Source organism: Capnocytophaga sp. oral taxon 412 str. F0487 (assembly GCF_000271925.1).
Classification (GTDB): Bacteria; Bacteroidota; Bacteroidia; order Flavobacteriales; family Flavobacteriaceae; genus Capnocytophaga; species Capnocytophaga ochracea.
In genome coordinates, this window is record NZ_AJZR01000004.1 from 1 (window position 1) to 49887 (window position 49887).

Below are 49887 nucleotides of genomic sequence, written 5' to 3' on the forward strand. Positions count from 1 at the left end.
AATGACGAATAAAAGACGAAGGAATGACAGACCTAAGAGGATATTAAGTTGAACTAATGTTAGTCAGTTCATTTATTACCGCAACGGTATGACAGGCTACTATGGCTGCTGTTTCGGTACGTAAGCGAGTATTTCCTAATGAGATAGGCACGAATGCTTGTTGCAAAGCGGTGTTTATCTCATTAGTAGAGAAATCACCTTCAGGACCTATAAGCACGGTAATACGCTCAGGAAAGGGCTTGAGTGCGCGAGAGAGCAAGCGTTTTTCATTTTCTTGACAGTGAGCTATATATTTAGCTGAACTATCTGTCAGCATCGTTTTGAAAAACTGAGCTGATGCAATAGGCGCATTCAGTTTAGGCAAATAGCATTGCAACGATTGTTTCATTGCTGAAAGGAGTATCTTTTCAAAACGTTCTACTTTGATAGAAATACGCTCAGAATGTTCACAGATAATAGGAGTAATTTCATCAACGCCTATTTCAGTGGCTTTCTCCAAAAACCACTCATAGCGTTCATTCATCTTGGTAGGTGCTACCACCAAATGTAAGTAGTAAGGACGGGGAAGCTGAGGAGTACATTTCAGTATAGACACCTCACATTGTTTAGGTGTAGCGAAATCTAATTTTGCTTCAAAAAGAAGTCCTTTACCATTGGTAATATGGAGTATATCGCCTGCTTTTTTGCGCAGTACCTTTACTATATGTTGGCTTTCTTCCTTATCAAAAAAGCAATTTGTGCTACTTGAATGAAGGTTGGAGTGGAAAAATAATTGCATACTCATAATTTTATTTTCTTAGAAAAAATGGGCTTTATTGCGGGACAAAGATACAACAAAATAAAAAAAAGTAGATTTTTTATTTTGTAATTATAAAAATTGACTTACTTTCGCCCCGTGAAAAGTAATATTAATATGAAACGTGTAATAGTAGACTACAACAAACTAACTAATGAGATTCTCTCAATGTTGGTAGAGAAATACCCCGAAGGGTATACAGATGCAGATGTGATTCGTTTTAAGAACGCTAAAAATGAAACAGTTGATGCCTTGGAAGTCCGTACTGATGACACTATATATTTAGTGAAAGTAAGTACCCGCTTAGCTGACACTATGGAAAACTTCGACGAAGATGATGACTTTATGAATAACGAAGAAGATGATATGAGTGTAAGCAATTTAGATATACCTGATGACTCTTCACTAGACGACGAATAATAAAACACTAAAAAGCGTATGATTACCGCTTATATTCCTTATCAAAATATTCGTTTTTTCTCTAAACTCATCACTGATTATGTAGGTGAGAATAAAAAATTACGTCCTTTTTATCATAATTTTCCTTCATTGTTAGAATTTAAAAAGCAAATAGAAGAAAAAGCTCTTGATTTTACTGAGGAGAAACGCCATATTTTGGTCAGTAGTTTAAAAAAGCAATACGCTGAGGTAAAAACTACTCCGAAAGTACTTAAAAACATCGAACTTTTATCCAAAAGTAATACTTTTACCATCACTACGGGACATCAATTAAGTCTTTTTACAGGACATCTTTACTTCATTTTCAAGATAATTTCGGTAATTAATACTGCTAAACAGCTCGCCGAAAAGTACCCTGATAAGCACTTTGTACCTGTATACTGGATGGCTACAGAAGACCACGATTTTGAGGAAATTAACCACTTTCACTTCAACAATCGCACTATTTGCTGGAATAGCGACCAAACAGGAGCCACAGGCAACTTTGCTACTGACACACTTGAAGCGGTGTTTCAGACTTTTGACAAAGCCATAGGTCTAGGCAAAAATGCTAATACTTTGCGCACACTCTTCCACGATAGTTATCTGAAAAATAAAGATTTAGCCTCTGCTACTCGTTACTTAGTAAATGCTCTCTTTGAAGCATACGGAGTTGTAGTAATAGATGGCAACGATAAAGCCCTAAAAAGGCTATTTATCCCTTACATAAGCGATGATTTACTGCACAGTGTGGCACATACTGAGGTTACTAAAAGTATTAAGGCTTTACAGACTGTAAATAGCTCTTATCCCGTGCAAGTGAACCCTCGTGAGGTGAATATGTTTTATCTTACAGAAGGAGGACGACATCGCCTTGTGCGCACTGCGGACGGCTTTGAGGTACACGGTACGGATATTCGTTTTTCTGAGGAGGGGATTTTAGAGGAACTACGCACCTATCCAGAACGATTTTCGCCCAATGTAATCTTACGACCTTTATATCAAGAGGTAATATTACCCAATTTAGCATATATTGGTGGAGGTGGTGAAATAGCCTATTGGCTGGAATTAAAAGGATTTTTCAATAAGGAGAAAGTACCCTTCCCGATACTAATGTTGCGCAATTCAGCAATGCTTATATCGCAAAGACAAGCTGAAAAACTACAAAAACTAAAACTTTCAGTAGAAGACTTATTTCTAAAACCAGAAGATTTAAAAAACAAGAAAGTAAGACAGTTAAGCGAATTTCCTATAGATTTTACCCCTGAAAAAGAGTTACTACACAAGCAGTTTGAGCATTTATATGAGTTAGCTAAACACACTGATGTTACTTTTGAGAATGCTGTAAAAGCACAAGAAGTAAGACAAATGAAAGGGTTAGACAAACTGGAAAAACGCCTCTTAAAAGCCCAGAAAAGGAAGTTTGCAGAGGAATTGCAACAGACTATTTTTTTACAAAATGAACTCTTTCCTAACGGAGCCTTACAGGAGCGTTTTGCTAACTTCACAGATTTCTATTTGATGAAAGGAGAAGAACTCATTCCTGAGTTAATAAAAGACTTTAATCCGTTTGATTTTAGGTTTGTGGTAATACAATAAAAATGTTGTATCTTTGCACCCAAAATAACGAACAATGAAAAGTATTCTTGAAATAAGAACGGACTTCCCTATACTCTCACGTACTATTCATAACAAACCTCTTATCTATTTTGATAATGGAGCAACTTCGCAAACGCCTACACAAGTGATAGAGGCAATAGTGCATTATTACAGTTACCAAAACGCTAATATCCACCGTGGAGTACACACTCTCAGCCAAGAAGCTACTGATGCTTATGAAGAAGCGAGGAAGAAAATACAACGCCATTTCAATGCCCGTAAAAGCTCTGAAATTCTTTTTACTACGGGAACTACGCACGGTATTAATTTAGTGGCTAACGGTTATGGCTCACTGATGCAAGAGAGAGACGAAGTAATTATTTCGGCTTCAGAACACCACAGCAATATAGTGCCTTGGCAATTAGCTTGTCAACGGAGTGGGGCTACCCTAAAGGTAATCCCGATGAATGAGAAAGGAATTTTGGACTTAGAGGTGTATAACCAACTGCTAAATAAACGTACGAAGATAGTGTGTGTACAGCACGTATCGAACGCCTTAGGAAATATTCACCCTATAGAAGAAATTATAGAAAAAGCACACCGCGTAGGAGCAGTTGTATTAGTAGATGGAGCACAAGCAGCCCCACATTTGCAACCCGATATGCAAACTCTCGATGTTGATTTCTATGCTGTTTCAGCTCATAAAATGTACGGACCTACGGGGATAGGAGTGTTGTATGGTAAAGAAGAATTACTATTACAATTACCTCCTTATCAAGGAGGGGGAGAAATGATAAAAGAAGTGCATTTTGAAGAGAGTACTTATGCTGACCTCCCTTATAAGTTTGAAGCAGGTACTCCTAATATTTGTGGAGGTATTGCGTTTGGAGTTACAATTGACTATATACAGCAATTGGGAATGGAAGCTATTGCTACACACGAACACAAACTATTAGAATATGCTATTGCTAAATTACAAAATATAGAAGGCATTACTCTTTACGGTAATGATGATTTGAGTAAGCGTACCGCTGTTATATCATTTAACTTACAAAACATTCACCCTTATGATGTAGGTGTAATTCTCGACCAATTCGGAATTGCTGTACGCACGGGGCATCATTGTGCCCAACCTATTATGGACTTCTACTGTATACCAGGTACAGTTCGTGCTAGCTTTGCTGTTTACAATACCTTTGAAGAAATAGATACCTTTGTAGAAGCTGTAAAAAAAGCTCAGAAAATGTTAAGCTGATAAACACACAAAAGGAATATAAGATATAAATACTATAGTTTCTCGTAAAAAGGTCTCTCTATATCAAAGATTTCTTGCAATAGTTGCTCAGTATACTGACTGTACAAAGCGAGAGTTTGAGCAGTTACATCACAGTCTTTTACCTTGTCGATATAGGTGTGGAAACGCAAGAATCCTTTTTGCAAACGCTTGAATGATAGGTTGGCAACTATCATCGGTTCATCAATCTTGAAATGCTGGGTAATCATATAAGCATAAGTGAGGAGTTGGAAGGCTTTGCCATACTTAATATCGGTAATGAGGTTATTCCAATCTTTGATGCGCACATCGGTTTCTTCTACAATACCTGTTTTGTAGTCGATAATGTGCAACACTCCGTTACGTCTATCCACCCGGTCGATAATCCCTTTGAAATTAACAAGAAAAGGCAAGTGAGAAGCTTGGAAAGGTATTTTTATTTTCTGTTCTAAATACAGAGGAATGATTTCGGTACCACTTTTTATTTCGTTGAGTTCCAAAGTTAAAAAACTACGTACATACTTCTCTATTACATTGAAAATAAGCCAGTTTTTACCCGTCCTAAAATCAGTACTTCGGTACTCTTCTTCAAAGCGTTTTTCGATAGTGGGAAGTACCAAAAGTTGCATTTTTTTAATGTGCTCTTCGGTGAGTATTTCGTTTAAAAAAGGTGTGTACAAATCTTCTAAAGTGCCGTGTACGATATTTCCAAAAGTACGGGCTTCAACAGTTTCTTCTACCTCTTTTTCTTCGTATACCTGTAGTACTTGTTGCTCATAAAACGTGAGTGGATTGCGGATATAGGTAGTTAGTGCTGAAGGTGAAATGCCTTTCTCGGCAAGGGTTTTTAGCGCATCGATTACAGCGGTTGTTTTTTCGATGGTAAGCGGTCGCAGTACTGCTGGATATACTTCAGGAGCTTTGATTTGGTGTATCACCTTGTGGGTGGGGATTTTCTCAGCTAATAATTGGAGGATAAACCTACTTTTCTCCTTACTTTTCAGACTATTCATCTCGGTATCGTAGAATAGGTGTACTTGTTTGGCACGCTGTAAAATGCGGTAGAAGTTGTAACTGTACACCGCATCACGCTCTTTGTAGGTAGGCAATTCCAGTTCGTACTTCACATCGTAAGGAATCAGAGAGCTGTCGCTTTTGCCTAAGGGTAATACGCCTTCGTTTACCGAAGTGATAATCACGCAGTCGAAATCCAAACTACGACTTTCTAGCACCCCCATTACTTGCAAACCTTCCAAAGGCTCACCGCGGAAATTGAGCGAACTCTTCTGTAAGACATCTAAATAGAAATGATAAAGCGTTTTCACCGAATCGATATAGCCGTACTGCTCTTGTAACTGTTTCAACTGATTGAATAACTGGAAGAAGCGATAAGCATACTCTTGAGTTAGTAGGTGAGTATTGCTCTCAGGGTCGATTTGTGCTTTTAGGCGATAGATAAGCGTAATAGCATTGTCGATAAGGGTAGTGATGAGTGCTTTGCCTTTGGTATCGGGGAATAGCAAAGTGAGCATCTCGTGTTCAGTATCATCTACCGAATCGAATAGCTTTTTACGGGTGATATAAGTGAGGTTGTGCGTTTTGATATACTGCGAAATATGGCGCACCACTTCTTCTTTTAGCAAGGTGTGTAAGAAAGGTTGAGAGAGCAGGTTCAGTATATCTTTATGGTAAAAACTCTTGGAGAGATGCAAGCGAAAATAGGCAACAAAAAGGTCGTTGAGAGGCGTTTGCTGCAAAGGGTAACCCATAGTGATGTTCACACTTGTTTTGGGTTGTACAGCTTGTAGCACGGGGATGAGCAGATTCTCATCAGCGATGATGAGGGCGGTTTTTTCTAATTCATTTGAAGGAGTATTTTTAAGCAGTTCGGCTACACTATGCGCCTGATTGATGCTTTTAGGTACCCCTGTGAGATAGAGTTTTTTTTCTTTTTCGTAGTTGCTTTGTATAAACTTAGGTTTATGCGTTTGGTAATAACGCCAGCTGTTTATATACTTGCGCAAGAAGAAACCCGCATCGTGGGCAGGATTGTTAAAAAAATAAGTATCACCGTCCCAATAAATTTCACCGCCTAAATCCATTAGTATTGATTGTATAACTTTCTGTTCGGCTTTGGAAAGGGCGTTGAAACCGACAAATATATGAATGCTATTGCTGTGTGTTTGCAGGTATTCGGGGAGTTTTTCAACAGCTTTTTTGGCGATGAAACCACCATAACCTTTACCCATTTTGGTGAGTTTGCTGTTGAGAGCGAAATAGTAATCGCCGAGGCTATTCCAGAAAGCTAAGTGCTTTTTCTGCATCTCGCTAAGCTCGTCCATACCCGACCAATGTTCTACTTCTTTGAGGGCGTGAATATAAGGAAATATCTTATCGGGGTTTACCAAATATTGGTCGATTTCACTAAAATCTTTGAGAGCTGTTTGTCCCCAGCTGAGGAACTCTTCAAAACTATCGGGGGTTGTTTTGCAAGTCTTTACATAGCAATCGTAAAACTCAAAAAGCAAAGGCAAATTGCTGATAGGTTGCAGATCCGAAATACGCGTAAATAGGTCGGCTATGCCGATGAACTCAGGGGCAATGGTAGCGTGCTTTATCTGCTCGGCAAAGTGTTTTTTGAGGAAGAGTGCAGGGCGTTTACCCGTAGTAACAAACACAAGACGCTCTATCTTATCAGAATAGTTTTCTAAAACATCAGTAATAACTTCTTGTAGATAACTCATAATGATTTGCTAATTTACTAATTTCCTCATTTTTTTAACAATCGCACTCCCATATAGCCCAAAGGCAATGCCATTATTCCCAAATAGAAAGCGTGGCGTATCACTACCTCAGGAGCGTAGACTATTACTACTGCCAAGCCAAAGAGTGCCCCACCTAAATGAGCTGCGTGCCCTAAATTGTCTCCTTGTTGTGGGTTGAACATCATAAAAACAGAATACCCAAAGTACAATGCTCCAAAGAGCCACCCTGGCAAGAAGTTTACACTCAATGCTGTAGGATATAGAGCAATAGCTGCAAAGATAATCCCCGATACAGCTCCCGAAGCCCCTATGGCGGAGTAATAGGGCTGTTTTTTGTAAATGTACAAACTGAACACACTCCCCAGTAGCATTGAACCAAAATAGATAAGCAAGAACATTAGGTTCCCCATAGAACCGATAATCACATCTTGAAAGAAGTAGAGTGAAATCATATTAAAAATGAGGTGTTCCCAGTTGGCGTGCAAGAAGCCTGAGGATACCAATCGCACATAATCGCCCTTTTGCACTGCTCCTACATTAAACTTATAACGGTTGAAAAAAGTAGGATTGTTAAATCCATAATAACTCATTGCTATAGTTGCAAGAAGAATAATAATAAAAGTGATATTCATAAGTTTTATATTTTAAATCCACAATAAGATAGTAAGTACTACTGCAAAGATAATCACCAATGGCATACAAAACTGCAACCATTGTTTGTAGTTAATATTCACCATTGCCAGTGAAGGTAAAATAAGTCCCGTAGGGGTGATAAGCCCCATAATACCCATTCCAAAAAGATAAGCACTCACCACACTGTGCCCTTCTACTCCCACAACCGAAGCCAGTGACCCTATGATAGGCATCGTGAGTACCGCCATTCCTGAGGAAGAAGCTATAAATAAACTCAGTACACCAAATACTAACATTAGCATTGGCAAAAAGACCATTGGCGACATTCCTTGCACAAGGTCGGTGGCGTAATGCAAAATCGTACCCGATATTTGTCCGTCGTTCAGTATAAACGATACTCCTCTGGCTATCCCTATGATGAAGGCTACGCTCAGCAAATCGCGTGCTCCTGCCATAAACTGACTGATAAACTGTTGTTCACTACTGCGTTGTAAGATAGCAATCACAACAGCAGCTACCAAGAAGAGAGCTGTCATCTCTTGAAACCACCATTCCCATTGCGACACACCTACAATCATCACTATAAACGAGAGCGCAAATACTAAGAGCTCTATTTTAGTAGAAAGCTCTAAGGAAGTGGTCTTTTCTGGGGTATTAGCACTGTAGATTTCAGGGAGGACTACTCCATACACAATTGACTTTTCCGGGTGTTTGCGTACTTTTTCGGCATAACGAATAATATAAATAATGCTTATCAGTACACATACCGCTAAGGCTATCACACGTATGCTAAGCCCTGACGTCCAATCTACTCCGGCGGCATCTGAGGCTATAATCACCGCAAACGGATTGGTAGTCGATGCCATAGAGCCTACATTTGAACCTATGTAAATCACTGCTAAGGGTACCATTAGGTCGTAGCCCGCTGCTAAAAAAATAGGCACTAACATAGGGTAGAAAGCAAGTGTCTCTTCGGCTAATCCAAAGGAAGTGCCACCCAGCGCCAACAAGGTAGTGAGCAGAATGATAAGAATACCCTCGCGCCCTTTGAGTCGGTGTGCCAAATAGCCTACGCCCATATTTAGTGCTCCCGAACTGTTGAACACCCCTATAAAGCCTCCTAATATGAGTACGAAAAGAATCACCTCTATACTGTCGTAGATTCCTCGTATAGGTGCAAAAAGTACAGATTTAGCTCCTTGCGGGTGAGGTACGCTCTGCACATAAGTATTAGGTATCGAAATAGGTTTCTTAATCTTTTCATCTTTAAACTTGCTCAACTGAATATGAATACCCAAGCCGTCGAGTTGTTCTTGAGTAGCAGGTACAGTATAAGAATTATTTGCAGTGTGTATCACAAAAGAGTCTTGTTGCTTATCATATTGCAAAGTGCTATACGACCCCGACGGCAACAAGAAAGTAAGGCTGGCAGCCAACACTATCACCAGCATCAGTACGGTGTAAGGGGTAGGAAATTTGAGTTTTTTCATCAGTTCTGTTCAAGATTATTAAAAATCGACTTGCCTCCAAATATTCATTAGGCAAAGATATGGTTTATTTTTTTATTTGAGCAAATTTTTAATACTTTTCTGAACCAAGTACATTAAATTTGCTCCAACTTATCTTTGCGTTAGATTCACTTTATCCCCATCCTTTCTTCGTTCATTGTTCGTCTTTTCTTCGTCTTTTCTTCGTCTTTTGTTCGTCTTTTGTTCGTCTTTTGTTCGTCTCACTTTTCCGTTACTACACTCCCTCTCCTTGGGAGTAGTCTCCGAAAAGGAGAGTATGTGATTGGGGAGAGGATATTTTGTTCGTCTTTTCCCTATCTGCCCGTGTGGCTCGCACTCGTAGAATATACTTTTTCACTTTTCACTTTTCACTTTTCACTTTTATTCGTACCTTTGCCACCTAAAAATATATAATTCAAAACTCAAAAAATGTCTAAACGTTATACCATTACGGCAGCCCTACCCTATACCAATGGACCTATTCACATCGGTCATTTGGCGGGAGTATATGTGCCAGCTGATATTTTTGCACGTTATCAACGCTTAAAAAACAACGATGTAGCCTTTATTTGCGGAAGCGATGAACACGGAGTAGCCATCTCTATCAAAGCCAAAAAAGAAGGTACTACCCCTCAGGCTATTATCGATAAATACCACGCGATTATCAAGCAATCATTTGCTGATTTTGGCATTTCATTCGACAACTATTCGCGTACTTCTGCCCCTATCCATCACCAAACAGCTTCCGATTTCTTCAAAAAACTGTATGAACAAGGTGATTTTATAGAAGAAATATCAGAACAACTCTATGATGAAGAGGCACACCAATTCCTTGCCGACCGCTTTGTGATTGGTACTTGCCCGAAATGTGGTAACCCAGAAGCTTACGGGGACCAATGCGAGCGTTGCGGTAGTTCACTCAACGCTACCGACCTCATCGACCCTAAATCGTCAATCACAGGTAGCAAACCTACGCTAAAAGCTACCAAACACTGGTTTTTGCCCCTCAATCGCTACCAAGAGTTTTTGGAAAAATGGATATTAGAAGGTCACAAATCCGATTGGAAACCTAATGTATATGGGCAGGTGAAAAGTTGGTTAGACGACGAACTCAAACCGCGTGCTGTAACCCGCGACCTCGATTGGGGAATTCCGGTACCCATAGAAGGCGCTGAAGGCAAAGTACTCTACGTGTGGTTCGATGCGCCTATCGGTTATATTTCTTCTACTAAAGAGTGGGCTGAACGCGAAGGCAAAGACTGGCGTCCTTATTGGCAAGACAGTGATACCCAGTTGGTGCATTTCATTGGGAAAGACAATATCGTATTCCATTGCATTATCTTCCCAGCAATGCTCAAGGCTGAAGGTAGCTTTATACTGCCTGCAAATGTGCCTGCAAATGAGTTCCTAAACTTAGAAGGCAACAAGCTCTCTACCTCCAAAAACTGGGCTGTGTGGTTACACGAGTATTTGCAAGATTTTCCTAATCAGCAAGATGTATTGCGTTATGTTCTTACCGCCAACGCTCCCGAAACCAAAGACAACGACTTTACTTGGAAAGACTTCCAAGCGCGTAACAACAACGAACTTGTGGCTATCTTTGGGAATTTCATCAATCGCGTGGCAGTGCTAACGCAGAAATATTATGAAGGAGTAGTACCACAAGCAGATACTTATAATAACGTAGATACTGAAACACTTCGTCAAATCACAGAACTTACCGAGAAGATAGAAGAATCATTAGAACGTTACCGTTTTCGCGAAGCCCAACAAGAGTTGATGAATATGGCACGCTTAGGCAATAAATATTTAGCTGATGAAGAACCCTGGAAACTCATCAAAACTGACCCAAAGCGCGTAAAGACTGTAATGTACATAGCTTTACAAATTGCAACAGCTTTGGCAGTTGCTAGCGAACCTTTCTTGCCTTTCACTTCCGAGAAACTCAAACGTATGTTGCAATTGGGGACAATTACTTGGGAAAGTCTAAAAACAAACGCCACCGAATTGCTAAAAGCAGGACATCGCATAGGTGTTGCGGAACTTCTTTTTGAAAAGATTGAAGATGCCGCTATCGAAAAGCAATTACAGCGTTTAGAGAACACTAAATTAGCTAATAAGCAAGAAACGCAAGCCAATGCTGAAACTGAAGTAGCTCCACAAAAAGAACTCATCAGTTACGATGATTTTGCAAAGATGGACATTCGCATTGGTACTATCTTGGAAGCCGAAAAGATGCCTAAGGCAGATAAACTTCTCGTTTTAAAAGTAGATACAGGTATTGATAAACGCACTATCGTTTCCGGTATAGCCCAAAGTTTTACTCCTGAAGAGATTATAGGTAAAAAGGTAACTGTATTGGTAAACCTTGCTCCGCGTAAACTACGCGGTGTAGAAAGCCAAGGAATGATACTAATGGTAGAAAATTTCGAAGGCAAATACACCTTCATCAATCCTGATGCCGATGGAATTACTAATGGTACTGAAGTAAAATAAGAATATTATAAAAGTAGAGATACAATGTAACTCTACTTTTTTCTTTTTAAGATATCTATCATTACCGCGATGATAATGAGTAGCACTCCTATAATAAGATTTGTTGTAAGACTTTCTTGTTGGAATATCCAAATACTGATAGCTACTGCTACAATAGGTTCCATTACCCCGATGATAGCTGTAGGAGTAGAACCTATCATTCTGATAGCATAAATAAGGGTGATGATAGAAAACAAGGTAGTTACTATACCGAAACTTGTGAGCAGTAAACTCATTTTTACTTCTGGAATGGGGAGAGGGGTACCTATAATCCATAGTTTTACAAGAAAATAAACTGAAGAAAATAAGGTAGAATAAAACGATACTTTTATTCCTGAAGCCGATATTTTAGACTTATTGACAATGAGCATATAGAGTGCATACGAAACTGCCCCAAGTAATGATACTCCTGCCCCTACATAGTTGATTGAAAAGTTTGTAACATCTTTTACACTAAGCAAGAAAACACCTATTAATACAATAAAAAGTGCTAAAATCGTAGGAAAGGTAATACGTTCTTTGAAGAAAATACCCAAGGCAAGTGCTACTATAAGCGGATACATAAAAAATATAGTAGAAGCAATTCCTGGGGAAAGCAAATCGTAGGCAATAAAGAGAAACTCAGCTGAAATGGCATATAAAAGCCCTAAAATAAGAAAGAGAAATACTTCACGAGGGGTAATGCGCAGTGTCTCTTTTCGGTAGAAAAGATAAAGCATAATAAAAAGACTTGCTGTAATAAAGCGATAGAAAAGTGCTACATCTACTGAAAAACCTTGCTGTTTGATAGGAATCATAAACAGCGGAATCATACCATAAGTAGCCGCCGAAATAAAAGCTGCTAAATACCCTTTTACTATATCTTTCATAGTAAAAATTAAAAGAGTTCCATTACATAAGGATAATAGATGATACAGAGCACAATGCTTACAGGTATCACAGCAAAACCTACACTTCCGGCAGCAACATCTTTGATAATCCCAATAGTTTTATGATGATCGGGGTGAATAAAGTCGCATAGCTTTTCAACGGCTGTATTGAGTCCTTCAACTGATAATACTATAGCGATACACAACAGTTGTACAATCCACTCATTGGTAGTAATGCCGAAACAAAAGCCTAAAATTACCCATACTAAAGAGATGAGAATGTGTACCATCACTGGGGGTTCATTCTTTATTAAATAAAACAAACCTTGAAATACATATTGTAAGCTTTTGAGTCTTTTTCTTATAAATTCCATAATTCTTTATGCTGATTTATTTTTTAAATCGCATTCCGATAACGCCAAAGATAGCTTCACGGATAATGCTTTTATTCATTTTTGATTTTCCTTTAATTCTATCGGTAAAGATGATAGGTACTTCTGTAATTTTAAACTTTTTAAGATAAGCACGGTACTTCATCTCTATTTGAAAGGCATAACCCACAAATCGGATAGTATTCAGGTCGATGCTCTCTAATACCCTTCGGTGGTAACACACAAAGCCAGCAGTAGGGTCTTTAATTTTCATTCCCGTAATCATCCTCACATAGATAGAAGCCCCATAGGACAACAAGATGCGTTGCAAAGGCCAATTCACTACATTCACACCTTTCACATAACGCGACCCAATTGCAACATCAGCATCTTGCTGACAAGCCTCATAAAGTCGTAAGAGGTCAGTGGGGTTATGAGAAAAATCGGCATCCATCTCAAAAATATATTCATAGTCGCGTGCTAATGCCCACTGAAAACCGTGAATATAAGCTGTTCCTAAGCCTTTTTTCTCTGTGCGTACCTCTAAAAAAAGTTTGTTAGGATAAATATTTTGTAATTCACGTACCTTATCGGCAGTGCCATCAGGCGAATTGTCGTCTACAATAAGAATATGAAACTCATCACTTTGGGCAAATACTGCCTTTATGATAGCTTCTATATTTTCAATTTCGTTATATGTAGGAATGACAATTAACAATGGGCAATTAATAATTTAACAAGGTGGGCATACACAAAAACTTTGCCAAAGTTAGTCGTAGCACAAGCTATCTCACTTTGGCAAAGTATTTTTTATATAAAATATTCAGTTTATCATTATTGTTAGCTGAATTACATATCTCCCATTTCTTTAGTAAGTTCAGCATTCATAGCGCGGTATACGCCTGTTTCGAGTTTCTCACGAATCGCTGAGAATGCTTCCAAAGTACGGTCGATATCTTCTTTACTATGTGAAGCGGTAGGGATAATACGCAAGAGTATCATTCCTTTTGGAATCACAGGATAAACTACTATTGACAAGAAGATACCATAGTGCTCGCGTAGGTCGTTTACCATAGCCATTGCCTCGGGAATACTACCGTGCAAGAACACAGGGGTTACGCAAGTATTGGTATTACCGATATTGAAACCACGCTCTTTAAGTCCGTTTTGCAAACGATTTACATTGTCCCATAACTTTTGTTGTAGTTCGGGCATTGTTTCCATCATTTCCAAACGTTTCAAAGCACCTTTTACATAAATCATCGGAAGTGATTTAGCAAACATTTGAGAGCGGAGATTGTATTTAAGATAATCTACTACTTTGGCATTTCCAGCTACGAAAGCCCCAATACCTGCCATTGATTTAGCAAAAGTAGAGAAATAAACATCAATTTCATCTTGTACGCCTTGGTGAACACCTGTTCCTTCTCCACGAGGGCCTAAGGTACCAAAACCGTGCGCATCGTCTACCAAAAGGCGGAAAGGATATTTCTTTTTAAGGGCTACGATTTCTTTTAGTTTACCTTGTTCGCCACGCATACCGAAAACTCCTTCTGAAATCACCAAGATACCGCCTCCTGTAGTTTCGGCTAATTTGGCAGCACGTTCTAAGTTTTTCTCGAAGCTCTCCATATCGTTATGTTGATAGGTATAGCGTTTACCAAAATGCAAGCGTACCCCATCAATAATACAAGCGTGTGAATCGACATCGTACACGATAACATCATTCTTAGTTACCAAAGCATCAATAATAGATACCATTCCTTGATAACCAAAGTTGAGCAAATAAGCAGCTTCTTTATGTACGAATTTAGCCAAACGTTTTTCGAGTTCTTCGTGCATAGTAGTATGCCCGCTCATCATACGAGCTCCCATAGGGTAAGCTGCACCATACTCGGTAGCTGCTTCGGCATCTACTTTGCGCACTTCGGGGTGGTTAGCAAGTCCCAAATAATCGTTGATACTCCAGTTAAGGATTTCTTTTCCTTGGAATTTCATATGAGGGCCTAATTCACCTTCTAATTTAGGGAACACATAATACCCCTCGGCGTGTTCTGACCAACGCCCTATACTTCCTTTATTTGCATAAATATGCTCAAATAAATCTTTCATTCTTCTTTTCTATTTTGTTAATTGATAATTGTCAATTATTAATCGATAAATCCTTGTTTTTTCATCCAATCGTCGCTGTAGATTTTGTTCATATAGCGTGAACCGTGATCGGCAAAGAGAACTACTACGATGCTATTTTCGTCGAATTTACCTGCCTCAGCATATTGTTTTATAGCCTGCATTGCTGCTCCACTGGTGTAGCCCATAAAGAGGCCTTCGGTACGTGCTAATTTGCGAGCCATAAGTGCAGCATCTTTATCAGTTACTTTGATGAACTCATCAATGACATCGAAATCAGTAGCAGTAGGAATCAAGTTTTTACCCATTCCTTCTATTTTGTATGGATATACTTCAGCAGGGTCAAACTCTCGGGTTTCGTGATATTTTTTGATAGCCGAACCATATGCATCTACCCCCAGTACTTGCACTCTTGGGTTTTGCTCTTTTAGGTAGTGAGCAATACCTGAAATGGTACCGCCTGTTCCACTACATACCACCACGTGAGTAATCTCGCCCTGTGTTTGTTCCCATATCTCACGCCCTGTCTGGTAATGAGATTCTGGGTTTAGTGGATTGAAATACTGATTGATGTAAATTGAATCGGGGATTTCGCTGTGTATACGTTTGGCTACCTCGTAATAAGAACGAGGGTCATCAGGAGCGACATTTGCAGGGCATAAATGCACCTCTGCTCCTAACGCTTGGAGCATTTCTACCTTGTCGTGAGACGATTTATCACTAATAGCGATGATACAGCGGTAGCCTCTTAGAGCACTTATCATCGCCAAACTGTAGCCTGTATTACCCGAACTGGTTTCTACAATAGTATATCCCGGTTTGAGAAGCCCTTTGCGTTCGGCGTCTTCAACGATATACTTGGCTACTCTGTCTTTAGCGGAATGACCTGCATTAAAAGCCTCAAGTTTAGCAAAATAACGCCCTTTGAGACCTTTGGTAATTTTGTGCAATTCCAATAGAGGTGTATTGCCAATGAGTTGTAGTAAGCTGCTATGTACGTTCAATGATTCATTTATTTTCATTGGTTACTTTCTTTATTTTTGAGTGGCAAAAGTACGAATAATTTGTCAATTAGCAAATTTGTCAATTAGCAAATTTCGATAAGCCCTTGAAAGTTGAGTTTGTAAGGTTCATCTTTATATAGAGGGAGGGTTTCATCTGTTATATTGCTAAGCCCTACACCTGCATAGAAAGTGCGAGCGTTGTGTTTTTCGGCGTGTTTGCGCACGACTTCCATAAATACGATATCATACTCGGTAGGGTCGTCACCATAAGGCACAGCCCGCACAATGATGAAGTACTTTTGGTTGTTTTTATCTACACATACAAACTGAGGGTCGCGTTTGAGTTCACTATTTACCAATAGGAATTCCCATTGTAGTTCCTTTTGTAAGGCTTCACCTACAATGTTCATCGCTAAATTGTGGAGTTCTTGACCTGTGAGAGGTGTCATATTCACTTTTTATATAGCGACTATTTTGCCAATTGTTCTAAGCCATATACTATCAAATCTTCTACTACTTTTTTAGTATCCTTAGTAAAAGTACCTGTAGGACGATTGGCAATGATAGCATTGAGTGAAACAGCTTGGTGTCCTAAGAGTTTAGAGAGCCCATAGATGGCTGAGGTTTCCATTTCGAGGTTCGTCATACGATGTCCTTTGTAATTGAAGCTATGGAGCTTGTCGTTGAGGTCAGGGTCTTGCACTGGTAAGCGCAATACGCGTCCTTGAGGACCGTAGAAGCCTGGAGCAGTACCTGTAATACCTTCAAATACTCTATCGGTGAGGAGGCGTTTTTTGAGTTCCTGTCCGCAAGCTATGATATAAGGACGACCTTTGAGAGGATTCCAACCTGTATGAGCGATAAAAGCCTCTTCCATAGCGAGTTCACGCACCTTAGGACTATCTTTATACGAATGGAACATATTGTCCATACCCAATCCGTAAGAAGAGAGTACAAAACTATCTACGGGTATATCAGCTTGTAGAGAGCCCGAGGTACCGAAACGCACTATATTGAGCGATGTGAGCTGCTCTTTGGGCTTACGGGTGTTCAAATCAATGTTGGCAAGGGCATCGAGCTCGTTGATCACAATGTCGATATTGTCAGGACCTATACCCGTAGAAATTACAGTAAGGCGTTTACCTTTATAAGTACCTGTATGGGTGCAGAATTCGCGTTTTTGGGTGCTAAATTCTATATTGTCAAAATAAGCACTCACACGAGGTACACGATTAGGGTCGCCTACCAAAATAACAGTATCGGCTACTTGTTCAGGTCGTAAATTGATGTGATAAATACTACCATCGGGATTCAAGATAAGTTCAGATTCTTTAATCATAGTATGGTGGGTTTTAATTCTAAAATATTATTATTTATTATATTTAACTTATTGCATTATTTTCTTTAAATAACTTTCAATAGCTGGTTTACATTCATTGTTAAACAGCTGTTCTAACTTATGAATTTGAGAATGTAAATCTGAAATGCTTTCATTAGTTACCTTATTTAAGTAGATAAGTATTTCGGATTCACGCTTGGCATTTATCTGTGCAAACATACTAGTCATTTTATGAGCTATTGCCTTAATACCTTTGTAATCCTTATTATCAACATAGATTTTTAAGTTTTCCAAGTTAGTATCTGTTTCGGCTAAGAAATGTTGATAAATATTAACAATACCTTCTATATCATCTCCCATAAAGTTCTCCAATACCTCAGGAGTATATCCTCCTGTGGTAACATTATCGGTTAAGATAATTGTCTTTTGTTCTACTTTGGTGTCGAGCTTAGGGAAAAAGACTTTTAGTTTCTCATAAAACTGCTCAGGAGTAAACGGTTTAGGAAGGATACCGGAGAAGCCACTCTTCATATAAAAACTTTCGGGCACGTCGCGTCTGCCTGTAATGGCTAATACAGGAAGCGGGTTGTTCTTATACTGTTCATTGAAGAGCGTTACAAAGTGGAAGCCATTCATTTCGGGCAATTGTATATCGGTAATTACCAAGTCGAAATTATGGTTAGTCATTTGAGTAAACGCATCTTTACCATTGTTAAACGTAATAGCGTTAATGTCTTTCTGCTTCAAGAGTTCTTCAATGAGACTAAGGATAGAGAAATCGTCATCAATTACTATAATTGTAATCTTATTGGCAGGTTTGTTTGAGGTTATAATTTGAGGTGCTTTGGTTCGCTCTACTACTTTTTCGGCTAAGAAGCGTAAGGTAAAGGTACTGCCCTTGCCTTCGTTGCTCTCTAAATATATCTTACCTCTGAGCAGATGTGCTAATTTTTGAGAGATATGCAAGCCTAAACCAGAACCTCCATAACGCTTAGAAATCTCATCGTTGGCTTGAGTAAACTCATCAAAGATGTGTTGTTGCTGTTCTTTCTTTATACCAATACCCGTATCGGTAACGGCAATGCCTATTTCATACACATCGTTGCTTAATGGACGTGCATCGGCTTGTATGTGTACGTTCCCGCGTTCGGTAAACTTAAAGGCATTAGAAATGAGGTTATACAATATCTGCTTCACACGATAAGCATCACTTGAAAAGTTTAGATTATTTACCGTTTCGGAGAAAGTGAAGGTAAGGTTTATTTCCTTAGTTTTATAAGCTGACTTCACATTATTGGCTACCTCATCAATAATTTCGGCGGTATTGAAAGGAACTTTTTCAACAGATATTTTTCCTGCCTCGATACGAGTATAATCTAATAGTTCATCTACTAATTTAGATATATATTCTGATGAATACTTGATATGTGAAAGATAATTCTTACCCTTATCGGAGATTTTCAGTTTGCTAAGCAATTCGGAATATCCCACAATAGAACTCAATGGAGTACGCAAATCGTGGCTTACCATAGAAATGAGTTGCTCACGGTTTTTCAGTAGGTTATACGATTTCCGGTTAGCAGTTTCGAGTTTACGACGATAACGTTGAGAGGTAACAAAATCATTGATAATCACAATAGAAGAAATGGCAATAATGCCCAAAGCTACCAAAAAGGCTAACATCAATAGGTTTTTACTATTCTCAAAAATAGCTCGACGCTCTTGACTTAGTTTTTGTGAATTAGCCAATACCTCTTCTTCAAAATTATGTAGTAGGTCGTCAAGTTTTTGAGATAAACGCACATCGTTTTGCCAAAGGCTTTGCATTCGTTCATTAATTTGGCTTTTAGACTCTTGCGTATCTTCATTTACCTTATTGAGCAAGGTAAGCGTTTCCATTACTACCTTATCGAATTTGGTATTTTTGAACGTTTTTGGAATCTTAATGTTCTTATATTTCTTTAAGATAGAAGCAATATCAGTAGCGGGAACAGGGGTATATTCTCTATTTTTACGTCGGGAATAGGTTTTGTTATATACTTCATAACCTAAATAAGGTTCCAAACTTGAGAGCTTACTGATGGCACTGCGAATAATGATAGAAGTACTGTCGCTTTCTTGAAAAGCTTTTAACTCCTGCAAGTTTTCACTTTTAAGATTTAGCAAAGAAGTAATAGTATCGAGAGTTAAGAGCTGTCTTTCGGAAGTAATATCACGACGAAATTTTAGTACCTCATTCTGTAAAGTAACATTTTTTTCTAAGAAAACTTGAAGTGCTTCTCTATCATCGGTACGTATAGCGACCCTTCCTGCGCTTTCGGTATCGTTCATCAGGGTGAGTATCTTGCTAATTTGGATAATTTTATTTCTGTCTTGCTGGTTAATTTCTTCTTGGTGTGAGAGTTTTTGTATTTCTTTATAAACTACATATCCTGCTACAATAGACACGCAGATGAGCAATACATAGCTCACAATAACTTTAAGAGTTACTTTGTTTGACTTCATTTTGAGTATTTTAGTGCGTAAAAAAGACATTTATTAACCGACAAAAGTACGACTTTTTTTTAAATGTACAACTATAATAGGAAAAATCTATGTTTTTAAGAAGTAAAAGATAAAAAAATGGTTAATGGTTAATGGTGAATGGTGAAATTATACAAAGCTTATAAGATAGTTGAACAATGAGAGGCTTTTCAGTGGCTCTACAGTGGCTCTACAGTGGCTCTACAGTGGCTCTACAGTGGCTCTACAATGGCTCTACAATGAATAAAAGCCAGTGCGAGTTGCACGGGCAGATAGAGAAAAGACGAACAATGAACGAACAAAAGACGAACAAAAGACGAATAAAAGACGAACAATGAACGAAGGAAAGGCGAAGGTAAGTTAACGTTAAAACAGAGATAAAAAGAAGGTTATTGGAGGACTTCTACTCTGCCAAAGTTAAATCTTGGCAAAGTTCATAACAGTAAAGCGAAGATAAGATTGAGAGCAGAAGATAATTTGTTGTAGAACTGGTGTTTATAAGAAATAATTTATACGAGGGGATTTCCAGAATGAGAAAAAAAGAAGAAAAATTTATTTTTTTTATTGTATGTATTAATATTTTTTCTACTTTTGTGGCATTAACTTAAATATTCAATGTTTATGGAAACAAAAAATGTAAATTTCCTAAGTATTGCACTTAGAAACGGTATTTTATTGGGGGTTGCTTGTGTAGTTTTAAGCGTATTGCTGTACGTAACAAACCTTTTGTACACTGGAAGTTTTTTGATAGGTGCTATCACTTGGCTATTGAATTTAGCTATCTGTGTAGTTTTTATCGTGATGGCTGTTCAGCAGTACAAAACGGCTAACGACGGTTTCTTAACTGTAGGTGAAGCTATTAAAGTGGGGATAGTAACCGCTCTCGTGGGAGGGGTAATCGCTGCTATTTACAGTGTAATCTACACTACTGTTATTGACCCTAACTATTATGAAAAAGTAGTAGAGGTTACAATGGAAAAAATGAGTGCTTTTACCTCTAATTTCAGTGAAGAACAAATGGAAGAGCTTCGTGAAAAAACACTTCAAAGCAAGCCTTCTGTGGTATGGACATTTTTTTCATCGATATTGGGCTCTGCCATTGGAGGTGTTATTATCTCGGCTATAGTAGGAGCTGTGAAGAAGAAAGAACGCCCAATGCCTCTTTAATGGTTGCTCCCTCTTAATAGATAAAAACAACTGATTATCAGTAATAAAACTTTGCCAAAGGTTGTAGCGCAACAAGCTATTGAAACTTTGGCAAAGTTCTTTTATTATAAAGGAGCTAACATTGCTCGTTGCTTGTTGATACTATTAAGTCAAACACATAAAATTTCCTTTTAAAAAGAAGAAACAGAAATTGAAGCAAATCAGTTTCAAAATTTAAAAAAAATCGGTAGCAAGCTACCTAAAATACTTTGCTAAAACCTTTCACACAAGGAAAAACCTCAATTTTTGTTTAATTCATAATGACGTAAGCCTCACTTCTTTACTCATTGGATTTCGTACGTTTTCCTTAGTTAGTTCTTAACTATTACTTGCTAATTGTTATTTATTTTGTACCTTTGCACTCTCTTTATGATATTAAGATTATGGAAAAAATAAAGAAATTCAGACTTGACTTCATAGATGTGATTCGCGCCTTTGCTATCTGTATGATGCTACAAGGGCATTTTATAAATGGACTACTTGCTGACCGCTACCGCGACGAAAATAACTTTATATACTGGCTATGGCACTACTGCACTGGTATTACCGCTCCTGTGTTCTTCACTGTTTCGGGGTTTATCTTCACTTTTTTATTGGTAAAAGAAAGTGATGCTACAAAAGTAGGCTGGAACAACCCTCGCGTGAAGAAAGGTATTAGACGTGGCTTATTGCTCATCGGTATTGCTTACTTCTTGCGTATGAGTTTCCAAAGTGTAGATGTACTACACTGTATTGGGCTTTCACTCTTGTTGCTCATCACTACTTACTTACTTTCATATAACCGCAAGTCGTGGGTAATGCCTACGATATTGCTCACCACTACCCTACTGGCGTTCACTTTTGAGCCTTTTTACAAGGATTTGCGCTTTGATTCACTACCCTTGCCTATTGCTAATTACTTGACTCGTGCACACGGTAGTTTCTTTCCTATTTTTCCTTGGTTTGGTTATGTGTCGTTTGGAGGGTTTATGGGATATCTATTTCAGCGATATAAAAATCACCCTCACCTATACCGCAATGCTATTCTGCTATTTCTAAGCGTAGGAGCATTCTTGTTATGGGGTTTTCACTTTATGATAGAACAACTGTTCTATATCAACCATTCGCCATTTTTTGAGCAACTAATGCAGGACTTTGCTTATTTGCGTTTGGGGAATGTGTTACTCGTGTTTGGTTTCTTTGCCCTAATGCGCAATGTGATTACTTCACAACTGATTAAAACTATTGGGCAAAACACCCTATCGATTTACGTTATACACTGCTTTATCATATATGGTAGTATTACCTCACACGGGCTTATACAGCACTTCGGAGGGCAGTTAAAACCTTATCAAGTGGTATTAGGAGCGCCTGCCTTTATAGCCGTGTGCGTATGGTTATCATTTATTTACAACCGGATAAAACCTGTTATCAAATCAGGAATTGCTTTTGTATTAAAAGAAATCAGAGCGTTTTTGGCAGAGAGTTACCAATTTATTGTAAAACTATTAGGAAGGCTTGTTGCCTTATTTGTTAAGGAATGAAAAAACATCTTATTATTTTAGCTTCGGTTATGGCATTTAATAGCATACAAGCACAACAACCTCTCACCCCCGAAAAACTATGGGAACTACATCGCGTGAATGGTATAGGTATTACCCCCGACCAACAATACGTATTGGTGAGTGTGAGTACTCCAAATATAAAGGAAAATACTTTTAACAAAGAATACTATAAACTTGCCGTAAAAGGAGGTGTTCCCATTCCTATAAGCAAAGAAGAGGTAGAAAAGCTCACGGCTAAATACAATACTGATAAAAGCCTAAAACTCACTCATAAGGAAGTAAAATTAAAGTCGGTTTTAGGGAAAGACTTCTATACCGACTTAGAAAAATCATCGGGGAAGCTGTACAGTAGCTTAGACCATCGCCATTGGGACACGTGGAATGAAGGTAGTTACAATCACGTGATGATAGAAGATAGTAATGGTAAGCAAACTGATATAATGGAAGGATTGCCTTATTACTGTCCGCAGTTGCCTTTTGGAGGTGATGAGGATTATATATGGAGTCTAGACGGTAAAAAGGTACTTTATGTTACCAAAGCCAAAGTAGGCACTGATTATGTACTGAGCACTAATACTGATATCTATGAGTACGACCTCATCTCGAAAAAAACAACAAACCTCACCGAAGGAATGATGGGGTATGACACCAACCCTCAGTATAGCAAAGAAGGCGTACTTGCGTGGCTCAGTATGGCACACGATGGGAATGAAGCTGATAAAAACGACCTTTATATATTGAAGGACGGCAAGCGCATTAACCTTACAGCTAACTGGGATAATACTGTTTTCAGTTACCGATGGAGCAACGATGGGAAGCAAATATACCTAATTGCGGCTACCCAAGGAACAGAGCAAGTATTTGTAGTAGCTCCTTTTAGTAAAAATACCACCCCAAGACAACTCACACAGGGCGTATTTGATGTGAATAGTATAGTAGGACAAGCAGGCAACCAATTGGTTGTGATGCGCACGGATATGAACCACGCAGCTGAACTGTATACTATCAATTTAAAAGAGAAAAAAGGACGGATAACACTATCACAGCTTTCACATTTTAATGATGAGCTATACAAAGGGATTGCTGAATGTCCTATTAAGGAGCGTATCATCAAAACTACTGACGGCAAGAGAATGCACGCTTGGGTAATTTACCCACCCAACTTTGACCCTAACAAGAAGTACCCTACCCTACTCTACTGCCAAGGAGGACCACAATCTGTTGTGAGCCAATTTTACAGTTTCCGTTGGAACTTCCAAGTAATGGCTTCACAAGGTTATATAGTGATAGCTCCCAACCGCAGAGGATTACCAGGTTTTGGAGTAAAATGGAATGCGGAAATTAGCGGAGATTGGGGCGGACAACCGATGCGCGATTACCTATCGGCTATTGATGATATTGCCAAGGAACCTTATGTAGACAAAGAACGATTGGGAGCTATAGGTGCCAGCTACGGAGGATATTCAATCTACTACTTAGCAGGTATTCACCAAAAACGTTTCAAGACGTTTATTGCCCATTGCGGAGTATTCAACTTACAAAGTATGTATGGCACTACCGAAGAGCTCTTCTTCAACAACAACGAAATAGGAGGTGCTTATTGGGATAAAAAGAACGCTGTAGCGCAAAAATCGTATAAAGAGTTCAATCCTATAGAGAAGATTACAGAATGGGACACCCCTATTCTCATCATTCACGGAGGAAAGGACTACCGAGTACCCGAAGAACAGGGATTCCAAGCCTTTACAGCAGCTCAACTGAGAGGTATTAAGAGTAAGTTACTTTATTTTCCTGATGAGAACCACTGGGTATTACAACCTCAAAACGGACTCTTATGGCAGAGAACGTTCTTCAAATGGCTAAAAGAAACATTATAAAACTAAAAGAGGCTATCCTAATCGGATAGCCTCTTTTTTCTATATATTAGAAGAGTCCTTCTACTGACCAATAGCGTTCGCCTGTATCATAGTTTACAGTAAGGACACGTGCCTTAGGGTCTTTTTTGAGTACTTTGGCTACGGCTGCCAAAGAAGCTCCCGTAGAAATACCAGCTAAAATACCTTCTTCTTTCGCTAACTTGCGGGCATATTCAAAAGCCTCATCTTTACTTATTAATAGAATATCATCTACAAGCTTAGCATCATAGTTCTTTGGTACAAAACCAGCACCTATCCCTTGTAGAGGGTGAGGACCAGCTGCCCCTCCACTGAGCACGGGTGATAGTTCGGGTTCTACGGCTATGGTTTTAAGATGAGGAAAGTGTTGTTTAAGCACTTTGGATACTCCAGAAATATGTCCACCAGTACCAACTCCTGTTACAAAATAATCAAAGCCATCGGGGAAGGATTGCAAGATTTCTTGAGCAGTAGTGCGCTCGTGTACCTCAGGGTTAGCAGGGTTCTCGAACTGTTGAGGCACCCAATAGTTAGTTTTACCTTCGGCTATTTCGAGGGCTTTGGCAATGGCACCTCCTGTTCCTTTTTCTTTTGGAGTTAATACAACCTCAGCCCCATAAGCCGATACCAGTTTACGGCGCTCTATACTCATAGATTCGGGCATTACCACAATGAGTTTATAACCTTTTACGGCAGCTACTAAGGCAAGTCCAACCCCTGTATTACCTGATGTAGGCTCTACAATCACAGTATTTTTATTGAGGATACCTTTGTTTTCAGCATCTTCAATCATTGCGAGTGCGATACGGTCTTTAATACTACCGCCTGGGTTCAAGCGTTCTAACTTGATAAATACGTTGGCATCTTTACCAAACAATCGATTAATTTTCACTTCGGGAGTACGCCCGATAAGTTCTAAAACATTTTTGTACAACATTATATAATTATTTATTAGTTACGTGTTTGTTAATAGTTAGTGGTTAATGATTAGTGAATTGGTATTAGGGACTAATGTTTAAAGACTAAATTACAAAATTAATAGGTTCTTCATACACTTCGTTGTCTTTTACTATGATTTGACTCTTGTGGAAAACTTTGGTAAAAGGTTCTATACTATGGGTAAGCCATACGTTCCCACCAATAACACTATCGTGACCTATTACGGTTTCACCTCCTAAGATTGTGGCACCTGAGTAAATTACCACATTGTCTTGAATAGTGGGATGACGTTTGGTATGAGCCTTATCTACCGATACTGAGAGTGCCCCTAAGGTAACCCCTTGGTATACTTTTACGTGGTTACCTATAACCGTAGTTTCACCAATAACGATAGCCGTACCGTGGTCTATCATAAAAGGGACGCCAATGGTTGCTCCTGGGTGAATGTCGATACCTGTTTTGCTATGGGCGTATTCGGTGAGTATACGGGGCAAGAGTGGTACTTCGCGCGTCCATAGTTCGTGAGCGATACGATATACCATAATAGCAAAGAAACCAGGATAGGTAACTTGTACTTCTCTGAGAGAGGTAGCTGCTGGGTCACTATCAATAAAATACTGAGCATCTTGTTTTAATTGAGCATAAATAGTGGGCAAAATACAATCGTAATAATCAGTTAATTGCTCTTTCTGAGGTTCGTTTTGCAGAAAATCATCTACAATACTGATAAAATCATAACGCAATTCCTCATAGCGTGCTTCTATATTCGATTTAGAGAGACAAGTACGCTCATCTATGAGAAATAAAAACTGAAAGAGTTCTTCTACAAAGGCGTTAATACGCTGTTTGCTTACGTGATGTTTGATATTTTTACTTTCTTGATAGAGTTCGATAATGAAACTCTCGGTGCAATTTACTTTTGTCATTATTATAAAAAAATAGCCCCACTACCTATTATGAGCAGTGGGGTGTTGTTATTTCGTTTACTAAAATATATATACTGATACTTTCAAGAAATAACGAGCCTTGCACCGCTCACAGGGAAGGTACAACACATCATCATTATTTGAAAAGTATACAGTTTCATACAGTACTATTCTATTAATCGGGGCAAAGGTAAGAATATTTTTCTAACTACCAAAGAAAAACTGAAATATTTTTATTTTTTTGTTATACAAAAAGATATAATCGGAGTTCTAGGATTGTCTTAGAAAAGAGATGAGGAAGCAGAAAGATAACGAAGAGGAACGGAAGAGGTGATTCAGGTAAAAGATAAAAGATGAGAGGTAAAATGGGTATGCTTAGCTTATAGGAAGCTTATACGAATCTTGGACGATTGGTATAGAAAGGGTATATAAATAGTTGATTCATAATATCATACAACAGCACTAAAAATGCCAAAAACAGGGTTTCGAGACGAAAGAAAAGGAAGGGTAAATTAGAGAATTAGTCAATTTGAAAGTTAGGAAATTTGGAATTTAATAAATGCAAAAGTGACTTATTGGAGGTTTCGGGAAGACTTTGAAAAAAATGGAAGGAAGGGGATAGTAGGAGGTGCAAAGGTTAAATGAATTCGACAAGAGGTAATATAGTGATGCAAAAACGATTGAAAAAATAGTATTCTGTTATATTTAACAGATGTTAAATTAAGCATTTTTATAAGTTTGATATTAATATTATTTAGATTTGTTTTATATAATTCAAAAAAAGTACTACCTTTGCAGTCCTATTTAGTGAAGAATGAAAAGTGAAAAGAAATATACACAATCATTAGGATACCAAAGGTTCATCTCTTTGGTACTCATTGCTTTTCCTTTTTTTTGCTCGGCTCTTTACGCTCAAACTGCAACTCTCACCACTGTTTCTCCTACTACTATTTCTGATACTACACAGCCTATTCAGTTAGAAGAAGTGGTAGTAACTGCCAAAGAACTTCCTGCTCCTACCTCTACTTCGCTTATCGATCGCAAGGCTATGCAACACCTCCAGCCGTCCAGCTTTGCCGATTTGGTGAGTTTGCTCCCTGGTCGGCAAGTTACGACTCCCTCACTGAACTATGCCAATACTCTTACGCTCAGACAAGCAGGAACGCCTATGGACGGCTATAGTATTTCCTCCTTGGGAGTAGGCTTCAATATTGATGGTGTACCCTTAGATGTGAATAACAATATGCAATCTACGGTAGGTACCGGAATGATTATCACCCCTCAATCGAATTACGCCGATAAGAAGCGCAACACTACCCGCTCGGGAGTGGATATGCGCACCATCGCTACCGATGATATTGAAACAGTGGAGATTATACGCGGTATTCCATCGGTGAAATTTGGTGATATCAGCAGTGGGGTAGTAACAATTCACCGCAAAAAAGGCTATACTCCCCTTAGGGCACGCGCCAAAGCCGATGGTTTTAGCAAACTTTTCTATATAGGTAAAGGTTTTAGTTTTTTTGAAAATAGCCTCAAACTCAACTTCAGTTTGGATTATTTAGATTCACAACCCGACCCGCGTAATAGCTTTGAAAACTACAAACGCTACACTGCTTCGGCTCGTGCCGAAAAACACTTCGATACCGAAAATCCGCTTACGTGGAATTTCAGCATTGACTATACGGGCACTATCGACAAGGAAAAACGCGACCCCGATATAGGTTTTGATCGCTATGATGCTTATCAATCTACTTACAACAATATCCGTATCGCCAATGGGCTGAGTTGGGAACTCCACAAAACATTCTTCAAAACATTGGTACTCAAAACTAGTTACTCGCAGAGTTTCGACCGTATTGAACAAGACAAATGGGTGCAAATCACCAATGCGCGCCCTGTCTTCACAAACACAGAAGCAGGTGAATTTTATGGGGCATTTTCCGAGCCTAACTATGTGTCGCACTTGCTCGTAGATGGCAAACCGCTACACCTTTATACCGACTTTGCAGCAGGAGGTTATAAACGTTTTGCAGGATTCCTTAACGAGTTTCTTATAGGGCTTACTTACAACTACAACAAAAACAACGGTCTGGGTCAGGTATACGATTTGGCGCACCCACCTTCACCCGAAATAACTACACGTCCGCGTGCTTTCAAGAGTATTCCCGCGATGCAGGATATGTCTTTTTATGTTGAAGAACAGTTAGAAAAAACCTTTTGGCATACCGATTTCTTCTTGCGTGCTGGTTTGCGTGCCAACACCCTTTTAGGACTCGATTCACGCTACGCATTGCATAACAAGGTGTGTTTCGACCCACGTGTGAATATGAAAGTTACTTTCCCTAAAATTGAATTTGCTAACCAAAAAGCTCTCAGTATCAGTCTTACAGCAGGATGGGGAAAACACAGCAAACTTCCTACTCAAGAGATGCTCTACCCTCAAGAAAAATACGAAGACTTTGTTCAGCTAAATTACTATCACAGTCAAAGGGCATACCGCCAATTGCACTATAAAACGTATATTTTCCCGCAAGTGAACTACAGCATTATGCCCGCCGTGAACAGCAAAGCCGAAGTGCGCCTTGGCTTGGAATACGACCACCATTCGCTGTTTATCACCTATTTCGACGAGCGTATGCAATCGGGTTTCCGCAAAATGAGCGATTATCACAAGGTATTCTATAAAAAATACGATGCTACAGGGCTCAATCACAATGCGATTACTGCCCCTCCTTTGGTGGAAAACCTGCCCTATACTGTGCAAGACGCCCTGATACTCTCAGATATGGAGAGCAATGGCTCAGCTATCGATAAACAAGGGGTGGAATTTCAGTACAGTAGCAAGCGCCTACAATTGCTCAACACTCGCTTTACCCTTAGTGGTGCGTGGTTTCACAGCTTGTATTACAACTCATTGCCTGTATATCGTCCTGCCGATAAAGATATCATTAACAACCGCAAATATTACAATCTGGGAGTATATCCTGAAATGGAGAAGTACGACTGTGAACAGTTACAAACCAGTCTCGTAGCCGATACTTACCTTCCTGAACTGCATCTCATCACCTCTGTGCGTTGCGACCTCACTTGGTATGTTATCAACAGCAGTCCATCTCTTAGTCGTGTGCCCACTCACTACATCAGTGAAGATGGTGTGCGTCACCCATATACAGCGACAGAAGCGAGTGACCCCGTATTGCAATGGCTCATACGCCCTACAACTATAAGTCTCAGTGATAGAACCCCATTATCAATGAACATACATCTGAAAATATCAAAAGAATTTTATAAATACTTTACCCTTTCGATATATGTAAACAATCTGTTCAACTTTTACGAGGACTACCGTGTGAACAGACAATACATCAACCGTCGCGGACTCATCAACCCCTATTTTGGAATGGAGATGAACATTTCTTTAGGGAAGAGTAAATTAGCAAATTAATAAATTAACATATTATGAGACATTTAAAACAACTTTTAGCTTTAGCACTTACTTTAGTGCTCTTAAACGCTTGTAAGAAGGATGATGATAATATCAACACCATTGTTACTACACGCAATCTTACCCTTCAGCTACAAAATCCTGATAAGGTAACCAATGTTCGGTATGGTACGCTCACCCTTACTCTTACGGAACTCAACAAGAATGAGAAAGTAGAACGTATTTTTACCAATCTTTCTCAAAATGAATTAACCCTTCCTCTTTTGATGGGGAGTTATGAACTGCGCATTGCCACCACTGCTACTTATACCCTTGATGGCAAGACCGTAGCAGGTGAACTCAGTGCTTTCGTTAGCAAAATAGATGTGCTTAGCGATAGCTCTTTTAAAATACCTTTATCTATCAAAGCTAAAGGTAATGACTTTATTATAGAAGAAATCTTTTTTGTTGGCACTTTAACTCCTGAAGGAAAACAATACTTTGGTGACCAGTATATCAAACTTTATAACAATACCGATAAAGTGCTTTACGCCGATGGTTTGGTATTAGCAGATTCTAAGTTTTTAACGGTAACCAAAAGAGATTACACCCCAGATATAATGAAAGAAGCCTTTGCAGTAGAAGGTATGGTGCAAATACCTGGTACAGGCACTCAATATCCCGTGCAACCAGGTGCTTCTATTGTTATTGCTGAACAAGGAATTAACCATAAAGAAAACAATCCTAATTCTTTAGATTTGAGCAAAGCTAACTTTGAGAATTATTATCCTCCAAGAGTAAAAGATATAGATAGCCCTACTGTTACCAATAACATCAATTTGTATGGTATTCTCATATTCAATAATCGAGGTAATAGAAGCTATGTGATAGCGCGTTTTCCAGAAGGTACTGCTACTTCTACTCTTAAATATGACTATGAATATGAAGTTAATGTTAAAGGCAAAATAGTTAAAAAGACAGGAAGTACGTTGAAAATTCCTAATGAGTGGATAGTAGATGCCGTAAATCTAAGTACTGAAAAAGGTTTCGAATGGTTGGTAACCGATACTTCTTTGGATTCAGGCTATACTTATGTAACTAAAGATGAGGAAGACAAAACCCGTTATGGCAAATCTGTACGCCGTAAGGTTCTTTCTGAAAACAATGGTAAGCCTATCTTTAAAGATACTAACAACTCTACTGAAGATTTCGAAATCCTCACTACACCTACACTTAAAAAGTGAAAAGTAGAGTGAAATATTGCTTTTGCAGATTTAACTTTGCCAAAGTTAAACTTTGGCAAAGTTTGTAGCGTTTTTTATTTACAAATCAATGAATTAGAATTGACACATCGTCCACTCAACATATTATTTTTATTTTTTCTCTGCGAGATGATTGCTTGGGGGCAAGATACTATTGATACTCTCCTGCTGAAACTGAAAGAGCAACAAAGTATTCAACGCATTTATAAAGCTTACTTTCAGAATCCGGCAACAATGACAGATTGGGGGAAATATCGCTTTTCGTCGGTGCAAACAACTTACGAGGGAAGCGATAAACAGGCGTATGCCCCGCAGTATCCTGAAGGTCATACTGCCTTCTCAGTAAAAGCGAGCTCTTATTTTCCTTACGACAACACGCGTACGCTTTGGGGTGATGCCTCGTATATAAATCGAACCCTAAAGCACATTCGCTGGAACGAGTCGTTAGATGGTGAGTTGCTGTATCCTTACTTCACTGCTGATGCCATAGGGGGAGATTTGCACAGCGAACAATACGCCTTTACGGGTGGTTTTGCCAAACAATGGCAACGCCTGCATTGGGGTATCTCTTTGAATTACCAAGCTGAATTAGCAAGTAGGGATAAAGACCCGCGTCCTAAGGATATTACTTCGCAATTGCAATTGCAATCGGGTTTTATGTGGAAGGTAATGCAGTGGAAGATGGGTGTTTATAGCACTTTTGTGAAATATACCCAATCAAACGAACTGAGGTTCTTTAACGAATTAGGGTTGCCTACGGTGTATCACTTCAATGGCTTGGGGTATTACAACCATTTGCTGAAAGGCAATAAACTGAGGGCTTTTTACGAAGGTTATGGTTATGGTGGAGGAATGGCTATCAGCAGGACGGACGACTTTTTTCTCACAGGGGATTACCATCAACTGACGATTGAGAAGTATATGACTGATGATAATGGGATTGTTGCAGTAACCCTGACCAATAGGGTACTCAATACAGAACTTACCAAATTGTTCCGTCGTGCTCACTATCACTACGGATTTAAATTAGGATATTATCAGCAAAGTAAAAAGGGCGTAGAGCCTATCCTCTCGGGGCGCAATAACAATTGGACAGAGGTTATTGCGAAGAACAAAAACTATACCCTTAAATGCGAGCAATATCAGTTAGGTGTGCTTTTTGGTTTCGACAATGCTGTGCAGTATCGTATAATGCCTTATGTGAGTTATGAAACTTATCGTGAGGATTATACTTTGGTGAGGAGTTTTCAGCATTTTGATTATATGAATGTTGGAATGACGATAAGTGTTGTAGCACCCTTAGGGGAGAAGAGTATAGGGGTAACAGGCGTGCAGTATCGGTATCGGAAAGTATTACACGAGAATTATCTATTGCGCAATGACCGCAATGAAGCTGAGCTCAGCACAATGCTTTTGCACAATGCCCGCTTTCTTGCCTCGGATAGACAGCGTTTTGAGGTGAGTTTGCAATACCATCACAAACTTTCGCCTTCATTAAGCTATTTTGTAGGGTTTAACAGTGAAATAGGAGTATTTACGAGTCAAAAAGTGAATACTTTTCATCAATTTAGTTTAGGGCTTACTTTCTGAGCTTGATGTAAGGGGGAGTGCTATGCGAGCAGTGGGTTATTAATTAGGAAATTAGGAAATGTGGAAATTAGAAAATGTGGGAATTAGTTGGAGAATTTCGGAGAGACTCAGAGAAGGGGTTTAGACTTCGGAGGAAAACGAAAAATATCAGAAGTAGGCTGAGAGGGATTTTGAAGGAAAAAGGGTATTAGGAGGGTGGGGTTAGCTTATAGAGAGCTTATAGGAAGCTTATACGAATCTTGGAAGATTGGTATAGAAAGGGTATGTAAATAGTTGATTCATACTGTAATACAACAACGCTAAAAATGTTAAAAACGGGGTTTCGAGGCGAAAGAAAGAGAAATAGGTGATAGACCTTAGGCCGTAGGCACTAGGAGGGAGTATGACGGAAAAAGGAAGAAATGACGAGTGACAAATGAAAAATGACAAGGATAATGGGAGAGTGTAATTGGTGCAACAAAGAGATAAACAAATAAGGTAAAACGAGGTATATTTTGGCTCATAAAATAAAAAAATACATCAAGATACTTGCAATTACAATTAATATTCGTACCTTTGCACCCTGAAAAGTTAGAAGTTTTTATACCTTAATACACTTACTGATAAAAATGTTTAGTGAAACCACCCCTAATTCAAAAATCTTTGCTTGCTCTAAAAGCATAGAGCTGGCTGAGAAAATTGCGCAAAAATACGGTACTCAGCTCGGTGAAGTTAAACTTTCTTATTATAGTGATGGTGAATTTCAGCCCTCTTATGAAGAATCGATTAGAGGGGCACGCGTTTTCTTAATATGCTCTACTTTCCCTAATTCGGATAACTTGATGGAGCTTTTACTAATGATAGACGCTGCCAAACGCGCCTCGGCAAGGCACATCACAGCAGTAATGCCTTACTTTGGGTGGGCTCGCCAAGATAGGAAAGATAAACCCAGAGTGCCAATAGGGGCAAAATTGGTGGCTAATCTTTTGCAAGCGGCAGGTGCTACTCGTATTATGACGATGGACTTGCACGCTGACCAAATTCAAGGATTCTTTGAGCGCCCTGTAGACCATCTTTTTGCTTCGAGCATTTTCTTGCCTTATTTACAGGGGTTGCACTTAGACAATTTGTGTATTGCTTCGCCCGATATGGGAGGCTCTAAAAGGGCTTATGCTTATTCTAAGTTCTTGAAATGTGATGTGGTGATTTGCTATAAACAGCGCAAACAAGCCAATGTGATTGAAACAATGGAGCTCATAGGTGAAGTAGAGGGTAAAAACGTAGTATTGGTAGACGATATGGTAGACACGGCAGGTACTTTGGTGAAAGCTGCCCAACTGATGAAGGACAGAGGAGCTGTAAGTGTAAGAGCGGTGGCTACTCACCCTATACTGAGCGGAAACGCATATGAGCGCATAGAGAATTCGGCTTTAGAAGAGCTTATCGTGACTGATTCGATTCCACTAAAGCAGCCTTCGAGCAAAATAAAAGTACTGAGTTGTGCTGATCTTTTTGCTGATGTAATGCATCGCGTACACCACAACGAGCCTATCAGTTCTAAATTTATAATGTAGCAAGGTGAAAGGTTAAAAGTAAAAGGTAAGAATTGATGTTTAATTCTAACAAAACCTAACACCTAAGAACAAGTAACTTAATAATTATTTATAAATAAATGAAATCAATTACAATCAAAGGATCTCAAAGAGAAAGCGTGGGCAAAGCTGCAAGCAAAGCCTTACGTAATGCTGGACAGGTTCCTTGCGTACTATACGGGGGAGACAATGTTCTGCATTTTTCAGCGCCTGAATTAGCATTCAAAAACATCGTGTACACTCCTAACGTATACACCGCTGCGATTGAATTGAATGGTAAAACCTATAATGCCATTCTGCAAGACATTCAGTTTGACCCTGTATCTGATAAAATTATCCACATCGATTTTTATCAGCTTCAAAAAGACAAAGAAATTACTATTGAAGTGCCAATTCAAATTGAGGGAACTTCACCAGGTATTATGGCAGGGGGTACTTTGCGTATTGTGAACCGCAAACTAAAAGTAAAAGCCCTTCCTGACAATTTACCTGATTTTGTTTCTGTAGATATTTCGGGCTTAGAAATGGGTAACAAGCTATACGTTACTAAATTAGCACAAGATAAATACAAGATTATGCACCCAGATAATACTGTGGTTTGCCAGGTGAGAGTATCGCGTGCTGCAATGAAAGCCGCACAAGATGCTGCAAAAGCTGAAAAAGCTGCCACTAAGAAATAACTTTTAACAAATAGACTTTCTACAAAAAAGCCATAACAAACAATTGTTTGTTATGGCTTTTATATTGCAGTTCAGCAAGTTCTCTTTTTCTCATAGCATTCATTTAGTTACTTTTTCTAAAAGTAATACCATAAAATTTATTATCCCAAAACAATTCTGTTTTCTTTTCAGCCACTGAAGGAGGAATACATTGTTCTATGGTGTTCAAATCGACTGTTTTGCCTTCAAAATAAGATTTAGAGAAGACACTTTTCTTGTATTGGGTCTCCACAAAGTCAGCTGTTTCATCTGCAATAAGCAATTTGCTTCCTGTTTTGGCAACTCTAAGCATTTCGCTCATGGCAAGCGCTTTATCATTGAAAAAATTGATACCTCCGTTGTGAAAAACAATATCAAAAGTATTATCGGCAAAAGGTAATTCCTCGGCGGGGCACTGCACGAGTGTAAGGTTCGTTTTCTTTTGCCACTCCTTTTTGCACTTTTTGAGCATTCCCATTGAGATATCTGCTCCTACAAGGTCTATCGTTTTCAAATCAATCCCTTGTGGCAGGTAATGCAAGTCAGCCCCCGTACCTATGGAAACATAAAGCGCCGAAATATTGTTCTTCCATTCCAAACAGCTCATCAACTCGGTACGTAGATGGTCAATAGCGTGTCCATACTTGAGTCTTCCTATCCATTTCTCTCCAAAATCATAGAAAAAAGACATCCAATCGTACATTTTCATATACTTTTGGTTATCTCCACTAATGAAATAGTCATTCATACAGCACAAAATACCATTTTCTTGTTTCAAATCTTCTACTTTTATATCAGATTTTAGCTTTTGAGATATATCTGTCATCATACTTAATTATTTAAATGAGTTTTATAATCCGTATTTTTTCCAGCCTCCGTCACGCCATTGGCACTCATCAATCTTCCATATACCGTCTTTTCGGATAATCAGGAAGCGATACTGAAAGTTTAACTCGTCTTGGGCGTAAATATATATCTTATTCTTGGTAAGGGTTTCACTATCTATAATTTGATGATTGCCATAGGTACCGCCTTTTGTCATAGAAAAGCTAATCCCCTCAAGACGATAGCCTATGCGACGTTTGTCGGTGCAATACTTTTTAAAAATCGCTTTACATTTTTCTTCTATCAAAAGGTCATCCTCTTCTGTTTCATCATTTTTTGTAGCGAATTCTTCCCACTGGGTCATCGCCGAGAAAAAGTTTAAGAGCAATTGTTTCACTACTTGCAAATCATCAGCATTGGCAGCAGTAGATTTCTTCTTTCTCGCCGTGCGCTGGGCTTGTTCAAAGGTTTTTATTTGTTCCTCGGTGAAAAACTTATCAAGATAGAACTTTATTCTGCTATAATGCGCCACAGCCATTAACCCCTCGAAAGAGATGCGGGTACGGCGCAATGAAATAGACTTCAAGCGAGGCACTTGCAAGACAATTTTCAAGTTTTCATCGGTTACGGGGCAACCGTCCAACGAAATGTGGTCAACAGGTTTCTCGACAAAGTATTTGAAGCCTTCACCTGTAACTTGTTTATTACCTTCTAAGAAAAGGAGTTTTAGTTTGGGCAAAGTAGCCAAGTATTTGAGGGCTTCATCAGTAATATCCGTATTGATAAAACCCATATTTACTAAGGATTTTACTTGTACTATCTGCTCTACCATCGCATCGGTGAGGGCAACGTCTTTATAATGATGTCCTTTGCAAAAGCGCTCTTCGGTTACTTCTTTTAAAGCGGCTTCTAAGGTAATAGCGTGTTTGTAAGCTGCCATAGTAATGTGATTGTTATGAGTGCAAAAGTAGACAAAATAGCATTTAAAAACAAAAAATATGAATAGTTTCTTGTTAATACTTAATTATTTGCTATCTTTGCGGGCGTGATGAATATGAAGATATTAGAAACACCTTATGGAATATGCCATTTGAGCGTTGTTCCCGTACGTTTAGAGCCCTTTGAGGGGGCTGAGATGATTACGCAATTACTCTTCGGAGAGTTGTTGCAAGTAATTGATAAAGAAGAGCATTGGAGCTATGTACGCTTGCTGTTCGACAATATTGAAGGCTGGGTAGCTAACAGTCAGTTTACGGAAATTTCGGATAAAGACTACAAAAAATCTCTAAAAAAGAAAGAAAAATACGCTCACCGATGGATTACAAAACTCCGTTTGAAAACTGGAGACAACCTCTTTCTACACATACCCAAAGGTGCTACCTTTTCTCACAATCATCTATTACAAACTTCACAATCTACCCAAAGAATACCTCATCAAGGCATTATTCCCACTGCTTTGGAATATTTAAACGTGCCTTTCTTAACAGGAGGCAAAACTCCCTTTGGGATAGATGCCGCCGGACTGGTGCAAATGGTTTTCAAACTCAACGGCATACACCTACCTCGTACGGCTAAAAAACAGGCTACTTGTGGTGTTTCTCTTAGTTTTATAGAAGAATGCCAAGCAGGTGATTTAGCTTTTTTTGACGACGAAGAAGGCAATATCATTCACGTGGGCATTCTCTTAGGCGACAACAGGATTATTCACTCTTTTGGCAAAGTGCGCATCGACCGTTTAGATCATATCGGTATTTTTAATAGTGAACTGCGCAATTACACTCACCAACTACGACTCTTGCGAAGAATCTCAACGACTGAAAAGTAGTATAAATTGAAGATTCCTATATCTTAGGTTTGTTTATCGCTCATCTGTTCGTGCAGCTCGTACCGTCTTTTGTTCGTCTTTTCTTTATCTGCTCGTGCAGCTCGTACCATTTTTTGTTCGTCTTTTCTTTATCTGCCCGTGCGGCTCGCACCGTCTTTTGTTCGTCTTTTGTTCGTCTTTTGTTCGTCTTTTGTTCGTCTTTTGTTCGTCTTTTGTTCGTCTTTTGTTCGTCTTTTGTTTGTTCATTGTTTATCTGCCTGTCGTGCTACGACTTTGCGTGTTTTAACAGAAGAAATAAAATATTTAATTTATAATAGTCAATTATGAAAATAGCTTTACTCGGATATGGCAAAATGGGTAAAACCATTGAACAAATAGCCATCGCTCACGGACACGAAATCGTGTTAAAAATAGATAATGCCGAAACTTCTTACGACATTACAATAGCCGATGTGGCTATAGAATTCAGCACCCCCAGCAGTGCCTTTACTAATATTAGCAACTGTCTCACACACAAAGTACCCGTGATTGCAGGTACTACCGGTTGGTTAGCCCAATACAACGAGGCTGTAGCTTTGTGCCAAAAGCACCAAACCGCTTTTCTCTATGCCTCTAATTTCAGTATAGGAGTAAATGTATTCTTCGCACTGAACAAAACCTTAGCCAAACTGATGGCTAAACTCAAAGACTATGAGGTAGCTATCGAAGAAATTCACCACACTCAAAAGCTCGATGCCCCCAGCGGTACTGCGATTACTTTGGCAGAAAGTATTATTGCTGAAACTGATAAAACAGGTTGGCATTTAAACACAGCTACCGAGAACGAAATCCCTATCGTAGCCAAGCGTATAGATAGTGTCCCAGGCACTCATATCATCACCTATACCAGTGAGGTAGACACCATAGAAATCAAGCATACCGCTCACAATCGCAAAGGCTTTGCTCTCGGTGCCGTTATGGCAGCCGAATGGATTGTAGGTAAGCAAGGAGTATTTAAGATGAACGATGTACTCAACCTTCATTAAGCGTATTTTTTAATCAAAAAACTACTTATCTTAAAAAAAGGCATTATCTTTGCACTCTAATAACTCATAATTTTTAACATAGGACTCTTAACTAAAAGAATGTATAAAATTATCTTTTCTGATATCGATGGCACTCTATTAAGTGGTTCGCGAACCCTTACGCAGAACACCATTCACGAAGTAAAACAACTGAAAGACAAAATACCTTTTATTTTAGTATCTTCACGTATGCCTGAGCAAATGTATCACATACAAAAAGACTTAGGCATCGCAGGATTACCACTTATCGCTTATAATGGCGGATTAGTGCTCAATGGCGAAAAGGTGCTACACTCTACTACTATCCCCTACCCTATTCTCGAAGAAGTAGTTGCTCTCAACGAACAAGAGTTCAATGCTCAGATACACATTAGTTTTTATTATAACGACGAGTGGTATGTACCCGCTAACGATGAATGGGCACAACGTGAAGAAACAATTACCAAAGTAACTCCTACCGTGCGACCCAATCGCGAAGTACTTACTGAGTGGAAACAAGCAGGACACGGCGCTCACAAGCTAATGTTAATGGGAGAAGAAACTCTTATAGAGCGAATGTTCAAGCTACTAAACGAGAGATATACAGAGGTAATGCAAATCTATCGCGGGAGAGAAACTTATATAGAACTATCAGATATCAGTATTTCTAAACTCACAGGAGTGAAAATAGTATCAAACGAGATATATCATTTACCTTTGAGCGAAGCAATAGCTTTTGGCGATAACTATAATGATTTGGAGATGCTCAAAGGCGTAGGTTGTGGCGTAGCAGTTGCTAATGCTCGCGACGAAGTAAAAGCTGTAGCCAAATACATAACGCTTCACCACTCGAAAGACGGTGTGGCAACATTCTTAAAACAGTTAAGAGAACAAAAAGTAATGAACCTTTAAACGTTAATCATTCATCATTATGATATATTTATATATTTTAATCATTGCACAGCTCATCAATGGGCTATTCTTTTGGAAAGGATATGAAAAAGCAGGTTACAAAGCGTGGCAAGCCTTTGTTCCCTTCTACAATACCGTTATTTTCTTACGTATCATCTCTCGCCCTTGGTGGTGGGTATTCCTGTTATATTTGCCTGTAATAGGTAATATTATGGTAATTGTGATGACTTACGAATGGTTACACGTATTTAACTATCGCAAGAAGCGTTACACCCTGCTATCAATAATTACTTTGGGACTTTTTGCTGCCTACATAACCTATTTACCTTCTACACACTACGTAGGTAAAGATGTAGAAGCCATCAAAAAGAATGTTTCCTCTTGGGTGAGTGCTACTATCTTTGCGGTAGTAGCAGCTTCGGCTATTCACACCTACTTTATACAGCCTTATATGATACCTACTTCCTCTTTAGAAAAAACCCTCTTGGTAGGCGATTTTCTTTTTGTAAGTAAGTTTCACTACGGAGTGCGTGTGCCTATGACTCCACTATCATTGCCTATGGTACACGATTCAATTCCCGTAATAGGCACAAAATCGTATATCAAAACGCCTCAGTTACCTTATTTGCGTTTACCTGCTTTGCAGAAAGTACAGCGCAATGATATTACGGTATTCAACTGGCCTACTGATACGGTAAGGTACTTCCGAGACAATTCGGGTATTCACGTAGATAAGCCCATAGATAAGAAGTCTAACTATGTAAAACGCACGGTAGCTATCCCTAACGATGTATTAGAAATCAAAAACGGCGATGTATGGATAAATGGCAAAAAAGAAATCTATCCTGTACGTGCCAAGTTACAAACTTCTTATATAGTGGTTACACAACCCAATTTATTCAGCCATCCCGATGAGTTTAGAGTAGTGATGTACCAACAGTACGGTGTTACCGATCCCGCTTATCCCATCAACAACGACACTTATATCTTTACTTCCCTTACAGATGATGTAGCTAAAGCATTGGAGGCTAACACGAGTATTGTGTCAGTTACTCGTAATGTAAATAAGGCTAGGGTCTACAATCCTGCAATCTTCCCTCACAGTCCTACTTTTGCTTGGAATGAGGATAATTACGGACCTATTACCATTCCTGCCAAAGGAAAAAACGTAACACTTACTAAAGAGAATTTGCCTTTGTATAAACGCATTATTAGTGAGTATGAACACAATAAATTAGAAACAAAGGGTGATGATATTTACATCAATGGGCAGAAAGCTTCCTCTTATACCTTCCAACAAGATTACTACTGGATGATGGGAGATAACCGTCACAATTCAGAAGACAGTCGTTTTTGGGGTTTTGTACCTGAAGACCACGTGCTTGGTAAACCCGTACTTATTTGGATGAGTTTAGACAAGAATGCCTCAGGATTTAAGAAAATACGTTGGCAGCGTTTGTTCACTACCGTAAATGGTGAAGGTGAACCTGTGTCCTACCGATATATTGTATTTGGATTACTTGGTTTGTGGTTAGTATATAGTTTGGTTAAAAAGAAAAAAGTAAAAGAATAATATGGTAGAACAAGTATTATTACACCCTACTTATTTTCCTTCTATTGCTCAATTCCACTTGATTTTGAACACACCTTGCGTTTTAGAAGTCTCTGATAACTATCAGAAACAAACCTTGCGCAATCGCACATATATTTACGGTGCCAATGGCAAACAATCCCTAAACTTACCTATTAAGCACGTAGGAGGTGAAACTGGACGACAGTTGTTCAAAGATGTGAAAGTAGAGAATAATTTCCTATGGCAACGCCTGCACTGGAAAAGTTTAGAGACAGCCTATCGCACATCTCCTTATTTTGAGTATTATGAAGACGATTTGGTGCGTATTTTTGAAAAACAATATACTTACCTACTCGATGTAAATATCGACACAATTGAAACCGTTTTAGCCTGTTTGTTAGTACATATTAACTTTGACAAGACAAAAACGTATGAAGCCGAGCCACAAGGAGTGAAAGACTATCGTTTTTTGAGTAATGCTAAAAAAAAATACCCTGTAACAATGCCCTCTTACCACCAAATATTCTCAGATAAATATGGTTTTATTCCTAACTTATCTATTTTAGATTTGCTTTTCCACGAGGGACCTAATACACAAGAGTTTTTAACTAAGGTAAAAGTGTAGTGCTATAAAGTGTGTAAATAGACATCAAAAACGTGTAATTACACAAACAAAAAGAAGGTTGCAAAAAGTAATTACTTCTTTATTATCAAAACATACTCTCTTATAATCAGTAATTTACAAAATGTAATATAAAGGAATGTTTTTTTGGCACAGAGTTTTCAATATAGTAAACAGAAGATTGCTAAAAGAAACATTGTTAAAACAAGAATTAGAAAAAACATTTTTATTAAAACTATCAAACTTAAAACAAAATCTTATGTAAAAAAACTTTATTACTGAGAAGTAATAGAGATTCTAAAACTGAAAAATTTTCTTCATTTTTGGAGTTAGTAGTAGTATTTATATGCATTGTGAAAAAGGCTCTCTAAGAAATTAGGGAGCTTTTTTTTATATTTAGAATGCTATTACTAACTTCTTTTTATAAAATAGTCATAATAGAATATTTTTTTCTTAATTAATTTGGTACTTTAAAAAAGTCGCTGTAATTTTGTGGTTCATTTTAACACCAATTCATTTATGAAAAAATTCGTATTCTTCTTTGGGCTTTTATATGCCACAACAGTTTTTGCACAAAGCAAACCTAACATTATACTTATTGTTTCAGACGACCATTCGTATCAAACGATTGGGGCTTATAACAATGGGGCTACTAATGCAACTCCTGCAATTGATAAACTTGCTAATGAGGGTGTAAGGTTCAACAAAGCTTTTGTTACCAACTCCATTTGTGGTCCTAGTAGGGCTTGTATTCTCACGGGTAAGTATAGCCATAAGAATGGCTTTATGGACAATGAGACATCACACTATAATTCTTCACAACAACAGTTTGTGAATCTCTTGCAACAAGGAGGCTACCAAACCGCTTGGGTGGGAAAATACCACTTAGGTGATGACCCCAAGGGCTTTGACTTTTTCAAAATCTTAGTTGACCAAGGTCGTTATTTTAACCCCGACTTCATCATTGAAGGTAAAAAACGTGTAAACGAGCAAGGTTATGTAAGCAATATCATTGAAGATGAAGCTGAAAAATGGCTCGATCGTCGTGACCCTAATAAGCCTTTCTGCTTGGTTGTGGGGCATAAAGCGGTGCATCGTACTTGGATGCCCGATTTACCTGAATTAGGAGCTTATGAACAGGTAAACTTCCCATTGCCCGATACTTTCTTTGACGATTATGCTACTCGCAAGCCCGCAAGTTTGCAAGAAATGTCCATTGGTAAGGATATGACGATGGGTTACGATTTGAAGATGTTCAAAGATGAAAAAGAAGAAGTGCAAGATGCAAACTTCTCTCGTATGACCGCTATTCAATTAGCACATTACAACGATTTCTATAACCCTATACGTCAACAATATTTCAGCGCAAATCTCAGTGGCAAAGAATTAGCACAATGGAAGTTTCAACGCTATATGCGTGATTATCTATCTACCGTAAGATCGATGGATAAGAACATTCAGCGTATGCTCGATTACTTAGAAAAGCACAAATTGAAAGACAATACTGTGATTATATATATGTCCGACCAAGGTTTTTATATGGGCGAGCACGGTTGGTTTGACAAACGTTGGATGTACGAAGAATCTTTCCGTACCCCAATGATTGTCTCTTACCCTAAGCTCTTTCCTAAAGGCACAACCAACGATGATTTTGTGCTGAACATCGACTTGGCGCCTACTTTCTTAGAATTAGCTAGCTTGCCTATCCCTGCTGACATACAAGGCAAATCGTTCTTACCTTTGTTTGCTAAAAAAGCCAAACCTATTCGCAATCAAATATTCTATCACTACTACGAAAACGGAGAACACGCAGTATCACCTCATTTTGGTGTTCGCACTGATCGTTATAAACTCATTCGTTACTACAAACGCGTGAATACTTGGGAGCTATTTGACCTCAAAACCGATCCTAAAGAACTCAACAACGTCTATGGCAAAAAAGAATATCTGAAAATTACTAAACAGTTAGAAGCTTTACTTTTAAAAGAAATTCGAGACAAGCAAGACGATTTGGCTGAGAAGGTGTTTTTCAATAAAGAGTTTCCTGTGAAATAAATTTTATAAGGATTCAACTTTGCCAAAATTTGTAACAATTATTTGTATGAAGAACTACCTATACATTATTATATCATTTTTTCTAACTATAGTCTCTTATGCCCAACACTTGGATTCTATTTTTGAAAATCCAGCACTGCAAGAAATCAATCGAATGCCAATGCGTGCCTCCTACTTTCCGTTTGAGAATATAGCTAAAGCAAAAAATGGCACAATAGAGCAATCAGCACGTTTCCTAAATCTCAATGGCTTGTGGTCATTTCTCTGGAAGGAAGACTATCGTCAGTTGCCAAAAGACTTCTACAAAACCAATTTTAACGAAAGTCAGTGGACGAAAATTCCTATACCTTCTAATTGGGAAGTACAGGGGTATGGCATTCCAATTTACGTGAACGCTTCTTACGAATTCAATCAAAAGAACCCTACTCCTCCCGATATTCCTGATAGTCTCCAACAAAATGCTGGTCTGTATCGCAAAACCTTTGATTTGCCCACTTCTTGGCAAGGAGAAAAGGTATACCTACATTTAGGAGCAGTAAAATCGGCATTTAAACTGTATATAAACGGTAAGTTTGTGGGTATGGGTAAAGACAGCAAGTTAGCTTCTGAATTTGACATTACACCTTATATCACTAAGGGTAAAAACCTCATTGCAATAGAAGTACGTCGATGGACGGACGCAAGCTACCTCGAATGCCAAGATATGTGGCGCTTTTCGGGAATTTCTCGGGATTGCTACCTCTATATGCGACCTAAAGTGCATTTATACGACCTTAGCATCAGCGCTAGTTTAGATAAAAACTACACCAATGGCAAACTCATCACTTCGGTAGAAGTATGGAACGAAACTCCAAGCAATGTCTCCAAATACCAAGTGGAAGTAAGTCTGTTCGACAAAGAACAACTGCTCTACCAAGAGCAAAAAGAAACTATCGGACTCAAAAAAGCCTTTGGTAAAACTGAATTGCAATTCGAAGCACAATTGCCACAAGTGAGAGCGTGGAGTGCTGAAACGCCTTATCTGTACCGTTTACAAATGGTGCTGTACGATGCTGAGGGAAAGGTGAAAGAAGTAGTAAGTCGTCCCATAGGCTTTAGAACGATTGAGATAGAAGGAGCTAACATTTTGGTAAACGGCAAACGCATACTCTTCAAAGGAGTGAACCGCCACGAAACCGACCCGCATACGGGACAAGTAGTGAGCCAAGAACAGATGGAGAACGATGTAAAGCAGATGAAAGCCCTCAACTTTAATGCTGTACGCACTTCTCATTACCCTAACGACCCTTATTTTTATGACCTTTGTGATAAATATGGGCTTTACGTAATGGACGAGGCTAATATAGAAAGCCACGGTATGCATTATGAAATGGATAAGACTATCGGCAATGACCCCGTGTGGGAATATGCTCATTTGCTACGTTTGGAACGTATGGTAAAGCGCGATAAAAACCACCCATCGGTTCTGTTTTGGAGTATGGGCAACGAGTCTGGTAACGGTTGGAACTTCTACAAAGGCTATCAACACATAAAAGGCTTAGACCCCTCACGCCCTATTCACTATGAATTAGCTCACTACGATTGGAATACCGATATCGAGTCGCGTATGTACCGTCGTATTCCTTTCCTTATCGACTATGCACTCAGCAATCACACTAAACCCTTCTTGCAATGTGAATACGCTCACGCAATGGGTAACAGTGTAGGTAACTTTCAAGAATATTGGGACGTGTATGAGCATTATCCTAAACTACAAGGTGGTTTTATTTGGGATTTCATCGATCAAGGGCTTTATAAAACCTTACCTAATGGCAAGAAATTAGTAACCTACGGGGGTGATTACGGTGATAAAAATACTCCCAGCGATAATAATTTTCTTATCAATGGAGTAATAGCTTCCGACAGAAGTTGGCATCCTCACGCCTATGAAGTACGCAAAGTGCAACAAGAAATAGGCTTTCAATATCAAAATAACCAACTGATGTTGCGCAACAAGCATTTCTTTAAAGATTTATCAAACTACGAAATACATTGGCAACTGCTCAAAGAAGGTGTGCCTGTTCAAAGTGGTAATATTACCAACTTAATAGTATTACCACAAAGCGAGGCTACTTTTTTACTACCTCCTCTTAAAACAGACGATAAAGCAGAATATATCTTGCAATGTACCGCCCGTCTCAAACAAGACGAAGGCCTTTTAAAGAAAGGTACAGAACTTGCTTTTGCCGAGTTTCCTCTCACCTCCTACACTCCTCAAAAAGCTATTGCTGATACGACACCTTTAGAGGTAGAAGAAACAACCAGTCACATTCTATTGCATAATAAGCATTATACAGCTAAAATAGATAAACAAACAGGCAAATGGGTATCGTTTCAAGTGAAGAATGAAGAACTCTTTGCTCCCGAAGGCTTAGAGGTAAATTTATGGCGGGCTGGCACTGATAACGACTTTGGGGCAGGTTTACCTAAAAAACTGCAACAGCTTCAAGAGGCAGAGAAAAAAGCTGATAGTGTCCGTATATCGGTAGAGAAACTAAACTCTGGTCAAGTGAAGATAACCCTAAGCAAGCGATTGGTAGAAGGTACAATTGATTATACTCAAGAGTTGCTTTTTGATGGCAAGCCTTCCGTAACGGTGAGCAATCACTTCAAACCGCTAAATAACGACAAAACGCTTACTTTTAAGATAGGCAATCATCTTACACTTCTGCCTTTTCAGCGTATTCAGTGGTATGGTAGAGGGCCTTGGGAAAGTTATTGGGATAGGAAAACATCGGCTATGGTAGGCTTGTACGAAGGTGCTATTGCTAGCCAGTATTACCCTTATGTGCGTCCGCAAGAGAATGGTAATAAAACTGATGTACGTTGGGCAAAGCTCAGTAAGAAAAAAGGAGTAAACATTGCCATTTATAGTACAGGTTCTCTACTAAATATAAATGCCCTGCCTTATAGTCCTGCACAGTTATTCCCTGGTATAGAAAAAGGACAAACACACGCAGGTGAACTCACCCCTGATAAGTATACTCACTTAGACATCGACTTGCAACAATTAGGTTTGGGAGGTGATAACAGCTGGGGCAACTTACCTATGAAACAATACCTACTGTATCTGTATCAGCCTTATAGCTATAGTTACAGAATAGAAGCTTTTTAATGGCATATTCTTATATAAGCAAAGCACAGATTTCTTGATAAACTCAAGTCGTCTGTGCTTTTTTGTTAAACCCCTTATAAAATTCTTTCCTTCTAATATATATCAAGTGTTCTTTCTTCTTCAAAGCCGTCAGGAAGCGTAAATATAATAGTGTAGCGTCCTTTGGGTAGATATACTTTACCATCAGTAGCAATAGGTAAAAATATCTTTTGAAGACTCTTCTCATAGGCTGTCTTACCCGCATAAGACATCGTCAAGTCATAAGGTATATAATTAAACCCAACATTTGTCTTATAAGTAAATGTTTGCAAGGTAACACGTCCTTTCATCACTTTTATAGGTATTGATAAATTTTCCTTTGAAGCAAAGGCATAGAAATACACATTAGGCTTTACAGGTTCTTCCCATTCGTTATTGGCATTTCCCCAATTCGCAGAATAAGGAAGCGTAATAGGCGTTTCAAGTGGATAAAAATCTTGCGAGGTAATCGCTACTCTTAGCTCTTGCATCATCTTCACCGAGGTGCGAAAAATACCACGTCCCAATGTCGCAACTGTCATTTCGCCATTTGTTTCGTCTATATAAATATCGTAAACACCTGTTTCGGGCAATCCTTTGCTGAATGGTTGCCAACTTTCACCTAAGTTAAACGAAATATACACCCCATTATCAGTTCCTGCATAAAGAATCTGACTGTTTTTAGGGTCTTCTTTGAGTACATTTACTTTACTATCGGGCAGGTTAGAATGAATATCTGTCCAACTCTTGCCATTGTCATTACTCATAAAAATAATAGGGTCGATATTGGAATCATCAGTACTAATAAGGGTTGCCAATACGCGGTTACGCTGGTGTTTAGAGGCAATAAGGTTGTTCACTTTTAGCGGACGAGGGAAGGCGTTGTATATCTGTTTCCACGATACCCCTCCGTTATCGCTAGTATAAATCATACCATCATCACTACCCGTATAAAGCAAACCAAACATAAAAGGCGATTCAGCTATAGCCGAAATTGTACCATATGCCTTGTTACCCTGCTTGTTACCATTGGTTACATCGTCCGAAATAGTCCGCCAATTCCGACCTTTGTCCATAGAAATGTGCAATTTGTCACTTCCTATGTAAATAATATCTTTGTTTTGTGGCGAAATAAGTAGCGGTGCATTCTTGCCAAAACGCAATGGTTCCTTGTTTTCACCGTAATAAGCACTTCCTAATGGGAAAAGCTGGTCTCTATCAGGTAAAAAAGTAAAGAACTTACCATAAGGTTCTGCGGCATAGCTATCATTACCAAACGATAGCGAATGAATAGCTTTTCTGAACGTATTCCAATGACTGTTATTTTGTGCCAATACCACTTGGTCACTCACATAGTAAGGTGTTTTGTTAGCTTTGTCGTAACTCAGCTGGGTAAAAGCCATTGCTTGTGGTACATTCTTAAAAGCAAAACTTTTTCCGTTGTCGTAAGAGACCTGTAATCCACTTCGAGTTGTACAAAATAGAGTACCCTGTTGTAAATAAAGTTGTTCATAGCTGTTGTCCAACGAAATCGGTTGTTTGCTTTTCCACGTCTTGCCTCCATCGGTAGATTCCAATAAGGGATATCCTCCTATAAATAAGTGTTTTTTATTACTAAGGTCTACGCTGATGCCCCCAAAACGCTCTCCGTTTTGGTAATACACATCATTCAGAGGCTGAACATTCGCCTTTTGCCAAGAATTACCCCCATCTTCGGTTACGTACACTTCCGCACCTATAACCTCTTGGGTACTTACACCCAAATAACTCAGTAGCTTAGCAGGAGAGGTTACCTCTGCAGCTATCATATCTTTGAGATTCTGAGCTGTATATTTCTCGTCTTGACCTATATTGTGCAAAAACACATTTAAACGGTTGTTATCTAACGCGAGGAAATCGGCTTTGCTCATCACATCAAAATCTTGAGCGGAGAGATGAATGCGCACTACTTTCTGTACAGTGTTAATATTCTCTTTCTTTTTGGCGTTGCGATTATCTACTATCGCATAATAAGTCTGACTGTTAAAGCAACTCACCCCTATCTTGCCAATGTTATTCCCTTTGAGAAATCCATTGTTTACCGTGATTTTCGTCCACGTATTGCCTTTATCAGCGCTCTTGTAAATAGCACTATTACTGCCATAAGGAGCACTGTCCCACTGACTGTTATTCACTTCCCACGATACAGCCAAAAGCATTGCCCCATCGGGCGAAGCAGTAATTTGCGTAATACCCGCACGAGTGCTTACAAATAGTTTTTGTTGCCACGTTTTTCCGCCATCGGTAGTTTTGAAGATACCGCGTTTTTCATCGGCTTTATAAGGGTTACCCAGTACTCCTACCACAAGTTCTTGGGGGTTAGTAGGGTTGATATACAAACTACTAATGCGTTGCATTCCTCCCAATCCCTTAAAGTCAGTTGTTTTGCCTTTATCAGTAGAGATAAAAACGCCATAAGGGGTCGCAACCGCCAAAGTCCCCGATTGCCAATCTACCGCCAGTGCTGTGATACTTTGTGTAGGGAGGGTTGAGCATAGTACTTGGTAGGTTTCCCCGCCATTTTGGGTAAGCCATACACCTCCGTTTTCTGGGGCAACTATAAACTCACTGCTATTTTTAGGGTTTACACTCAGCGCACTGATACGATTGCCTATCTCTTTTACTGCCACTTGCTCAAAAGGCGTTTCGCGCACCCACGAACGCGCTTTGAGCTCCTCTTTCTGACGCAAAGGAAGCGGTAGCAGTTCTTGGGCAGTAAGAGTTGTTGTGATGATTAATAAAGAAAATACAAAAGTAAAGATTTTATTTTTCATATTTATTTGCAGAATTCTCTTTAAGTTGTTGTTTTTAGGGTGCAAAAGTACAACAATTTATTGAAATGAGCTAATATTCTAAGAATATTTATCCCAATTGCCCTTGTCATTCCTCATTTGTCACTCGTCATTTCTTCCTTTTTCCCGTCTCCACATTCCCCCTCTCCGAGCAGGGCTGTTACAAAGTTTTGTAAGTTATTTTAAAT

38 protein-coding genes are annotated in these 49887 nt (G+C 38.9%); 20 read left to right on the forward strand and 18 right to left on the reverse strand.

Annotated features, from left to right (window positions below; genetic code table 11):
• Window positions 1–43 precede the first annotated feature (43 nt).
• Window positions 44–784 carry a 16S rRNA (uracil(1498)-N(3))-methyltransferase gene (locus tag HMPREF1321_RS00435; protein ID WP_034575342.1) on the reverse strand — a complete coding sequence of 247 codons (741 nt, stop codon included), beginning with the start codon at window positions 782–784 and terminating at the stop codon, window positions 44–46.
• Between the two features lie 129 nt (window positions 785–913).
• Between HMPREF1321_RS00435 and HMPREF1321_RS00440 the strand changes: the two genes are divergently transcribed.
• The 3 genes from HMPREF1321_RS00440 to HMPREF1321_RS00450 are packed head-to-tail and all read left to right on the forward strand — an operon-like array spanning window position 914 to window position 4088.
• Window positions 914–1216, forward strand: a complete 303-nt coding sequence (locus tag HMPREF1321_RS00440; protein WP_002671767.1) for a hypothetical protein — start codon at window positions 914–916, stop codon at window positions 1214–1216.
• A gap of 18 nt (window positions 1217–1234) precedes the next feature.
• A complete protein-coding gene (bshC, locus tag HMPREF1321_RS00445; RefSeq protein ID WP_009420894.1) occupies window positions 1235–2833 on the forward strand; it encodes a bacillithiol biosynthesis cysteine-adding enzyme BshC in 1599 nt (532 codons plus the stop codon).
• Between the two features lie 34 nt (window positions 2834–2867).
• The gene (locus tag HMPREF1321_RS00450) at window positions 2868–4088 is read left to right on the forward strand and encodes an aminotransferase class V-fold PLP-dependent enzyme (protein ID WP_009420892.1); all 1221 of its coding nucleotides are present in this window, start codon (window positions 2868–2870) and stop codon (window positions 4086–4088) included.
• Between the two features lie 32 nt (window positions 4089–4120).
• Here the strand turns inward: HMPREF1321_RS00450 and HMPREF1321_RS00455 are convergent, their stop codons facing one another.
• From HMPREF1321_RS00455 to HMPREF1321_RS00465, 3 genes are read right to left on the reverse strand one after another with little or no spacing between them, the layout of a single operon-like run.
• Window positions 4121–6850, reverse strand: coding sequence for a PD-(D/E)XK nuclease family protein (locus HMPREF1321_RS00455; RefSeq protein ID WP_009420882.1), 2730 nt, complete (start codon window positions 6848–6850; stop codon window positions 4121–4123).
• Between the two features lie 26 nt (window positions 6851–6876).
• Complete coding sequence (locus HMPREF1321_RS00460; protein WP_009420886.1) at window positions 6877–7503, reverse strand: rhomboid family intramembrane serine protease; 627 nt, start codon at window positions 7501–7503, stop codon at window positions 6877–6879.
• 12 nt (window positions 7504–7515) lie between these two features.
• Window positions 7516–8994, reverse strand: a complete 1479-nt coding sequence (locus HMPREF1321_RS00465; RefSeq protein ID WP_009420902.1) for a YfcC family protein — start codon at window positions 8992–8994, stop codon at window positions 7516–7518.
• 447 nt (window positions 8995–9441) lie between these two features.
• Here HMPREF1321_RS00465 and metG point away from each other — a divergent pair, with 447 nt between their 5' ends.
• A complete protein-coding gene (gene metG / locus HMPREF1321_RS00470) occupies window positions 9442–11508 on the forward strand; it encodes a methionine--tRNA ligase (RefSeq protein ID WP_009420879.1) in 2067 nt (688 codons plus the stop codon).
• Between the two features lie 32 nt (window positions 11509–11540).
• On the opposite strand, the gene HMPREF1321_RS00475 is transcribed toward metG, so the two are convergent.
• From HMPREF1321_RS00475 to HMPREF1321_RS00510, 8 genes are all read right to left on the reverse strand, one after another.
• Window positions 11541–12416, reverse strand: coding sequence for a DMT family transporter (locus HMPREF1321_RS00475; RefSeq protein ID WP_009420903.1), 876 nt, complete (start codon window positions 12414–12416; stop codon window positions 11541–11543).
• 8 nt (window positions 12417–12424) lie between these two features.
• Window positions 12425–12790: a diacylglycerol kinase family protein gene (locus tag HMPREF1321_RS00480; protein ID WP_034575346.1), complete on the reverse strand. Its 366-nt coding sequence runs from the start codon at window positions 12788–12790 to the stop codon at window positions 12425–12427.
• 16 nt (window positions 12791–12806) lie between these two features.
• The gene (locus tag HMPREF1321_RS00485; RefSeq protein WP_009420880.1) at window positions 12807–13505 is read right to left on the reverse strand and encodes a polyprenol monophosphomannose synthase; all 699 of its coding nucleotides are present in this window, start codon (window positions 13503–13505) and stop codon (window positions 12807–12809) included.
• 131 nt (window positions 13506–13636) lie between these two features.
• Window positions 13637–14899, reverse strand: coding sequence for an aminotransferase class I/II-fold pyridoxal phosphate-dependent enzyme (locus HMPREF1321_RS00490; RefSeq protein WP_009420890.1), 1263 nt, complete (start codon window positions 14897–14899; stop codon window positions 13637–13639).
• Between the two features lie 38 nt (window positions 14900–14937).
• Window positions 14938–15939 carry a PLP-dependent cysteine synthase family protein gene (locus tag HMPREF1321_RS00495; RefSeq protein WP_034575348.1) on the reverse strand — a complete coding sequence of 334 codons (1002 nt, stop codon included), beginning with the start codon at window positions 15937–15939 and terminating at the stop codon, window positions 14938–14940.
• Window positions 15940–16004: 65 nt separating this feature from the next.
• The gene (locus HMPREF1321_RS00500) at window positions 16005–16370 is read right to left on the reverse strand and encodes a hypothetical protein (RefSeq protein ID WP_009420873.1); all 366 of its coding nucleotides are present in this window, start codon (window positions 16368–16370) and stop codon (window positions 16005–16007) included.
• Window positions 16371–16390: 20 nt separating this feature from the next.
• The gene (locus tag HMPREF1321_RS00505; RefSeq protein WP_009420889.1) at window positions 16391–17260 is read right to left on the reverse strand and encodes a nucleoside phosphorylase; all 870 of its coding nucleotides are present in this window, start codon (window positions 17258–17260) and stop codon (window positions 16391–16393) included.
• Between the two features lie 48 nt (window positions 17261–17308).
• Window positions 17309–19765: a hybrid sensor histidine kinase/response regulator gene (locus tag HMPREF1321_RS00510; RefSeq protein ID WP_009420878.1), complete on the reverse strand. Its 2457-nt coding sequence runs from the start codon at window positions 19763–19765 to the stop codon at window positions 17309–17311.
• A gap of 176 nt (window positions 19766–19941) precedes the next feature.
• Between HMPREF1321_RS00510 and HMPREF1321_RS11795 the strand changes: the two genes are divergently transcribed.
• From HMPREF1321_RS11795 to HMPREF1321_RS00525, 4 genes are all read left to right on the forward strand, one after another.
• Window positions 19942–20121, forward strand: coding sequence for a hypothetical protein (locus tag HMPREF1321_RS11795; RefSeq protein ID WP_009420901.1), 180 nt, complete (start codon window positions 19942–19944; stop codon window positions 20119–20121).
• A gap of 277 nt (window positions 20122–20398) precedes the next feature.
• The gene (locus HMPREF1321_RS00515) at window positions 20399–20950 is read left to right on the forward strand and encodes a DUF4199 domain-containing protein (RefSeq protein WP_002671731.1); all 552 of its coding nucleotides are present in this window, start codon (window positions 20399–20401) and stop codon (window positions 20948–20950) included.
• Between the two features lie 422 nt (window positions 20951–21372).
• Window positions 21373–22512, forward strand: coding sequence for a heparan-alpha-glucosaminide N-acetyltransferase domain-containing protein (locus HMPREF1321_RS00520; RefSeq protein WP_034575352.1), 1140 nt, complete (start codon window positions 21373–21375; stop codon window positions 22510–22512).
• The gene (locus tag HMPREF1321_RS00525; RefSeq protein ID WP_009420875.1) at window positions 22509–24410 is read left to right on the forward strand and encodes a S9 family peptidase; all 1902 of its coding nucleotides are present in this window, start codon (window positions 22509–22511) and stop codon (window positions 24408–24410) included. Before HMPREF1321_RS00520 ends, HMPREF1321_RS00525 begins: the two co-directional genes overlap by 4 nt.
• A 46-nt stretch (window positions 24411–24456) precedes the next feature.
• On the opposite strand, the gene cysK is transcribed toward HMPREF1321_RS00525, so the two are convergent.
• Window positions 24457–25365 (reverse strand): cysteine synthase A, encoded by a 909-nt coding sequence (gene cysK / locus HMPREF1321_RS00530; RefSeq protein WP_009420877.1) that lies wholly within the window; start codon window positions 25363–25365, stop codon window positions 24457–24459.
• A gap of 85 nt (window positions 25366–25450) precedes the next feature.
• On the reverse strand, window positions 25451–26293 hold the full coding sequence (locus HMPREF1321_RS00535; RefSeq protein WP_009420883.1) for a serine O-acetyltransferase: 843 nt from the start codon (window positions 26291–26293) through the stop codon (window positions 25451–25453).
• An 814-nt stretch (window positions 26294–27107) separates the two neighbouring features.
• Between HMPREF1321_RS00535 and HMPREF1321_RS00540 the strand changes: the two genes are divergently transcribed.
• From HMPREF1321_RS00540 to HMPREF1321_RS00560, 5 genes are all read left to right on the forward strand, one after another.
• Entirely contained in the window at window positions 27108–29741 is a 2634-nt protein-coding gene (locus HMPREF1321_RS00540; protein WP_009420871.1) for a TonB-dependent receptor plug domain-containing protein, read from the forward strand.
• A gap of 14 nt (window positions 29742–29755) precedes the next feature.
• On the forward strand, window positions 29756–30964 hold the full coding sequence (locus HMPREF1321_RS00545) for a DUF4876 domain-containing protein (RefSeq protein ID WP_009420888.1): 1209 nt from the start codon (window positions 29756–29758) through the stop codon (window positions 30962–30964).
• Window positions 30965–31000: 36 nt separating this feature from the next.
• Complete coding sequence (locus HMPREF1321_RS00550) at window positions 31001–32572, forward strand: DUF6850 family outer membrane beta-barrel protein (RefSeq protein WP_232205403.1); 1572 nt, start codon at window positions 31001–31003, stop codon at window positions 32570–32572.
• A 608-nt stretch (window positions 32573–33180) separates the two neighbouring features.
• Window positions 33181–34125, forward strand: coding sequence for a ribose-phosphate pyrophosphokinase (locus HMPREF1321_RS00555; protein ID WP_009418739.1), 945 nt, complete (start codon window positions 33181–33183; stop codon window positions 34123–34125).
• A 98-nt stretch (window positions 34126–34223) separates the two neighbouring features.
• Complete coding sequence (locus HMPREF1321_RS00560) at window positions 34224–34823, forward strand: 50S ribosomal protein L25/general stress protein Ctc (protein WP_034575355.1); 600 nt, start codon at window positions 34224–34226, stop codon at window positions 34821–34823.
• Between the two features lie 103 nt (window positions 34824–34926).
• On the opposite strand, the gene HMPREF1321_RS00565 is transcribed toward HMPREF1321_RS00560, so the two are convergent.
• Complete coding sequence (locus tag HMPREF1321_RS00565) at window positions 34927–35670, reverse strand: class I SAM-dependent methyltransferase (protein WP_009420898.1); 744 nt, start codon at window positions 35668–35670, stop codon at window positions 34927–34929.
• A 21-nt stretch (window positions 35671–35691) separates the two neighbouring features.
• Window positions 35692–36606 carry an NTF2 fold immunity protein gene (locus tag HMPREF1321_RS00570; protein WP_009420885.1) on the reverse strand — a complete coding sequence of 305 codons (915 nt, stop codon included), beginning with the start codon at window positions 36604–36606 and terminating at the stop codon, window positions 35692–35694.
• Between the two features lie 108 nt (window positions 36607–36714).
• On the opposite strand from HMPREF1321_RS00570, the gene HMPREF1321_RS00575 reads away from it, so the two are divergent.
• Window positions 36715–37491 (forward strand): C40 family peptidase, encoded by a 777-nt coding sequence (locus tag HMPREF1321_RS00575; protein WP_009418334.1) that lies wholly within the window; start codon window positions 36715–36717, stop codon window positions 37489–37491.
• A gap of 84 nt (window positions 37492–37575) precedes the next feature.
• Here the strand turns inward: HMPREF1321_RS00575 and HMPREF1321_RS11800 are convergent, their stop codons facing one another.
• The gene (locus HMPREF1321_RS11800; RefSeq protein WP_157461757.1) at window positions 37576–37737 is read right to left on the reverse strand and encodes a hypothetical protein; all 162 of its coding nucleotides are present in this window, start codon (window positions 37735–37737) and stop codon (window positions 37576–37578) included.
• A gap of 77 nt (window positions 37738–37814) precedes the next feature.
• Here HMPREF1321_RS11800 and dapB point away from each other — a divergent pair, with 77 nt between their 5' ends.
• The 6 genes from dapB to HMPREF1321_RS00605 all read left to right on the forward strand — a co-directional run bounded on the left by dapB (window position 37815) and on the right by HMPREF1321_RS00605 (window position 46850).
• Window positions 37815–38516 (forward strand): 4-hydroxy-tetrahydrodipicolinate reductase, encoded by a 702-nt coding sequence (gene dapB / locus HMPREF1321_RS00580; protein ID WP_009420887.1) that lies wholly within the window; start codon window positions 37815–37817, stop codon window positions 38514–38516.
• A gap of 99 nt (window positions 38517–38615) precedes the next feature.
• On the forward strand, window positions 38616–39446 hold the full coding sequence (locus HMPREF1321_RS00585) for a Cof-type HAD-IIB family hydrolase (RefSeq protein ID WP_009420900.1): 831 nt from the start codon (window positions 38616–38618) through the stop codon (window positions 39444–39446).
• Window positions 39447–39465: 19 nt separating this feature from the next.
• Window positions 39466–41019 (forward strand): signal peptidase I, encoded by a 1554-nt coding sequence (gene lepB, locus HMPREF1321_RS00590; RefSeq protein WP_009420905.1) that lies wholly within the window; start codon window positions 39466–39468, stop codon window positions 41017–41019.
• A gap of 1 nt (window position 41020) precedes the next feature.
• On the forward strand, window positions 41021–41644 hold the full coding sequence (locus HMPREF1321_RS00595) for a WbqC family protein (RefSeq protein ID WP_009420876.1): 624 nt from the start codon (window positions 41021–41023) through the stop codon (window positions 41642–41644).
• A 516-nt stretch (window positions 41645–42160) separates the two neighbouring features.
• A complete protein-coding gene (locus HMPREF1321_RS00600; RefSeq protein WP_009420899.1) occupies window positions 42161–43696 on the forward strand; it encodes a sulfatase in 1536 nt (511 codons plus the stop codon).
• Between the two features lie 46 nt (window positions 43697–43742).
• Window positions 43743–46850 carry a glycoside hydrolase family 2 TIM barrel-domain containing protein gene (locus HMPREF1321_RS00605; protein ID WP_009420906.1) on the forward strand — a complete coding sequence of 1036 codons (3108 nt, stop codon included), beginning with the start codon at window positions 43743–43745 and terminating at the stop codon, window positions 46848–46850.
• Between the two features lie 92 nt (window positions 46851–46942).
• Here the strand turns inward: HMPREF1321_RS00605 and HMPREF1321_RS00610 are convergent, their stop codons facing one another.
• Entirely contained in the window at window positions 46943–49681 is a 2739-nt protein-coding gene (locus HMPREF1321_RS00610) for a sialidase family protein (RefSeq protein ID WP_034575359.1), read from the reverse strand.
• Window positions 49682–49887 lie beyond the last annotated feature (206 nt).

What these genes read in the sequence shown, in the direction of transcription:
- HMPREF1321_RS00435 (WP_034575342.1), bottom strand. Translation starts at nt 784, where the DNA reads ATGAGTATGCAATTATTTTTCCACTCCAACCTTCATTCAAGTAGCACA.
- HMPREF1321_RS00440 (WP_002671767.1), top strand. Translation starts at nt 914, where the DNA reads ATGAAACGTGTAATAGTAGACTACAACAAACTAACTAATGAGATTCTC.
- bshC (WP_009420894.1), top strand. Translation starts at nt 1,235, where the DNA reads ATGATTACCGCTTATATTCCTTATCAAAATATTCGTTTTTTCTCTAAA.
- HMPREF1321_RS00450 (WP_009420892.1), top strand. Translation starts at nt 2,868, where the DNA reads ATGAAAAGTATTCTTGAAATAAGAACGGACTTCCCTATACTCTCACGT.
- HMPREF1321_RS00455 (WP_009420882.1), bottom strand. Translation starts at nt 6,850, where the DNA reads ATGAGTTATCTACAAGAAGTTATTACTGATGTTTTAGAAAACTATTCT.
- HMPREF1321_RS00460 (WP_009420886.1), bottom strand. Translation starts at nt 7,503, where the DNA reads ATGAATATCACTTTTATTATTATTCTTCTTGCAACTATAGCAATGAGT.
- HMPREF1321_RS00465 (WP_009420902.1), bottom strand. Translation starts at nt 8,994, where the DNA reads ATGAAAAAACTCAAATTTCCTACCCCTTACACCGTACTGATGCTGGTG.
- metG (WP_009420879.1), top strand. Translation starts at nt 9,442, where the DNA reads ATGTCTAAACGTTATACCATTACGGCAGCCCTACCCTATACCAATGGA.
- HMPREF1321_RS00475 (WP_009420903.1), bottom strand. Translation starts at nt 12,416, where the DNA reads ATGAAAGATATAGTAAAAGGGTATTTAGCAGCTTTTATTTCGGCGGCT.
- HMPREF1321_RS00480 (WP_034575346.1), bottom strand. Translation starts at nt 12,790, where the DNA reads ATGGAATTTATAAGAAAAAGACTCAAAAGCTTACAATATGTATTTCAA.
- HMPREF1321_RS00490 (WP_009420890.1), bottom strand. Translation starts at nt 14,899, where the DNA reads ATGAAAGATTTATTTGAGCATATTTATGCAAATAAAGGAAGTATAGGG.
- HMPREF1321_RS00495 (WP_034575348.1), bottom strand. Translation starts at nt 15,939, where the DNA reads ATGAAAATAAATGAATCATTGAACGTACATAGCAGCTTACTACAACTC.
- HMPREF1321_RS00500 (WP_009420873.1), bottom strand. Translation starts at nt 16,370, where the DNA reads ATGACACCTCTCACAGGTCAAGAACTCCACAATTTAGCGATGAACATT.
- HMPREF1321_RS00505 (WP_009420889.1), bottom strand. Translation starts at nt 17,260, where the DNA reads ATGATTAAAGAATCTGAACTTATCTTGAATCCCGATGGTAGTATTTAT.
- HMPREF1321_RS00510 (WP_009420878.1), bottom strand. Translation starts at nt 19,765, where the DNA reads ATGAAGTCAAACAAAGTAACTCTTAAAGTTATTGTGAGCTATGTATTG.
- HMPREF1321_RS11795 (WP_009420901.1), top strand. Translation starts at nt 19,942, where the DNA reads ATGAGAGGCTTTTCAGTGGCTCTACAGTGGCTCTACAGTGGCTCTACA.
- HMPREF1321_RS00515 (WP_002671731.1), top strand. Translation starts at nt 20,399, where the DNA reads ATGTTTATGGAAACAAAAAATGTAAATTTCCTAAGTATTGCACTTAGA.
- HMPREF1321_RS00520 (WP_034575352.1), top strand. Translation starts at nt 21,373, where the DNA reads ATGGAAAAAATAAAGAAATTCAGACTTGACTTCATAGATGTGATTCGC.
- HMPREF1321_RS00525 (WP_009420875.1), top strand. Translation starts at nt 22,509, where the DNA reads ATGAAAAAACATCTTATTATTTTAGCTTCGGTTATGGCATTTAATAGC.
- cysK (WP_009420877.1), bottom strand. Translation starts at nt 25,365, where the DNA reads ATGTTGTACAAAAATGTTTTAGAACTTATCGGGCGTACTCCCGAAGTG.
- HMPREF1321_RS00535 (WP_009420883.1), bottom strand. Translation starts at nt 26,293, where the DNA reads ATGACAAAAGTAAATTGCACCGAGAGTTTCATTATCGAACTCTATCAA.
- HMPREF1321_RS00540 (WP_009420871.1), top strand. Translation starts at nt 27,108, where the DNA reads ATGAAAAGTGAAAAGAAATATACACAATCATTAGGATACCAAAGGTTC.
- HMPREF1321_RS00545 (WP_009420888.1), top strand. Translation starts at nt 29,756, where the DNA reads ATGAGACATTTAAAACAACTTTTAGCTTTAGCACTTACTTTAGTGCTC.
- HMPREF1321_RS00555 (WP_009418739.1), top strand. Translation starts at nt 33,181, where the DNA reads ATGTTTAGTGAAACCACCCCTAATTCAAAAATCTTTGCTTGCTCTAAA.
- HMPREF1321_RS00560 (WP_034575355.1), top strand. Translation starts at nt 34,224, where the DNA reads ATGAAATCAATTACAATCAAAGGATCTCAAAGAGAAAGCGTGGGCAAA.
- HMPREF1321_RS00565 (WP_009420898.1), bottom strand. Translation starts at nt 35,670, where the DNA reads ATGATGACAGATATATCTCAAAAGCTAAAATCTGATATAAAAGTAGAA.
- HMPREF1321_RS00570 (WP_009420885.1), bottom strand. Translation starts at nt 36,606, where the DNA reads ATGGCAGCTTACAAACACGCTATTACCTTAGAAGCCGCTTTAAAAGAA.
- HMPREF1321_RS00575 (WP_009418334.1), top strand. Translation starts at nt 36,715, where the DNA reads ATGAATATGAAGATATTAGAAACACCTTATGGAATATGCCATTTGAGC.
- HMPREF1321_RS11800 (WP_157461757.1), bottom strand. Translation starts at nt 37,737, where the DNA reads ATGAACAAACAAAAGACGAACAAAAGACGAACAAAAGACGAACAAAAG.
- dapB (WP_009420887.1), top strand. Translation starts at nt 37,815, where the DNA reads ATGAAAATAGCTTTACTCGGATATGGCAAAATGGGTAAAACCATTGAA.
- HMPREF1321_RS00585 (WP_009420900.1), top strand. Translation starts at nt 38,616, where the DNA reads ATGTATAAAATTATCTTTTCTGATATCGATGGCACTCTATTAAGTGGT.
- lepB (WP_009420905.1), top strand. Translation starts at nt 39,466, where the DNA reads ATGATATATTTATATATTTTAATCATTGCACAGCTCATCAATGGGCTA.
- HMPREF1321_RS00595 (WP_009420876.1), top strand. Translation starts at nt 41,021, where the DNA reads ATGGTAGAACAAGTATTATTACACCCTACTTATTTTCCTTCTATTGCT.
- HMPREF1321_RS00600 (WP_009420899.1), top strand. Translation starts at nt 42,161, where the DNA reads ATGAAAAAATTCGTATTCTTCTTTGGGCTTTTATATGCCACAACAGTT.
- HMPREF1321_RS00605 (WP_009420906.1), top strand. Translation starts at nt 43,743, where the DNA reads ATGAAGAACTACCTATACATTATTATATCATTTTTTCTAACTATAGTC.
- HMPREF1321_RS00610 (WP_034575359.1), bottom strand. Translation starts at nt 49,681, where the DNA reads ATGAAAAATAAAATCTTTACTTTTGTATTTTCTTTATTAATCATCACA.